A 56,142-nucleotide genomic window follows, 5' to 3' on the forward strand; every position below is an offset into this window, starting at 1 on the left:
TTCACTGGGAGGGGGGGCAGGTCAACCTGAAAAAAGGGGGGATTGCCGCCATCGTGGCCCTGGCGCGGGTGTACGGCCTCGAGGCCGGCAGCCTGGCCCGCCCCACCCTGGAGCGCCTGCGGGCCGCCGCCCTGGCCCGGCTCATCCCCAAGGAAGAAGCCGAAGACCTGAGCGAGGCTTTTTTGTTCCTCTCCCACCTGCGCCTGAAGCACCAGCTAAAAGCCCTGGAGCGGGGCCAGCCCCCCTCCAACCGGGTGGCCCAGGAAGCCCTCAGCCCCCGCGAGCAGCAGATGCTGCGGCAGGTTTTTCTGCGCATCCGCCAGGCCCAGCAGGCGCTGGCGGGGCGGTTTCGGTTGCAGGTCTTATAAAGTGTCCTTTCCCCTGTTGACGTTACCGACGGCCTCACCCCAAGGCTATTTCCTGAAAGCGACCTGAAGACCGGAAAAGCTAAAGGCCGTCGGTAGCGCCAAAGTAAAAAACACCCGCCATCAACGGCGAGTGTTTGTTCCACGTGTAGACGATTTCCTACCAGCCATTAATGGAACTGCGCTTCCTCCGTCGAGCCCACCAACGCCGCGGTGGAGGCCTGCCCGGCGGTGATGGCCATCAGCACCTCGTCGAAGTAGCCTGCGCCCACCTCGCGCTGGTGCTTGACGGCGGTGAAGCCATCTTTCTCGGCGGCGAACTCGAGCTGCTGCAGCTCCACAAAGGCGCTCATGCCGCGCTCCTTGTAGCCCTTGGCCAGCTCGAAGGTGCGGTAGTTGAGGTTGTGCCAGCCGGCCAGGGTGATGAACTGGAACTTGTAGCCCATGGCCCCCAGCTCCCGCTGGAACTTGGCGATGGTGGCGTCGTCGAGGTTTTTCTTCCAGTTGAAGCTGGGCGAGCAGTTGTAGGCCAGCATCTTGCCGGGGAACTGGGCATGGATGGCCTCGGCGAACTTGCGGGCGACCTCGAGGTCGGGGGTGCTGGTCTCCATCCAGAGCAGGTCGGCGTAGGGCGCATAGGCCAGGCCGCGGGTGATGCAGGCCTCGAGGCCGTTGCGAATGCGGTAGAAGCCCTCGGGGGTGCGCTCGCCTTCCTTCACGAAGGGCTTGTCGCGCTCGTCAATGTCGCTCGTGAGCAGGGTGGCGGCCTCGGCGTCGGTGCGGGCGATAATCACGGTGGACACGCCCATCACATCGGCGGCCAGCCGGGCCGCGTTCAGGGTGCGGATGTGCTGCTGGGTGGGAATCAGCACTTTGCCGCCCAGGTGGCCGCACTTCTTCTCGCTGGAAAGCTGGTCTTCCCAGTGCACCCCGGCGGCCCCGGCCTCAATCATGCCCTTCATCAGCTCGAAGGCGTTCAGGGGCCCGCCAAAGCCAGCCTCGGCATCGGCCACGATGGGGGCGTACCAGTAGCGGTCGGTCTTGCCCTCGCTGCGCTCGATCTGGTCGGCCCGCTGCAGGGCGTTGTTGATGCGCTTGACCACCGCCGGCACCGAGTTGGCCGGGTAGAGGGACTGGTCAGGATAAGTCTGGGCGCCCAGGTTGGCGTCGGCGGCCACCTGCCAGCCCGAGAGGTAGATGGCCTCGAGGCCCGCCTTCACCATCTGCACGGCCTGAGCGCCGGTGTAGGCGCCAAAGGTGTTCACATAGGGACGGGTGTGCAGAAGCTCCCACAGCCGCTCGGCCCCCACTTTGGCCAGGGTCTGCTCGGGCAGAATGCTGGGGCGCAGGCGCACCACATCCTCGGCGGTGTAGTCGCGCTGGATGCCCTTCCAGCGGGGGCTGGTTTCCCACTCACGACGCAGCTTCTCGGCTTCCAGTTTCATCTCGGGGGTCAGTTTGGACATCGCACTTCCTCCTGTTTTGAGTATGGCCCGGACGACAGATTTTCGAGGCGTGTATATTCCAATAAGCGACACCTCCAAAAACGTGTACTATTTATTTCGCTACACCTCAAAAGTATTACACCAGTGTGTACCTAGCCAGTTTATACCGGCTGGTTCAACCGGCCAGAAGCAGGCCTGGCCTGCTTCGGGCCCGGCGCTTATGCTTTCGGACTTTGGGGCGTTGTTTGGGAGTTTGACAAAGGCCGATGGTGGCGGACGATTGAACGCAAAACACCCTGCGCCCCTTGCCCGAGCCCCGGCGTGCTCCGGCCCTTGAACCCACGGCTTGCGACCGGCATCTTTGCAACGCTGTGCGCTGGGCGCTTCAAAACCGCTTTGTTGGTGGCGATTAAGCAGGGCTAAAGAAAGCTGCAAGAACATGAGCCGCATCTGAAGGGGTGTCGGGGTAATGTCGTTAGGGTAAGGAAGGGGAACCTGTATGAAACGCAACTTCGGCTTGGTGCTGGCCGTAGCGGCTATGATGGCAGGCTGTGGGGAGACCAACGTGGTCGAGAACCCGCCGCCAAGAAGCGGTGGGGCAACGGCCTCTGCCACCGAGAGCGCAGCGGCCAGCAAAAGCTTCGATGATAGCGCCAGCAAGGTGATGCAGAGCCTGCCAGCCGAGCTGGCCGGCTACTTACGCAGTCTGAACGCACCGGTCAACCTTGACCTGGGCCGTGTGCTGGGCTTGCCAGGGTCGGGGGCCTCGAGTGCGGCGGTGGAAGCGCCAGGGGGCGGGGTTTCGCTCCAGGCCACCGAGACCCGCCTGACCCGGGGTAGCTGGGACTGCACCACCGGAAGCTGTGTGCGTACCGACAGCGACGACTACCTGGTGCGCTGGCGCACCGCCCAGGGCCAGACCGCCGAGCTGCTGCTCGACTGGAACGGCTCCACCAGCGGAACGGCCTCGGCCACCGTGCTGGGGCACTACAGCGCCAGCAACGAAGCCCTCTTCGAGGCCCCCACCAAGCTCATCGGGCACATCAAGGTGAATAACGCGGTGGTAGCCAGCCTGAACCGAACCACCGTCTTTCCCGATAGCCGCTGTGTGACGGGGCGCAAGGTGCTGGACATGCCCGACCAGCTCAAGGCCACAGCTTTCCTTGATAAGGCCGGGGCGGGGCGGCTCGTTGAGGTCAGGAACCTCGAGTGGAACATCGGCAGCAACCTCACCACCAAGGGCGATATGGTGCTCAAGGGCGGCGGCGAGACCGTGAACCTGAGCTGGGACGTGACCACCGGGGGCACCGTGGTTCGGGCGCGCTGTGGCAACTTTGCCAGCATCCTGGCCACCAACATGCGGGCCTTGGCTTCACTGGGCAACCTCAAGAAGACTTTTGCCCTGGGCTTCGAGGCCACCGAGTTCCGCCGCGACCCCCTGCACATCGCCTTCAGCAAGGGTTCGGTGCAGTTCGATGGCAAGACCGCCGAATTCCGGGGCGTGCTGGACGATGCCAACCGAAATTGCATCCTGGGCGAGAACCTCTCCTTGAGCTTTGCCGGGGGAGAGACCAACCTCGAGCAATACCTCATCGCGCACCACGCAGCCAAGCCCTGTTCGCGCTGAGGGGGCTAATGGCCGAGGCTCAAAGCAGTCACGATAAGGCCTTGCCGAGGCCAAAAAAACGAAAGGGTGAACTGCCCGAACCCCTCCTGGTTGGGGGTGGCCTGCGTGTGTCCGGCGGCACGGGGGACTGGTTCTCTGATGAGGCCCTGTTATGATGGGGCAGATTTTGGAGGAACCATGAAACGACTTGTGGCCTTGCTGACCTTGGTGATTGGTTTCGCCTTTGCCCAGGCTCCGGCCTACCCCGAAAACACCGTGGGGGTGGGGTTTGGGATTGGACGCGGGTTGATGGTGCAGGGAAGCCTGGGCCTGCCCTTCAGCCCGCTGGGCATTGATACCGGGCTGGATCTCGAGGTCATCGTCCCCACCAGCTTCGACAATGTGGAGGTCTGGGCCCTGTTCAAGGCCAACCTGCTGCCGGCCCTTACGCTGGCCGACCTCTCGCTCTCGGCGGGCCTGGGGGTAGACCTGAGCTTCAATACAGTGGGCAGTGTGTTTGGCTTCCACCTGGGGCCCATTGCCAGCCTCGAGATTCCCGGCGGGGCCATCTCGGGCTATGTGGGGCTCGGCATTGAGGGGGGCTTCAACCTGGCCTATGGCCTGGGCGGGCGGCTCTACCTGGACCCGGTGGCCCTCGAGGTGGGCCTCTCCGACCGCTATCCCTTCAAAATTGCGCTGCTGTACCTCTGGTGAGATAGCCGAAGGCCGAGTGCCAAAAGCGCAAAGCATTGGGTTGCAGTTCTTCGCACTTGGCTCGGGTCGAACGGCGCCTCACCCCCGCCTTGGGCCCTGATTTGGGCCTTTTGAGCGCCAGACCCAGCTCAAAGCCTGGCCGTTGCGGCACAATACCCCTATGCGCGGGATCTGGGCACTGGTGGTTGCGCTGGGCATGGCGTATGGGCAGCCGGTGTGGGTGCTCACGCCGCAGGGGCGCCTGCAGGGGGGCCTCAACCCGAAGGCCCAGGTGGCCTATTTTCTGGGCATCCCTTATGCGAAAGCCGAGCGCTGGAAAGCGCCCGAGCCGGTTTTGCGGCTCGAGGGGGTCTTCAAGGCCACCGAGCCAGGCCTGGCCTGCCCGCAGCGGGGAGTTTTTACCACCCGGCTGGGGGGCTACATGCCCCCCCAGGGCGAGGACTGCCTGAACCTGGGGGTCTGGGCACCCCTGGCCCCACCGCCACCGGAGGGCTATCCGGTGATGGTCTGGGTGCATGGGGGGAGCTACACCGGGGGCAGCTGGGCCGAGCCCCTCTACGACGGCACCTCGCTGGCCGCCGAGGGCGTGGTGGTGGTGGGCTTCAACTACCGGCTGGGCCCGCTGGGCTGGCTGGCCCTGCCCGCATTGCAAGCCGAAGACCCCAGCCGCTCTACGGGCAACTATGGGCTGCTGGACATGCTCGAGGCCCTGCGCTGGGTCGAGCGCAACATCCGCGCCTTTGGCGGCAACCCAGAAAACGTAACGCTCTTTGGGCATTCGGCGGGGGGGATGGCGGTGTGTACGCTGATGGCCCTACCGAGCGCCCGGGGTTTGTTTCACAAGGCCATCCTCCAGTCGGGCGGGTGCGCTTATGTGCGAACCCTCGAGCAAGGTTTCGCCTGGGGCGCTCGCTGGGCCGCCCAACTGGGCTGCGCTGCCAGCGACCTGGCCTGCCTGCGCCGGATTCCCCTGGAACGCCTTTTTCCCCCCGAAGACCGCAGCATTGGGGCGCTTTTGCAAAGGGTCGAAGCCGGGGAGTTCGCCGAGGTGCCCTGGAAGCCCCACCTGGATGGGGTCTGGCTGAACAAGGTGCCTTTGCAAGCCCTGCTAGAAGGGGCAGCCCAGGGGATTCCCCTGATTGTGGGGGCCACTGCGCAGGAGACCTGGGGCGAGCGTCTCGCCGGCCCTTCCGACTGGGGCGGCTTTGCCGAGCGGGTCGAGGCCAAGCTCCCCGGTCAGGGGGTTCGGGCGCGGCAGCTCTACCAGGCCCGCTACGCCTCGCCCGCCGAGGCCTGGGCCTACTTCCAGACCGACCGAATCCTGCTCTGCCCCACGCTGGCAGCAGGGGTTGCTCAGGCCGACCACGCCCCCACCTACAGCTACCTGGTGACCTGGGCCTCGCCGGTGCTGGAGCTGCTGGGTAGCTTTCACGGGATTGAGCTGCCCCTGCTCTTTGGCACCGAGACCACCTGGCCTGCGCTGGCCCTGTTCCTGACCGCTGAGGCCATGGAAAACTCGCGGCCCCTGGCCAGGGCGCTCCGCAGCCAGTGGCTCCACTTCGCCCGCTCGGGCGAGCCCTATTTGCAGGGCTGGCCTGAGACCAAAAGCGGCTATGCGATGGGCTTTAGCGCTCGGCCCGGCCTGATTCCCGACCCCTACCCAGGGCGCTGTGGGTTGTTCCGTTAGGCCGGGGCGAATAGCATAGAGCCATGCCGGTTCTGAAGGTCTCTGCAGCCGACCAGTTCCTGATTGCCACCGGCGACACGAGGCTCCTGGAAGTCTGGGAGGCGCTGCCCGAGGGGCTCTTTCCGCCTTTTCCACCGGTGGAGCTACCCGGGGGGCTGGACGGCCTGCTCAAGCGGGGCGGGTTTGCCCAGACCTTTTTTGTGGGGAGCGAGGTCTTGGGCCTCAAGTTCCAATCGCCCAAAGGCCAGACCATCCAGGCTGGGGGGCTCACGGTGAAAAACGTGCAGGGCTACGACCTGGTGCGGCCCTTTGTGGGCAGCTTTGGGGCTTTGGGCGACGTGCTCGAGGCCACCCTCAGGCTGCGCCCAGGCCGGGCCTGGGTTTTTTTGCGCCGCAGGGGCGAGCTGGCCGAGCCTCCCCAGAGGCCGCGCTTCTTGTGGCAGGCGCTGGCCCACACCTATGCTTTTCACTTTGGACATCCCCTCGAGGTCAGGCGCTTCGCACAAACTTTTGGTGGCGAGGAAGTTCGGGGTACGCTGGACTACACCCCGCTATTCCCGCACGGGATGGGCGTGGGCCCCGGCAGCCTGATAGACCTGCGCTTTAGCTGGTGCGATGGGGGCGCCAGGCCCCCCATGCCCGAAGCCTACAGGCGCCTGGTGGAAGCCGTTTGAGCAGGGGAGAAAGGGAATAGAGGCCTCAAAGCTACATAGTATGGAGAGCCTACCGATAACCCTTGACCGGCAATTGCTTTTTGACCCATGACCTGAGACTTGCGACCTGTGACCGTTGCGGCGAATCCACAGGGCCCAGAAACCAAATCATCAGGAATGTATGAAACCCAAATTTACTGTTCCCGACCATCTGAAACCCTACCAGCGGCGGGTGACGGCCAACGGGGTGGGCTTGCACCTCTACGACTCGGGCGCGGCCCCCTCGCAAGACCCCCCCTTTGTGCTTATTCATGGGCTGGGGGACGAGGCCGATAGCTGGCAAAAGGTCTTCCCGCTCCTGGCCGGGCGGGGGCGGGTGGTGGCCCTCGACCTGCCGGGGTTTGGCCGCTCCGACCACCCTAAAAGGGCCTATACCCTTCCCTTTTTTGCCGATACGGTGGTGGCGCTGCTGGAACAACTGAAGGTTCCGCAGGCGGTGCTGGTAGGTAGCTCTTTTGGGGCGGGGGTGGCCCTGCGGGTGGCCCTGCGCCGGGCCGACCTGGTGGCCCGGCTGGTGCTGGTGGGCGGCCCCCCTGTGCGAAGCAAGCTGGGCCGGCTTCAGATGATGTTCTTAATTCCGGGCCAGGGCGAAAAAATCTACAACAGCTTCCGGGTTTCGCAGGAGGCCGCCTACGAAAGCCTGCGGCCCTACTATGGCAACCTGGATGCCCTCCCCCCCGAAGACCGCCAGTTTTTGCGCGAACGGGTCTGGGACCGGGTCTGGAGCGACGACCAGCGGCGGGCCTATTTCTCGACCTTCCGCTGGCTGGCCCTGGAGGGGTTGCTGGGCCGGCCCAGTCCGTCCCAGCTGGGCCAGCTCCGGATCCCAACCCTGATTGTTTGGGGTGAGCAGGATCGGGTTATCCCTGCCGAGGCGGGCCGTACCCTACAGCGCTGGATTCCCGGGGCCAAACTTCAAATCATTCCCGGTTGCGGGCACCTGCCGCAACAGGAAAAACCTCTGGAACTCGTACGCCTGATTTTGCAGTAGGGGGGCTACATTTGGGCCCGGCACTCGGGGCAGACGCCGTGGTACTCGACCTGCACGTCTTCAATCTCGTAGGCGGGATAGCGGGTCTTAACCTCGCTCAGCAGGTCGGGTAGGGGCTGCACGATGTCGAAGAAGCGGTTGCACTTGCGGCAGACCATGTGCAGGTGCCCATCCAGGTTGGCTTCGTAGCGCAGGGCCTCCCCTGGGCGCGAGAGCGGCACCAGGTAGCCCTCTTCGGTCAGGGCCTCGAGGGTGCGGTAGACCGTGCCCAGGCTGATGCTGGGCACTTTTTTGCGAACCTCTGCATACACCCAAGCGGCATCGGGGTGGTGGCCCTGGGCATGCCGAACCACCTCGAGGACGGCCTTGCGCTGCTTGGTCAAGCGTTTCATTCCCATGGTGGTACCCAAATCTTCGGACAGTCGGAAACACGCGGGGCATAATCCCGACTGTTAAACTCAAGTTTACTGAAAAGAAACATGGGTGAAAAGGGGGTTGGTTCCGATGGCCCGCAATTTCGCCGCTAGCCAGCCTGCACGATGCCCAGCAACTCCCGCCCGCCTTCGGCCAGCAGGTCCTGGGCCAGGTCGTGCCCCAGCTCGGGGGCCTCCTCGGCGTCGCCCTCAATCTCGGCCCGGATAAGCTCGCGGCCATCGGGCGAGGCGACCACCCCCTGCAAGACCAGGGTGTCGTCGCCCTCCAGCGTGGCCAGCGCCGCCGCGGCGCATTCGTCCCCCGCACCCAGGGCGCGCAGGAAGGCCCGCTCGGCAGCCACCCGCACAAACGAGGCGCGGTGGTTGAGGCTGTAGGCCAGCTCCTCGGCCCAGTCGTCCCCCTGGCGCACCTCGAGGCCCAGGGCCCCCTGGCCGGGTGCGGGCAGCACAATCTCGGGGTCTATGAGCTGGTCAATGCGGTTGCGCAGGTCGAGCCGCAGCAAACTGGCCGCGCCCATGATCATGGCGTCGTACTCACCGGTGCCCAGGGCGGTCAGGCGGTCGTCCACATCGCCCTCGAGGTTGCGGATGCAGAGGTCGGAGCGGTAGGCCAGCAGCTGGGCTTTGCGTCGCAGGCTGTTGACCCCCACCACCGCCCCTTTGGGCAGCTCCTCCAGGCGCTTGGCGCTGCGCCCCACCAGGGCCTCACGGGGTTCCACCCGCTTGGGTACGGCAATCAGGCGAATTCCGGGCGTTTCCTGGGTCGGCAAATGCTTTAGCGAGTACACCGCGATATCCACTTCCCGTTTGCTCAGGGCCTGGCGCAGGGCTTCGGCAGCCCCGACCTCGGAGGTGTTTTTGGCCTGCACGGTGCGAATTTTGAACTCGGTTTCGGGCCAGTTTTCCTTCAGGCGCTCCACCACCCAGCGGGTCTGGGCCTGTGCCAGCAGGCTGGCCCTGGCCCCAATTACAATGACGCGCATAACGCCCAATATATTAGCGATAAAACGCAGAATGTGAAGAGCTATGCCGAAGGCATTTCCTCGGCGGTGCGGTATGCCGGGGGGAGCTGGTGGGCCTCGAGTTCAAAGTCCTGGTCTACACGCCAGGCTCGGCCTTCTTTTGCCAGCGCATGCAGGGTCTGCTGCACGTACTGCTGCACCCGCCGCAGCGGCAGGGCATCGGGGTTCAGTTCGGGCCGGTGCAGGCGCAGGAAAGCCCGGTGAAAGGCCGGCAGCTCGTGCAGGGGGAGCCGGGCCTCGATGGCCGACCAGCGCACACGTTTGCTCATCCCCTCCAGTTTAACGGGTTGTCCTTGTTTCGCTCAGGCCGCCCCGTCTGGCTGAGCCATGCCAGGAGGGCGTGGCCCATATCTGAAGCAGGCGCTAGCGGGCCTTGCCGAAGGCAAAGACCAGTTCGTCGCCCTTTCGCACCACAAACAGAAGGGCGGCCTTGCCGGCACTGTCCAGAAGGTCGTAGCGGGTGCGAATTTCACCTGCGACCTGTGTTTCTTGTTGGTTTTCCACAAAGTAGCCTGCCGCGGCAAAGCCGGTCAGAATCTGCTGCACAAAACCGGCTTGCAGACGGGCTGCCAGACCCCGGGCGGCGTAGACCTCCAGGTTGAACCGGCTGGCGTCGGGAATCCGGGCCACAATGGCCTCGCTGCCCCGTCCGGCCCGGAAGGAGCCCGAGGGGAAGCGCACGCTGGCATCGAGGGACGACGCAATGGCGGCAACGGTGGTGACTTCCACCAGGGTCTGGCCCAGGGCAGGAGCTCCCAACAGAAGCAGAAAGGAGAGGAAGAAGGCTCTCATACCTCGAGGGTACCGCCGGGCCTGCGAAGGTTCGGGTCATTTGACGCGGCCATGCGGGGTTTTTGCTTGGGGGGAATGCGGCCCTGCAAAGGGGGCCTCAAGGCTCGGTCAGCACCGCCGACTCCCTCGGCGGTACGGGGGGCAGCCCCAGGGCCTGCCAGCGCTCGTCCACGCGCTGCACGATTTCGGGCGACATGGTGATTTTGGGCGGCCAGCGGCGGGTAAAGCCTTCCTCGGCCAGCTTGCGGGTGCCATCCAGCACCAGCACCGGCCCCTCCACCCCGCTCATTACCCAGGCGTCGCGCTCGGGGTCTATGTTGTTGAGCACCGCCCACATCACCTCGTCGAACTCGAGCCGGGTGTCGCTATCGGTCAGGAGCATCAGGCGGATGCCCGCGCTGTGGGGGGCAACCAGCAGGCGCTCGGCGATTTCCCGGGCCTGGTGGGGGCGGGTTTTCTCCAGCGTGACCATCCAGATGCCGGGCAGTTGCTTCTGGCGCACCCCCGGAATGCCCGGCAGGCTGGGGTGGGCCTTGGGGGTGAAGGGGAGGGGGCCGCCCTCTTCTTCTAGCTTGGCGGTGCCGTCCACAATCAGCTTGCCGCCGTAGCCCATGGCCCGCGAGGAGTGGTCGAGCACGTCAATGGGCCCCCTCGAGACCAGGGTGTCGCGCCCCGGCAGGGCGTGTTGCAAAGCGGCTTGCAGGGCCTCAGGGCCTTTGAGCGGGGCCCCGGCATCCAGCACCACAATCACCTTGGCAAACATCATCTGGCCCAGGCCCAAAAGGCCGCTCGCCACCTTGTAGGCCTGGCCAGGGTAGCGTTTCTCGATGCTCACGTTCACCCAGTTGTGCGCCACCCCGGCGGGCGGCATGTGGTAGTCGTGGATTTCCGGCAGGATGAGCTGTGCGGCGGGCAGGAAGAGCCGCTCGGAGGCCTCGATCAGGTAGGCGTCTTCCATGGGGGGGCGGCCCACGATGGTCGCGGGGTAGATGGCTTTTTTGCGGTGGGTGACGGCGGTGACGTGGAAGCGGGGGTACAGCTCTTCCAGGGTGTAAAAGCCGGTGTGGTCGCCAAAAGGCCCCTCCACCACCAGCTCTTCGGCGGGGTCTACATAGCCCTCCAGCACGAACTCGGCCTCGGCGGGCACGGGCAAGTCCACCGTCACGCCCTTTGTGAGTTCCACGGGCCGCCCCCGCAGGAACCCGGCCAGGTTGAACTCGTTGACCCCCGGGATGGGCGGCACCGGCGCGGTGGCGGCGTAGGTCAGGATGGGGTCGCCCCCTAAAGCGACGGCGACCTCGAGCCGCCGCCCCAGCTTTTTGGCCTTGTCGTAGTGCCGCCGCCCCACCTTGTGCAGCTGCCAGTGCATGGCGGTGCTTTTGCGGTCCAACACCTGCATGCGGTACATGCCCAGGTTCAGTTCGCCGGTCTCGGGGTCTTTGGTAATCACCAGCGGCAGGGTGATGTAGGGGCCGCCGTCCAGGGGCCAGCACTTTAGGATGGGGATTCTACCGAGATCCACCTGCTCGCCCCGCCAGATGACCTCCTGCACCGGGCCGCCCCGCACTTTTTTAGGAAAGAAGCCCTTCAACTCGCGCAGCTTGGGCAGCAGGGCCAAGGCCGCCTTGAGGCCGCCCTTGCCGGGGTTCAGGTTCATCAGGCGGGCCACCCGCTCGGCCAGCTCGTCCAGGCGCCGGACCCCCATGGCCCGCGCGGTGCGCTCGGCTGTGCCAAAGCCCCCGATAAAGACCGGAAAATCGCGGCCTTCCACGTTTTCGAAGAGCAGGGCCGGGCCACCCAACTTGACCAGGCGGTCGGCGATCTCGGTGATTTCCAGCTCGCAGGAGACCCTCTCCCGGACGCGCACCAGCTCGCCCCGGCGCTCGAGGTCTTGTACGAAGGCCTGAAGGTTCTTGTACATCTGCTTCAGGATAGCCGATGCCCAGCTGGGCAATGTGGCGATAGCTTTCAACTGAGCGTTACGGCTCCAGGCGCAGGTGCTCGAGGCGAAACCGCCGGGGCGTTCCGTAAACCAGAACCGCCTCGAGGCGCACCGGCAGGTCGTCGCGGCCCAGCAGGTAGTGCGCCGACTGGAAGATGCGGCGGTACTTGGTGGGGGTGAGGGCCTCGAGGGGCGTTCCAAATGCAGCGTCGCGGCGCTGCTTGACCTCGACGGCCACGTAGGTAGGCCCGTCCTGCATCCAGAGGTCAATTTCGCCGAAGGGGGTGCGCCGGTTCTGGCCCAGCAGCAGGTATCCTTTGGCCAACAGGTGCTTGCGGGCCAGCGCTTCGGCCCAGGCTCCTTTCATAGCGGGCTTTCCAGAACCTGCTCGCCGTTCACCAGCACCCGCAGCACCGCCGTTCCGCGCACCACAATTTCCTGGCTGAAGCTCCAGGGTTGCTGCACCGGCCCTTCAAACACGGTGTTGACCAGCACCTCGTCCTGCACGGTAATCACCACCACCGCATTGGGGATGTTCTCCGGCAGGGTGTAGCTTACGTTGACGCGGCGCTCCTGGGGCCCGGCGGGCGGGGTGGGCTGGTTTGCGTTGGGGTTGGGTGGTTCTGGGGTTGTTGGAGAGGGAGAGGGCGCTGGTGCAGGCGTTGTGGCGGGAGCGGGCTCAGGGCTTGGGGTGGGCTCCGGCTCCACGGGGGGCGGTGGGGGCGCGGCCAGACGCGGCGGCTCGAAGGGGGTGGCTTTGGGCAGGGTGGCGACGGGCTGTGCGGCCACCAGCACACGCACCACGGTCTCGCGGGGCAGCACCACGCCGGGGCCGGGCTCCTGGCCAATCACCAGACCCTCGGGCGCGCCGGAGGCGACCCGCACCACCTGGGCCTGAAGCTCGGCCACCGTCAGGATGTAGCGGGCCTCCTCATCGGTCAGGCCGGTCAGGTCGGGCAGGAGGGTCTCGCGCAAGGGAGGCCGGGTTCCGGTGGAGACCAAAAGGCGCACGCCCTCGCCTGGACGGAGGGGCTGGCCCTCGCGGGGAATGCTGGAGAGCACCGTGTCGGCAGTGTCGCCGGAGGCGATGCGGGTAATGCCCGCCACCCGGTAGCCGGAGGCCTCGAGGGCCTGGCGGGCATCCTCCAGAGAGCGTCCGCTCACGGTGGGCACGCTGCCAAAGCGGGGCTTGTTAATGACCAACTCGAGCTGCCGGCCCGGCTTCACACGGGTGCCGGGGTCGGGGGTTTGCTCCAAAATCTGGTCTTTGGGCAGTGAAACATCGCTCCCCTCAGCAAACTCCACCTTGAGGCCATAGGTGCGCACGGCCTCGAGGGCCTGCCGGGGGGTTTTGCCGACCAGGTCCGGCAGCACATACTCAGGGGGGTTCAGGTAGCGGTTGGTCGCCAGCCAGAGCGCTACGCCGCCCAGGGCCAGCATCAAGACGCCCGGCAGCCAGCCAGGCCAGTTCCAGCGGTAGGCGCGCTGCGGTGGACGGGGCTTGGTGGCTTTGGGGGTAGGGGAGGCTTTGCTGGGTTGGGGAGGCATGGCCGGGCGTGCTTGGACAGAGGTTGTGGGGGGCAACTCGGAAGGGGGGGCTGGCAGGGTGGGGTTCAGGTCGGGGCGGCTCGAGCCCCCTGGAGCCGGGGTGGTTTGGGGGCGCAGCTTCCCCACCAGGGGCCGCCCGCTCTCCTCGGTGGCCTCGAGGTCGCTCTCCTGGTAGCCAAAAGGCTCGAGAATTTCCAGCAACGGCTTGAGCCGCCGGGCCTTGAGCGCCGCTTTGGGCTGTTCGGGCCAGAAAACATAGTAGCGCCCCGGATTGGCCGAGACCAGCACCCCCTGGGGTAAAAAGCCCTGGGCCTCGAGGCGGCGAAGGGCGTTTTTGTAGCGGTGGAAGGCGGTGCGGGCCTCGGGGGTGTGCACCTCAAACCAATACAACTGCCCCTTCAGACCCTCCTGGGTCTGTACCTGATAGGGGCGCAAAAAACCCTGGGGGGGCTCTTCGCTCAGAATGGTGAACTTATCGTCCAGTAGCGACACCACAAGCGATTATACAGACCGCGCAAAGGGCTTTGTGAGGGGAAGTCGGGAACTTCCGAAACCTTGCCTGGCCCAAGGCTCGCAACCGCAAAGGCCCGCTTTTGTGGTGCTGCACATGCATCAGCCGTCCCGAATGGCGATTAAGCCTTTCGGAAAGGGTCGGGGCCAAAATTCACACTTGGCTTGATAACTTCGCGGTATGATTTGCAATTTGACACGCCATTGCTATCATAAAACCGAGCATGACGTCTCATTTCAGTCGGGTGGCCTTTACCTACGACCGCACGCGGTATCATCCGCCCGAGGTTTCCGGGCGTATCGCCACTGCGCTCACGGCTCCCGTCGAAAAGTTATTCCGCGACCCTTTGTTTCTGGAAGTGGGGGCCGGCACGGGCCGCATTTCGGTGCCGATTATCGCCAGGGGTTACCGCTACATTGCCCTGGATGACAACCCGGCCATGCTCGAGGTCTTGCGGCAAAAAGTGGCCGGGGTGGCCCGCAAAGCCCGCCTGGTCGAGGCCGATGCCCGCGAGCTGCCCTTCGAGAAAGCCAGCCTTCATGCGGTCATTGCAGTGCACTTCTGGCATCTTTTGGACAACTGGCAAAAAGCCTTGCAGGAGTGCTTGCGGGTGCTGCGACCCGGGGGTTTTCTGTTTGAAGGCTGGGATTTATCCGACCACGAAAGTGAAGACTGGCGCATCCAGCAGAAGTGGAAAGAAATTCTGGCCGGTCTGGGCTATACCCTGGTGCGGGGCCGCCACCAGGCCCGTCTGGCCGAGGTGGAAAAGGAACTCATGCGCCATGGCCTCGAGCCCAAAGCCAAGACCGTGGCCGACTGGACCGAGATGCGCAGCCCGCGTACCAGCCTCGAGATGCTGCTGGAGCGCATCTACTCCTTCACCTGGGACGTGCCCGAAGAGGTGTTCAGGCCCTCGGTGGCCGAACTCACCCAGTGGGTGGCGGCCACCTACCCCGACCCCGATGCCGAATACCCCATCCACTGGAAATTCGTGGTACGGAGCAGCAGATTGCCATAGACCAGAGTGCGTTTCACATATCGAGCCCCCCGACCTCGAGAAAGCTTTGTTCTGGTATAGAGCAGTGGCCGCCTCGATGGGTAGCCGCGTCTGTAGGGAGCCCGATAAGCGAAGACGCGCCGACCCGGATACAGCGCATGGACGGCGAATGCCCGAAGACTGGCACACCCGATTCCTCACTGCACGCGGCGCGACACCCTCAACAGCCTTTTCTGCGTTCCTCGTTTCAGCGTTGTGAGCATTCAGAAGCAAAGCCAAACCGCTCGAGGCGCCCCCTGACCTCGGCATCCATTGGGGGGCGGGCCCCAAACCGCCCGATGACCCAGCCGGCGACCTGCACCGCGAGTTGCCCTGCCGCGAGGGCATCCCCTGAGCGCAAGTAATGCCCCAAAAATGCCCCGCCGAACGAATCGCCCGCGCCTGTGGCATCTACCGGCTGGTCGCGGGTGGCCTGGAGTTCGATCAGGTGGCCCCGGTCAAGAATCAGAGCGCCCTCGGCAGCCAGCTTGAGCAGAATCATGGCCTCGGGGTAGAGCTTTTGCAGAACCTCGAGCACATCCTTCGGCTCCCTTGCACCGGTCAGGGCCTGACCCTCGTCCAGGTTGGGGAATACGAAATCCAGCGAAAGGTCGCGGGTCATCCGGCGGAACTCCTCGCGCCCGATTTCTCGAATCATCTGAAAGGAGCCGGGGTCGAAGGAGATGGTGAGACCGGCCTCGCGGGCAACCTGCACCGCCTTGAGGGCGGCTTGCCGGGGAGGGTCGGTGAAAAGCGACCAGGCCGTCACGTGCAGGTGCCCGGCCTGCCGAATAATCTCAACCGGCACCTCTTCGGGGCGCAGCTCAAAGTCGGCTCCCTGCGAGGTCAGCATGGAGCGCTGCCCGGCTGCATCAATCAAGACCAGAATGACCCCCGTGGGGGTGCTGCCGTTCCAGATGATGTGCGGTTCCACGCCCTCGGCGGCCAGCTCCTGCACAGCAAACTCGCCGAAGCGGTCTTGTCCGACCTCCCCTATGAACCCCGCCGGATAGCCCACCCGCGCCGCCCACACCGCCACATTGGCCGCGCTGCCGCCGCCCATGAGGAGCACCCGTCCGGTGGTATCGCCGCCGGGTAGGAGCAGCGTGTTCGGTTTCGCCAGCACATCCCAGGTGAGGTCGCCAACGGCAATGAGCGGTTTGAGGTCTGCCATCGGGCCGATTGTACTCTGACCAGGCGCTTTTGACCGGTCTCGAGGGCCTGGGGTTGACATCCGTATGTCTCCAAGACAAAATGGGGTTTGCGGAGAGTGATGCCGCTGAAAAATGCGATAAAAAAGGCAAAACATGGGCCGTTAGCTCAGTCCGGTAGAGCACTCGTCTCCAAAACGAGGTGTCGGAGGTTCGAATCCTTCACGGCCCGCCAGAGGAAATTTTTTTAGCGGTGCTGCGGTTTGGTTGCTTGCCGCCTCTACGATGCGAGGAGTGGAGGCCGGGCAGCCTCCCGTGTTTATGTGGTGGTAGCTCCACTGCCTCTGCGCTTGTCCCGATTAGGCCACATCACCGTCAGATGGGGCGATTGATGGGCGGATGGCCCAATTGCTGTGTAGCTCGAGCGCCAGTACAACCACATCCTGTACGGTGAGCGAATCAAGTCAATGATGGTCTGGACTCGCTCTGTCCCTCCCCTCCTTTGTAGGGGAGGCCAGGTGGGGTGGCTGACCTGGCCCTTCACGCAATCTGTGAGTTGAATGCCTCGCCTAATACCTTCCCCAACCCTTCCTGCGCCGGAGGGAGGGGCTTGAGGGCTGCCACTCTTTGGTATTTGTGCGAGTGCACGCCTATCTTTACAACTGCCTGCTGCTTCCTTTGAAAATAGTGCAGCCCCACCATGCCAAAAGCATGGTGGGGCTTGATGGGGCACCAGAGCGGGCTGCATAAGCGGTAAGCTGGGCGTCCTCGCCGTTGGCACCCCGGCTCGCTTTTGCTCTTGCCAGAGGACGGGCTATGTAATAGTTAGAGGCTTGTGAGCAAGCCAAAAAATTTGACCTCGAGCGTTTCAATGTGTATACTGTATACACTTTATGGCTCACTTCCAGCGACCCCACTCGGTGCGCGAAGCAGCCTACGCACACCTGCGGGGTGCGATTCTGGCCGGTTTGTTGCAGCCAGGGACGCGCATCTCCGAGCCAGGGTTGGCCCAGGAGCTCGGCATCAGCCGCACCCCTGTGCGGGAGGCTTTGCAGCGCTTATCGCAGGAGGGTCTGGTGGAACTGCTGCCCAACAAAGGCGCGCGGGTTCGCGTCCTGTCGGCGGACGACGTGCGCGAGGTTTACGACGTGCGGGCTTTGCTCGAGGGCGAGGCAGCGACTCTAGCAGCCCAACACGCCACTCCAGCCGAACTACAACACCTCGAGGAACTCCTAAAAACCCTGGATTTGCTGCCCAAAGACGATTACAACCGGCAGATGCAGGTTGACTTCGACTTTCACACGGCCCTGGTCGAGGCAGCGCACAACAAGACCCTGGCCCGAATTTATGCCGATTTGCGCTCGAGCCTCACGCTTGTTCGCTCCTTTCAGCAAACCCTCTCCCAGCATCCCAAAACCCGCCGGCAGCACCAGGCCATCCTGTCGGCGCTCAAAGCCCACAACCCCAGGCAGGCCGCCGAGGCTGCGCGGGCGCACGTTTTTTACTTCCGCGATCAGGTGATGCAAAGCCTTCGGGAGCAGGTCTGGCAGTAGAGGAGTCCCCATGGATTTTAATCAGACCTACCGTTCGTTTGTGCTGGCCCTGGCCCAGAACCCAAGCATCAAACATCTGGTGCTGACCCGGGGGCGTAATTTTGCCCGACGCTTCATCGCGGGCGATACCCTGGAGGAAGCCCTGCGGGTGGTGGAGGCCCTCGAGCGCGACCGGGTGCACGCCATCCTGGATTTGCTGGGTGAGATGGTCACCTCCGAAGCCGAGGCGCGAAAATTTCAGGGCGAGATTGTTCGGCTGGTTCAGGCTTTGGGGGCCCTGCCTTACCCCCGGTATGTGGCCCTCAAGCTCACCCAGCTGGGCCTCGATTCCTCCGAAGACCTGGCTTTGGCCCTGATGCAGGAAATCCTGACCGAGGCCCGAAAGGTGGGCTGCTTCGTGCGAATAGACATGGAGGACAGCCCCCGCGTGGAGGCCACGCTGCGGGTTTACCGGCGATTGCGGGAGGCCGGCTTCGACAACACCGGGGTGGTGTTGCAGAGCTACCTCAAACGCACCGAACAAGACCTGCAAGACCTTATACCCCTCCAGACCCCCGTGCGCATCGTGAAGGGCGCATACAAGGAACCCCCCGAGGTGGCCTTCCAGGACAAGCGCATGGTGGATGCCCAGTTTGTGGTGTTGTGCAAGAAGGCCCTGGAAAATGGCCTCTATACCGCCATTGCCAGCCACGACCCCTTGATCCTCGAGGAGATGAAACGCTGGACAGCCGAGAAAGGCATCGGGCGCGACCGCTTCGAGTTCCAACTGCTGTATGGGGTGCGCCGCGACGAGCAGAGAAAACTGGCCGCCGAGGGCTACACCGTGCGGGCTTACGTACCCTACGGCACCGACTGGTACCCCTACTTTTCGCGCCGCATTGCCGAAAGGCCCGAGAACCTTTTGTTCGTGGCCCGCAGCCTGATTCAGGGATAGATATGGCAGCGAAACTGAATTTGCACGTTCTGGAAGACCTCTATGCGGTTTGCCAGCTCGAGGCGACCGCCTCCATCCCGGCCTGGGCGCTGGGCGAGGGCTTTCTGAGCATCAGCCGCAGCGAGGAGGAGCTGACCGTGGTCTGTCTGCAGAACCGCGTGCCCCCCGAAGTCAAGGCCGAACGCAACTGGCGTTGTCTCGGTCTGGCAGGCCCCTTTGATTTTGCCCTCACGGGCATCCTGGCCTCGGTGCTGAACCCGCTGGCCAAAGCCGGGGTCGGGATCTTTGCGGTCTCGACCTACAATACCGACTATGTGCTGCTCAAGCACCACCAGCTCGAGCAGGCGGTGGCAGCCCTCGAGCAGGCTGGACATGTGGTACACGCTGTAGCGCTAAAGCCTTGACCCTGAACCCCAAGCCATCCCCGAAAGGAGCGATATGACCCCCGAACCCTACCGTCCCGAACCCATCGAAACCTTCCAGAGCCCCGAAGCCTTTGAGGCCATGCGCAAGGCCCTGACCGAGGTGCGCGCCCAGTTTGGCCGTCACTACCCCCTCATCATTGGCGGCGAGAAGGTGCATACCCAGGCCAGCATCACCTCCACCAATCCTTCAAATCCCGCGGAGGTGATTGGGGTGAGCGCCAAAGCGGGCATTGCCGAGGCCGACGCCGCCCTAGATGCAGCCTGGCGGGCTTTCAAGAGCTGGAAGGACTGGCCCCAGGAGCACCGCAGCCGGGTGTTGCTCAAAGCAGCCCAGATCATGAAGCGCCGCCAGCGGGAACTCGAGGCCTGGCTGGTCTATGAGATCGGCAAGAACTGGGTGGAAGCCGCCGCCGATGTGGCCGAGGCCATAGACTTCATTCGCTACTACGCCCTTTCGGCCCTCAAGTACAAGGACGGCGCTCCGGTGGTGCCTTACCCCGGCGAGGACAACGAGGCCTTCTACATCCCGCTGGGGGTGGGGGTGGTGATTGCCCCCTGGAACTTTCCCCTGGCCATCCTGACCGGCATGACCGTGGCCCCCATTGCGGTGGGCAACTGCGTGGTTTCCAAACCCGCCGAGGACACCGTGGTCATCGCGGCCAAGCTCTTCGAGATCCTGGAAGAGGCCGGCCTGCCCGCAGGGGTGGCTAACTTTTTGCCGGGGTCGGGCAGCGAAGTGGGGGCCTATCTGGTGCAGCACCCCCGCACCCGCTTTATCAACTTTACTGGCTCCCTCGAGGTCGGCCTCAAAATCAACGAAAGCGCGGCCCGGCTTTCGCCGGGGCAGGTCTGGCTCAAGCGGGTTTTCCTGGAGCTTGGCGGCAAGGACGGCCTGATTGTGGACGAGACCGCCGACCTGGCTGCGGCGGCTCAGGCCACCGTGCAGAGCGCCTTTGGCTTCCAGGGGCAAAAGTGCTCGGCGGCCTCGAGGCTGATTGTGGTGGATGCCGTGCACGACCTCCTGATGGAGCAGGTGCTGGACCGCACCGAAAGCCTGATTGTGGGGCCTGCCGAAGAGAACCCCGACATGGGGCCGGTGGCCAGCGCCCAGCAGGAACAGACCGTGCTCTCGTACATCGAGATAGGACAGCAGGAGGCCCGGCTGGCCCTGGGGGGTCGGCGGCTCGAGGGCAGCGGCTTCTTCATCGCGCCGACCATTTTCAATCAAGTCTCGCCCGATGCCCGCATCGCCCAGGAGGAAATTTTTGGCCCGGTGCTCTCGGTGATTCGGGTGCCCGACTTCGACGCTGCGCTCGAGGTGGCCAACGGCACCCGCTTTGGCCTGACGGGCGGGGTGTTCTCGCGCAAGCGCGAGCGCCTGGAGCGGGCCCGCCGCGAGTTCCACGTGGGCAACCTCTACTTCAACCGCAAAATTACCGGGGCGCTGGTCGGCGTGCAGCCTTTTGGTGGCTTCAACCTATCGGGCACCGATACCAAGGCCGGGGGGCCCGATTACCTGCTTAACTTCCTGCAAATGAAGAGCGTGACCGAGCGGTTCTGATTGCAAGACAGCCTGAGAAGCAAAATACCCCATCAACGCCATCGTTGATGGGGGTATTTTTGGGCTTGCGCTCCCGGCTCGAGGTCTTGATGCCAACCTTGCTCGAACCCTTGGCATTCTACTGAAGCGGTGCGTCAAGGCAGAGGTCAGGGCGCAGGGGGCAGGTGGGGAGACCTACCCCCGCTCCAATCCTTTGTCACCCTATCGCGCTCTTCACAGACGTGGCCGTCCATCCAGGCGACCACTGTTCCGTTCAGAATCAGGCTTTTTCGAACTCGAATGGCTCAGAATATGTGAAGAGCGCTCTAATACCAAATCTCCCTCAAAGCGGCACCTAAAGTCAGGATCGGGCCATACAACGTCGAAGCGGCAGGCGGAATTCTGAAGGCGGCATGTACCCTTGGCTGGAGCACCAACGCCTGGCTGCCGAGTGGTATCGTCCAGCTTGCCAGGGTCAGATAGCTTTGGGTTCTGGTCTTGGATTCAGGAGGCTTTATGCGTTACCTCGTTGTAGATGTTGGTATAAGATGCTGGTACGCCTAAAGCCCTGGAGGCTGTCTTTGGAGTTCCACAGCACTCCCATTGGCTGGGTCGGCTGGTCGCTGTTTGGTAACCAACCAACCGACCCTGTTAGAACTCTTCATCCACCTCGTGCAGCCGCCGGGCCCAGAGGCTTTGGGGCTGGTGGTGCTCCCGCACAATCTGGGCGACCTGAGGGTCCAGGATCCGCATGGCCGCATACTCGGGATGATGGCGGCGAATCTGCCAGGCCCCGCGCAGCCCTTTGTCGAGGGGTTCGATGGGCACCTCGAGGCCGACAAGCCCGGTCAGAATCCGCTCCAAGGGCCGGTAGGGGCGCAGGGCCTTGCCGCTGTCGTGCAGCAGGGCTGCCCGCACCGCATAGCTTGGAGCATCGGGGTAGCGCTCCAACAGCCGCTTGGCTACCCGCACCGCGTGTTCCCGGTCCCGGACATCCATCGCCTTGTACAGGTGGGCCTCCTCGATGCTGAGTTCGGCCAGGGCCCAGGCATCATCCGGGGTGGCCTGGGCCGGGGCAAAGGCCTTGTACAATCGCTTGAGACGCAACCACACCTATTTATCCTACGCATTGGGGCCTGTTCGTTTTGTCAAATCCGGCCAATTGAGGGAACCCCGCCCACTGGGGTAACGTTATGGCGGGAGGAAAGCATGAACATACGCGCTCTCGTTGCAGAGTTTCTGGGCGTTTTTGCCTTGTGTTTCGTGGGAATTGGGGCTATTGCCTCTACCCAAGGCGGTGACCTGATGGCGGTGGCCCTGGCCCACGGACTGGCCATTGGCCTTTCGGTGGTGGCCCTGGGGGCCATCTCGGGGGGGCATTTCAACCCTGCGGTTACCTTTGCCATGCTCATCACCGGTCGCATGACCCCGGTGGGGGCGGTGGGCTACTGGCTCGCTCAACTGCTGGGGGGGCTGGTGGCGGCCTTCTTCATTGGCGCTCTTTATGGCGGGAACGCTGTCGCCGAGGGAACCCCGGTGCCCGGCACCAACCACACCGCCATTCAGGCCCTTATGATGGAGGTTTTCCTGACCTTTTTCCTGGTCTCGGTGATTTTTGGCTCGGCGGTGTTCAACAACTTTCGTTTTGCGGGTCTGGTCATTGGCCTGGCCGTGACCATGGACATCCTGGCCGGTGGGGCCATCTCTGGAGCGGCCATGAACCCTGCCCGGGCACTCGGCCCGGCCATCGTAGGGGGCGAGTGGAACGCCCACTGGGTTTACTGGGTAGGCCCGGTGGTGGGGGCCGGGTTGGCGGCCCTGCTCTACGACTTTTTGTACAGCAAGAAGGCCGAAAGCTGAGGCCCTGAGGTGGGCCCACTGCCAGCAGTCAAGGGCGGTTGGCAAGGCTTTTTGCCCGCTCGAGGATTGCATCGAACATGGCCGCAGTGAGTTTGCCGGTCTGGGTGTTCTGGCGGCTGACGTGGTATGAACTCAGCAAGACCTGCCTACCCACACGGTACAGGCTGCCGTGCGCAAAGGGATGGGCTGAGCGGCGCAGGCCGAGGTAATCCAAAAGGGCCTGGTGCGCAATCTGACCCAGGGCCAGCAAGACCTTGAGGTTTTTCAGCAGGGCCAGTTCCTGCTGGGTCCAGGTGGCGCAGGTTTTCAGCTCGAGCGGGCTTGGTCTGTTTTCTGGCGGTGCGCAGCGCACGGCAGCCGTGATGTAAACGTCGTGCAGAACCAGGCCATCCTTTGGGTGGCTCGAGGTGGGTCGGCTGGCGAGTCCGGCGCGGTAGAGGGCCGGATATAGAAAGTCGCCCGAGGCATCGCCGGTAAAAGGTCGCCCGGTGCGGTTGGAGCCGTGGGCACCGGGGGCCAGCCCAAAAACCAGGATGCGGGCCTCGGGGTCGCCAAACCCCGGCACAGGCCGGGCCCAGTACTCCTGGTGGCGATAGGCGGCGCGTTTTTCCCGTCCTACCTGCTCGCGCCAGGCCACCAGCCGGGGGCAGGCCCGGCAGGCGGCCATCTGGGTGTGGAGGGCCTCGAGGCTCATGCTACCCCCATTAGACCATCCCTTCCCTCGCACGGCCAGAGCGCCGGGTTTTTTTGCATTCGGCTTCCCCTTTTGGGGGGCGATACAAAAACCTGCCTGCATACCCATTTTGCTTTTCTGTACCCGGTACAGACCCGCCCGAAGGGGATTTTTGCCTTACGTTCTCACCTGTCCGCGCCGTACAATCAGGCGTCTCGTCTTTAGCCGAGCATTTTTGGAGGTTCGTTCCTGTGCAAAGCGTTTCTAGTTTAGCCCTACCGCGCATAATCCAGGGGGGGATGGGCGTCTCTGTTTCCAACTGGCGCCTGGCCCGCACCGTTTCGATGCTGGGACAACTTGGGGTTGTCTCGGGTACAGCCATGGACACCGTGATGGTGCGGCGCTTGCAGGATGGCGACCCCGGGGGTCTGGTGCGCCGGGCGCTGGCCGCATTCCCTTTCCAGCAGTGGGTGGAGCCTGTCTTGAACAGGTATTTCCGGCCCGAAGGCCGCCAGGGGGCGCCTTACAAACGCATCCCCCTGCCGAGTCGCCTGGGTGACACCGCATCGCAAATACTGCACGTGCTGGGAGGCTATGTAGAGGTGTTCCTGGCCAAGGAGGGCCATTCGGGCCTGGTCGGGATTAACCTGCTGACCAAACTGCAAATCCCAACCCTGGGCACGCTCTACGGGGCCATGCTGGCCGGGGTGGATTATGTGCTGATGGGCGCGGGCATTCCCCGCGAGATTCCGGAGGCCCTGGACAAACTGGCCGCTGGAAAGACGGCCTCGCTCAAGCTGGACGTGACGGGCTGGACCTCTTCCGAAGCGCCGCGCTTGCAGTTCAACCCGCTGGAAATCGCCGGTCAGGCCCAGACCCTGAAGCGCCCCAACTTCTTGCCGATTATTGCTTCCAACTCCCTGGCCACCCTGCTGGCCCGCAAGGTGACGGGCACCATCCAGGGTTTCGTGATTGAAGGGCCCACGGCGGGTGGCCACAATGCCCCACCCCGCGGCGCGCCGGTCTTCGACGAGCGGGGGCAGCCGGTGTACGGTGAGCGGGATGTGGTGGACCTCGAGCAGATCAAAGCCCTGGGCCTGCCCTTTTGGCTGGCTGGCGGCACCGGTTCGCCCGAAGCCCTCGAGCAGGCCCTGGACCAGGGCGCAGCCGGTATCCAGGTGGGCACGCTTTTTGCCTACAGCCAGGAGTCGGGCTTTGAGGCGGGCCTCAAAGAGCGGGTGCTGGAGCAGGCGGCCAGGGGTGAGGTCAGGGTTTTTACCGACCCTAAAGCCTCGCCCACCGGTTTCCCTTTCAAGGTCGCGGAGATAGAGGGCACCCTGTCGCAACCGGAGGTCTACCGCCGCCGCACCCGAGTCTGTGACCTCGGCTATCTGCGCGAGGCCTATCAGACGCCGGAAGGAAAAATCGGCTTTCGCTGTGCATCTGAGCCCGTTGACCAGTATCTGGCCAAAGGGGGCGACCCCGCCAACACCGAAGGGCGCAAATGCCTGTGCAATGCGCTGCTGGCGGCGGTGGGGCAGGGCCAGGTGCAGAAAAATGGCGACCTCGAGCTGCCCCTCGTGACCAGCGGGGATGACCTCGAGCGCATAGGTCGCTTTGTCAGGCATTTCGGCAAGCGGTACAGCGCCCGGGATGTGGTGGCTTATCTGCTTGGCAAGCGGCCCATCTCCGAGGCAAACACCCAGCCGTTGGCAGCGGGTGGATGATTCCGGGGCTAGAGGGCTCTTCACATAGAGCCATTCGACGATAAGAAAGCTTTGTCCTGGACAGAACAGTGGCCGCCTGGAAACTCGAAAACATGCGTCTCGGCCCAGACCCAACGCAGACACTTGTCCCTTCTCGTTTTCGTGGGCGGCCACGTCTGTGAAGAGCGCGATAGTCCTTCAGGTATTCAGGCTTTGGTCGTATCCAGGGCTTCTGGAATGACCCCGTAGGTCTCCTCGTAGCGCTGGATGTTCTCGGCCAGGCTGCGCAGGAGGGCTTTGGCGTGCTGCGGGCTGGTGATAACCCGGCTGGTGACTACGGCAACGACCTGGTTGGGCTGGCTGCCGGGTTGCATCAGAGCAAAGTCGAGGTAGAACTCGTTTTTCTGGTGCGAGAAGATGGCAAAATTGGCGTACTTGCCAAGAGCGGTTTCGCGGTCGATGTCTACACGTAGTTCGGGTACTTGTGAAACTTCACTCACGATAAAGCCTCCTGGAGGCGTGGGACACTCTTTTTGAGCTGGAAGCGCACCCGGCCCAGGCTTTGCATGGAATCCATCAGCACCACCAGTAAATACCCAGCCTCGAGCGGAACCAGCAGCACCGGCCCCTCGGGGTACTCTACCATGACCTCTTCAACCTCGCCGCGGTTCAGTTCCTGGGACAAAGCCCGTGCAGAAGCCAGGGCAGTGGAGGCCGCGCCGCCCAGGAAATCCACGTCGGGGGCCTCCTCGGTGCGCAGACTCTCCACCACAAAACCATCCTCGGCGACCAGCGCCGAGGCCAGTACGCCTTTGGTGACCTGCAACTCGCCAAGCACTTCTTGAACCATAGATTGACTCCTAGATGGACTGCGCCAGACGCAAAGCCAGGCGCGAAAGCTCGTTGCCGATGCTTTTGCGATCGGCGCCCTTCTCAACCACGGCTCCCAGAAAATAGCCGCCAAAAGCCACCACCAGCACCTCTCGGTGTTCGGTCGCAAGGGTGAAGCGCCGCAGGTCTCCGCCCAGGCTTCGGGTCAGGGTGCGGCTGGCCCTGGCGAGGGTGGCCAGCTCGGCAGCCAGCAGCTCCGGCTCCGGCGTTTGCTTGCCAACGCTCTCGATGACCAGCCCGTCCTGGCTGGTCAGGATGGCCTGGCGGACTCCCAGAGATACCAGGGTCTCGAGCATCTTCACGCGCTCTCCCCCCAATCGTCCCAATCCATACGGGTTTTAGCCTAGCATAGCCCCTGCCTGGGTTTGGCCCAATTGCACCACCAAGCGTTACGTGGTCTTAGACGGCTTATCGCGCCCTTTCCAGGCGTAGCCGCCCGGATGGGCAGCCCCTGTTCTGTCCAGGACAAAGCTTGCTCGAGGTTGAATAGACCCAACAGGTAAAGAGCGCTCTACTGATAGCCCCGCCGATTCTCCAGCGCCCGGGCCAGGGTTACCTCGTCGGCGTACTCGAGGCTCCCGCCCACCGGCAGGCCATAGGCCAGCCGGGTCGAGCGGATGTGCCGCTGGTTCAGTCGTTCGGCCAGATAGCCCGCGGTGGCCTCGCCCTCCACGGTCATGCCGGTGGCCAGAATGACCTCAGCAACGCCCTCCAGGCGGGCAAAAAGCTTTTCCAGGTTGAGCTGCTCCGGCCCAATCCCCTCCAGGGGGTTGAGGGCGCCGCCCAGCACGTGATAGAGGCCGTTGTACTCGCCGCTGCGCTCGATGGCCATCAGGTCGGAGATGGTCTCGACCACGCAGATGGTCGTTTTGTCGCGCTCGGGGTCGGCGCAGATGGGGCACAGCGCGTCTTCGGCCAGGTTGCCGCACGCCGGGCAGGGATGCAGGGCCCGGGCGGCCTCCAGGCTGCCCAGCAAATCTCCGGCGGTATCGGGGTTTTGAACCAGAAATAGCCCCAGCTTCTGGGCGCTTTTGGGGCCGACCCCCGGCAGACCGGCCAGGGCGCGGACAAGTTTTAGGAGCCGCTCAGGGTAGCGCATGGGTGGCCCGATGCTGAAGGCCAAAAGCACCAGAGGGCTTCTGGCTCTGCCCTAGAACATGCCCCCCAGCATGTTGCCGATGCCGCCGAGTTCGCGGCTCATCTCTTTTTCTGAGAGGTCGTGGGCCTTTTTTTGGGCATCCTGGATGGCGACCAGGAGCAGGTCTTCGAGGGCCTCGAGGTCGTCCTTGTCCACGGCTTCGGGTTTGAGCTTGACACCCTGGATCTGCCCGTGGCCGTTGGCCGTAACCTCTATTAAGCCGCCTCCTGCGCTCCCGACCACCAACATCTGGCCCAGCCTTTCTTGTACTTCAGCCGCTTTTCTCTGGGCCTTCTGGGCCTCCTTCATGATTTTCTGGATGTTCATCTATGCCTCCAGCACAACGCCATCCATTATGGCATCAAGCGGCGCCCCGTACCATTACCCCGGTCTGGCTTCGGCGGGCAAGCGTGGGATGCCACCCCATAAAAACACCGTGAAGGCCGCCAAAAACACTGCAACGCCGGAAAAGTACAAGACCGTCAGCACCCCCAGGCGCGGCTCCAGAACCCCGGCCAGAAAGGTGCCGACCAGAACCGCACTCTGCATGGTAGCGCCGAAAGCGGCCATAATCCGGCCCCGCAGCTCGGCGGGCGCAGCCAGTTGAATGATGGAGCGGGCCGGAACGATAAACATGGTGTTCAGAATGCCCAGGGCAACCATGGCGACCCCGGCCCAGACCGGGACAGGAAAAAGGCCGGTGGAGGCCAGAAAAAGCCCCCAAGCCCCAAGCCCCAGCAAAAACACCGTCTCGCGGGATAGGCGCTTAATCAGGGGCATGGTCACGAACAAGCCCACGATGGCCCCTCCGGCCATCAGGCCCTCCAGCACCCCAAAGCCCTGAACCCCAATTTTGAGCGCGCCCACCGCATACACAATCCCCAAAGCGCCCTCCACCGAGCCGAAAGCAGCAGCCAGGGCCAGGGTGCCAATGGTTCGGCGAAGGGTGGGGTTTTGCCAGAGCGGGCGAAGGCCCTCTGCCACGGCAGCAAAGTAATTGCCTTTGCCTGCCTTGCCCGGCAGGGGGGGTAAAAGGGTTAGCAGGCCAGCTGCCACCAGGTATGAAGCGGCATCAATCCAGAAAGCGGGCGCAGGGCCCACATTCGCGACCAGAACGCCCGCGAGGGCTACAAAGGTCACGTCTGCAAAACGATTGGCAAAGTTCATCAGCCCGTTGGCTTCGTCCAGCGCCCTCTCGGGTACGACATCCGGGATGGCGCTGTTGCTGGCCGAGTAATAGACCGACTCAAAAGCCGACATCAGAAATGCAATGACCATCAGGAGGGGCATCGAGCCAATGGCAAAAAGCGGGATGCAGGCGACCAGGAGGGCCCGGGCCAGGTCGGAGAAAACCATCAGGATGCGCCGGTCATAGCGGTCGGCCAGGGGCCCGAGCAGCGGCCCAAGCGCCGCGCTGGCCAGAAACTGGGCCCCCAAAATCAGGGAGACCCAGACCGCATTTTGCGACTCCTGGTAGGCCACAAAGAGCAGCGCGACGCGGTGGATTTTGCTGCCAACCAGCGATATGAGGGTGGATAGGAATAGCCAGCGAAATCCGGGAAGCCACAATGCTTTCCACATAGGTGCAGTCATCATAAACTGTCAAGCATACATCGTAAACATAAACCAAGTTCACTCTTTGATGGAAAGCTGACCATTCATAGGGCTGCTTAGGCACACAGGGTGGCCCCACCCTCGCAACGCTTTGCAGGATGCCATCCCGGCAGAACACCGCCTTTTTTCAAAGCCGTCCTCAGGGAACGGCGTGGTTCTGGGGCTGGATGCTAACCAGGCTGTGGGCGACCCGCGCGCCTTCCCGCGCCAGCACCAATCCGCCTTCGGGCAGCATCCAGATCATTAAGTCGAGCAGTTTGCGGGGCACCAGCCCGGTTGAAGAGACGTAGATGGCATCGTCCTGGTAGCGCAGTGAAAGCACTGCGCTGCCCTCCTTGATGGTGCTGGGGCTGTCCCCCACGGTTGTGGAGCTGACGTTCTCGCCCAGGGTATCGCGGGAGGGCGGGCTGAACCCCAGCCACTCGGAGAGCTCGAGCTGCAAAACCTGGGCATAGCTTTCGAGCTCGAGGGCCCGGGCCACTTCGGCCAGATACGCAATCCAGTTCGAGTGCTTTTCGATGCGGCCCTTGACTACCTCGAGGCCCTTGCGGGCAAAGTCCTGGAGGTTGTCTATGGGCGCTTCGCCATATTTACTGGCCGTTTCGGGGCTGAACAGCCCGTAGTTGACCTCGCCCTTGAACCGGGCCGAAAGCGCCCGCAGCAGGCGCAGGTAGGCATAGTGGTTTTCCGGCCACATCAGGAAGGCCAGGACCCGACCCTCGGCCAGGAGATTGGAAAGGGTGGCTGCCTCGCGGGGCTCGATGCGCAGGTGCAGGTAGTCCTGGTAGCGGATCACGTGCAGCTCTGCATCCGGCAGGGTCAGGCTGAAGGCCGCATCTTCTTCAATCATGCGCTCCTGCCCGTCCACGCTCAGACCAAAGAGCTTACCGGCCTGCGAGATGCCAATTTCGTGGTTCCAGAAGTAGAAGCGCTGCGGCATCAGGCGCAAGTTGAGGGCTTTGGCATCGGGGGGAACGCTCTGAAGCCCAAACTCCGGGCTCTGGCTGCCCAGGATTTTGGGTGGAATTTGGGGCCAGCTGGCCTCGCCCCGGGGGCTGGGCAGGTAGCGGGTCAGCAGGGTGGTCAGGCGCTCGATGGCTGCCGAAAAGCGACCCCGGTCTTCTTCCATGACCAAAGACATGCGGCGCTCCTCCGCCGCTGCGGCGTGCAGCCGCTCTTCTAAAGCTCGAATTTCGCCGATGCTCAGCTTCTGGCGGTGGGCCTCCTCCAGCGCCCGCCGCAGGGTTTCTGAGCTGGGCCCGCGGATACTGGTGCGCAGCGAGCCCTCGCTCTCCAGCACCCGCCGGGCAAAGCGCCGGAGGTACGGCACGGTTTCTTCGGGGGGGAGCTTGAGCTTGCCGGAGAGCGCAAAGGCCTCGCGGAAAAGTTCCAGCAGCATGTTTTTGGCAATTTGGATGTCTTCGAGGTGCACCCGGGGGTCCGAGACGCTGGGGATGGGATGGGAAAGGGTAAAGCGCGACAGGTTGTAGTCCTGGGCAAACTGGGGGCTTCTGGAGTAGGCCTCGAGGTTTTGCAGGATGGCATAGGTCATGCGCAGCTCGTCGCGCTTGCCGTGATTGAAGGTCTTGGCGGTGCGCAGAAGTTCGCGCTCGAGCCGGCTCCAGTACACGGCCTCGGCCAGCTTTTCCAGGGCCTCTTGCTCGGGGCTGAGTTGGGCCGCCTCCTCTTCGATCAGAATCATGCCCAGGTCGGGGGCGCTGCCCTCGTCCACGGTGGTCTTGTAGCCGGGTCGGTGGGCCTTGAAGCGCGCATCAATATCCCGAAACTTTTTGGCCAGGGGGCCCGGCAGGTTGGACTGAATTAAGGTCTGGCGCAGACGGGTCAGGCCCGCCATTCCCCCCTTGGGTTCGGTGCCAGCAACAAGGTCGTCAACCTTGTATTCATATAGCTCGAGTAATTCAACCAAGCCCGCCTTCATTCAAACGGTATTATAAGGTGTCATGCGATTGGCACGGCTCGAAATTGCCACAGAATCCAATATCGGTCGTCGTCGTCGAAACAACGAGGACTTTCATCGTGTGGCGGTGCATCCAACCCCTGCCGGCAACCTGGTTTTGCTGGCCGTAGCCGATGGTATGGGCGGGGCCGAAGCCGGTGAGCTGGCCAGCAAGCTGGCCATCGAGGGGGTCAGCTCAGCGGCCAAATCCTACGCCGAGCATGCGGCCACGGGCCGCCCTGGGGTGGGGCTCAACCTGGTCATGGACAAAGCCTTCAAGCTATCCCAGCGGCGCATCTTGCAAGAGGGCGAGCGGGTGCCCTCGCGCAAGGGCATGGGCACCACCCTCACCGCCGTCATGCTGACCGAGTGGAACCGGCAAGCCGTGATTGGGCATGTGGGCGATACCCGCGCCTACCGCTACTCCTCGGGGCGCTGGACCCTGCTGACCCAGGATCACTCCTGGGTGGCCCAGCAGGTGCGCCAGGGGGTGCTCACCGCCGACCAGGCCGAAGACCACCCCTGGAAGCACATGCTGACCCAGGCCCTGGGGCTGTCCGACGTTCGGCACGACATTACGGCGGTGAACTTTGCCCCTGGCGAGGTGCTGGTGCTGGCCACCGATGGACTCTACGGCCTGGTGCCGCCCGAGGAATGGAGCATTACCGGCGATTTGCAATCGGCCCTGGAGAGCTGGGTCAGCAAGGCCCTGGTGCGGGGTGGCACCGACAACATCACGGTGGTTGCAGCGAGGTTTAAATGAGCTACCTGATTGCTTTGTTGTTGGTCGGTGTCTCCGCCGCGCTCATCTTGCGCACGGGACGCACCTGGCTGATGCTGGCGTCCATGGTATTGGTGCTGGGCGGTCTGGTGGTGCTGGGGGCAGAGCCTTTGGTGTTGGTGGCCGCACTGGTGCTGGGCCTGGCTTCGATGTGGGTGCCCAAGTCCACCCGGGTGGCCTTTAAGCCCCGCCCCAAGCCCGCCCCCCGCCCCCCCAAGACCAAGCCCAACTCGAAGGTGTCGCTGGGCAACAGCGTAACCGGCCTCGAGGCCCTCTACGATATTCAGGAAAAGGTCGGTATTGGCGGCATGGCCACCGTCTACAAGGCCCGCAGCAAGAAAGATGGCCGCCTGATTGCGCTCAAGATTCCCCAGGAAAAATACATCGGCGACCCGCGCTTTGTGCGGCGCTTTCACCGCGAGGCCGAACTGCTGGCCCACCTCGACCATCCGGGCATTGTGAAGGTTTACGACCACGGCAACCAGGGCGACACCCACTACATCGCCATGGAATTTCTCGATGGGGAGGGGCTGGATCGCCTGATTGAGAGCAAGCGCCTGGGCATCAGGAGCATCGTGGAGGTGATGAGCCGGGTCGCCGAGGCCCTGCAACACATTCATGCCCAGGGCATCATCCACCGCGATATCAAACCTGGCAACATCATGGTGCTCAAGAACGCCGTGCGCGACGACGGCAGCGTGGATCCTCGAGGCGTGCGGCTGATGGACTTTGGGATTGCCGCCGGTAAAGTGCTGACCCGGCTGACCATCACCGGGGCCCGCATCGGCACCCCGGTTTACATGAGTCCCGAACAGGCCAAGGGTCAGCGCATTGACCACAAATCCGACATCTACAGCTTTGGGGTGGTGTTTTATGAGGCCCTGTGCGGGCAGCCGCCCTTCCAGGGGGCCTACGAGGCGGTCATTCACCAGCAGATTACCCAGATGCCCGCTCCCCCCAAGCAGATCAACCCCGATATCCCGCAGGTGCTCTCCGATCTGGTGTACCGCATGCTGGAAAAAGACCCGGATAAGCGCCCCGGCCTGGAAGCGGTGCTGGAGGTGCTGCGCGGCAAGTGGCAGGAAGACCCGGGCCTCTCGGCCCCCGTCTACCTGGCCCTGGCCGTCGAGACCAAGAAGGGCACCCTGCGCCTGATGGACCTGCACGGCACCCTGATGCGGATGTGGAGCGGGGTAGGCAGCGGGCGGGGCATGTTCCCCTCGCCCCCGCTCTCGCTTTCGGTGGACAAGAACGGCGGTTTCTGGATTAGCCTGTTCGAGTATGGTGGGGGTGCGGTACGGCTGGTGCACCGCTTCGATGTGGAGGGTGAGTTGACCCATTCGATTGCACCTTACGGAATGAAGCTGGGCGAACTGCTCTACCCCATCTCGCTGGCGGCGGTTCCCGACGGCCTGCTGGTGCTGGACGGCGAGGCCTGCACCATCACCCGCTTCGACCTCGAGGGCAATCCCGTAACCCGGTTTGGTGGCTCCGGACAGGGCCGGGGTACCTTCGAGTCGCCCCGGGCCTTGCTGGCCAGTCGCAAGTACATCTTTGTTCTTGACTACGGCAACCGCCAGGTGCAGCGTCTGGAGCATAGCGGCCAGTATGTCTCGCGCTACGCCTTCCGCAAGAGCCGGGAGTCGCAGGAACTGCGGCTGCTGGGCGGCCTGGGCCTGACCCCCGACGAACAGCTCCTGATCTACGATTCAGACAGCCAGAAAATCCGCAAACTGTCCCTCGAGGGCGAGGTCTTGCTCTCGCTTCCGCTGCCGGTGGCCGAGGGCGAAGACCCCACCAGCCAGGTGGAGATGGTGGTACACGACGACATCGTCTATGCCATTCGCCGGGGAGGTACCAAGATTCACAGAATCAAGCTGAGCGGCGAGACCCTCCCCAGCCTGGAAGCCTATGCCCCCCTGCGGGGCATCGCCTGCTGGCACAACACCCTGAAGGCCAAAGCCGAAGTGCCCGTTGACCTCTCGGCCCAGGCCTTTGACTAGCGAACCTCAAGCTGAAAGCGGCGGTCGAAACCAGGAAAACGCCCGGCGCCTGCGTTCAATATCGGGGAGGTAGTCTTCCATTTGCGCTTGATGCCTGATGCCAGCTTTTGGTGTACGACCAAATCTCCCTCAAAGCGACCCCTAAAGCCAGAATGGGGCCCTACGACCTCGAAGGGGCAGGCAGAACCCTGAAGGCAGCGGGTACCCTTGGCTGGAGCACCCACGCCTTCTGCCGAGTGGCATCTCGTCCAGCTTGCCGGGGTCAGATAACCTTGCTTCTAGTCTTGGATTCAGGAGGCTTTATTTGTTACCTCGTCGTGGATTTTGTGTAAAGCAATTCATGAGGTCGGACAAGCTGGGAGGGGGCGATCGGCTTATCGCGCCCTTCACAGGCGTGGCCGCCCATGAAAACGAGAAGGGACTAGTGTCTGCGTTGCGTCTGGGCCGAGGCGCATGTTTTCGAGTTTCCAGGCCGCCACTATTCTGTCCAGGACAAAGCTTTCTTATATTTCGAATGGCTCTAAATGTGAAGAGCGCTCTAGGTTGTGGGCTGGCCGCTGCCTCAGTGCTTCTGTTGTTTGCACAGGGCCCAAGCAATGGTGGCATGGTTGCGGACTGAATTTAGCCCTGCCTCACAGCCGGGTTTTGGCAAAAACACCATACTGAACCCATGAAGTTGAAGCTGGGTGACCCTGCTCCTCTAGTGCAGGTTCAGGACGCTATGGGCCGCACAGTGGATTTGGCGGCGCTGGTCGGGCAGGGGCGTTACATTGTGCTGTGGTTCTACCCCAAGGCCAGTTCGCCGGGTTGCACCGCCCAGGGAAAGCAGTACGCCGAGCTGCACGATGCCTTCAGGCAGCTGGGCGCCGAGGTGTTTGGCGTGAGCGCCGACCCCGCCTCGGCGCAGTGTCGGTTTATAGACCGGCTGGCCTTGCAGGGCGGCATGATTCCCGATCCCTCGGGGGCCTTGGGGCGTGCTTTTGGGGTGGGCGGTTGGCTGGGCTTTGGCCAGCTGCTGGGGATGTACAACCGCGATACCATTCTGATCAACCCGGAGGGGCGGATTGAAAAAATCTGGCGCAATGTTAACCCTTTCCAGGATGCCAGGGTGGTGCTGGAATACTTGAAATCGAAGGTGGGTGCGGGCCCCGCTCAGGCCGAGTCTGCGCCAACTTGAAGCCTGGCCCACAGCAGGGTGGGCCTCCTTGCGGGCAGACTCGAGGGTATGAAACGCCTGTGGTTCTTGCCCTTGCTGCTGGCGCCCGCGCTGGCCCTGGCCCCCGGCGACCCGGTCTCCTTGCCCAGAGTGCAGGACTCCTACGGCAGGCCCGTAGACCTGGCGGCGGTCGCTCGAGAAGGGAAGTATCTGTTGTTCTGGTTCTACCCCAAGGCCAGCTCGCCCGGCTGCACCGCCCAGGGCAAGCGCTACGCCGAGCTATACGGCGAGTTCGACCGGCTCGGGGTGGAGATTTTCGGGGTGAGCGCCGACCCCGCCGCCGACCAGTGCAGCTTCATCGAGCAGATGGCCCTCAAAGGGGCCATGCTCCCCGATAAGGACGGCACCCTGGCCCGGCTCTTCAAAGTGGGAGGGTTTTTGGGCTTTTACAACCGCGATACCATCCTGGTCAACCCCAAAGGCCGCATCGAGCGCATCTGGCGCAGTGTGAACGCCTTCCGCGACCCCGATACGGTGCTGGCCTACGTGCGTGAAATCAAGCGATGAGCGGGCGCCCTTCCGGATGAGCCAAGCCCTGCTGGTTGGCAAAGCCGCGCCCGAAGGAATAACCGAACCTTTACCTTGCCCTTCACTGGCGGGATGGCCCATCCAGCCGGTCAGCGCGCGGGACAAAGCGGTTTGGGAATCGAACCGCGCGTAGCAAGGGCTCCGGGGCTGGCCCCGCAATCGTGCTCTACATAGACGTGGCCGCCCACGGAGAATGCGTCTGGGCCGAGACGCTTGTCTTCCAGGCGGCCACCTCGAATGGCTCAAAATATGCGAAGAGCGCTCGAGTTTGTAACCATTCCGTAAGTCTTGGGTCGCTTTAAACCGCAGAATGTGAAGGGATGAAAGTGGTGGTGATTGGCGCGGGGGTGGGGGGCCTCACCACCGCTGCGCTGCTGGCCCAGGCGGGCCTCGAGGTCACGGTGCTCGAGCACCATACCTACCCCGGCGGCTCGGCAGGCACCTTCTGGCACCGGGGCTTCCGCTTCGATGCGGGGGCGACCCTGCTGGCCGGTTTCGACGAGGCGGGGGTTTTTACCCGGCTGGAGCGCCGCTTGGGGGTTCGTTTTCCGGTGCGTCGGCTGGCCCAGGGCCAAACGCTGATGGAGGTCTGGCTGCCCGATGGCCGGGTGGTGCCCCGTCCGGTGGGGCGCGCGCACGAGCTCGAGGCCCAGGAGCAGGCCTTTGGCAGAGGCGTGCGGGGCTTCTGGGCCTGGCAGGCCCGGCGGGCCGAGGCTTTGTGGGGGCTGGCCCAGGGCCTGCCCTTTCCCCCCGCCAATGCCCAGGAGTTGCGGCGGCTCTTGCACAAAGGGCTGCCCTGGGCGCTGGGCCACCTGGCCGACCTGCCCGGCATTCTGGCCGATCTGCTGCGCCGCACCGCGGCCCATGCGCCCGCGAACCCCGCCTTCAGGCGTTTTCTGGACGCCCAGCTGTTGATTGCCGCCCAGACCGATGCCGGGGGCACCTATGCCCTCTTTGGGGCGGCGGCGCTGGATCTGCCCCACCGGGGCCCCGCCATGCCCCTGGGGGGGATGGGCGCGGTGGCCGAGACCCTGGCCGAGGCCGTCCGGCGCTACGGGGGCCGGGTGCTCTACCGCCACCGGGTTGAACGGCTCTGGCTTCGCCGGGGACGGGTGGTGGGCGTGGAGGTGGCCCTGGGCGGGCGGCGGCGGGGGGAGCGCGAGGTGCTGGAGGCCGACCTCTTCATCGCCAACCTGACCCCCGGCGACCTAGCCGCCCTGGTGCCGGAAGGCCCCCAGCAGCCCCCCCCGGCCGATGCCTGGGGGGCTTTCATGCTGCATGCGGTGGTGCCCGAGGGCCTGGTTCCGCCGGGCGCCCCCTACCGGCAGTGGGCGGGGGCCGGCGAGTGGACCTTTGTGAGCCTGGCCGAGCCCGGCGATTCCTTGCGCGGCCCGGCGGGCCTGCGGGTTCTGTCGGCCTCGGTGCACACCCGGCTGGCCGAGTGGCAGGGCCTTGGCAAGGAGGCCTACCAGGCCCAGAAACAAGCCTGGCAGGAGCGGGTCGCGCGTCAGGTGGAGCGGCTCATTCCCGGCTTCCGGGCCTCGGCGGCGCTGCTGCTGGGGGCAACCCCCCGCACCTACTGGTTTTACACAAGGCGGCAGAGCGGCTGGGTGGGCGGGTATCCGCAGGTGCATCCCTTCCGCACCCCCAGCCCCCGAACCCCCTTCCCAAACCTGTGGCGGGTGGGGGAGACCATCTTCCCGGGGCAGTCGGTGCCGGCGGTGGCCATGGGGGGCGAGCGGGTGGCTGCGCTGGTGCTGGCCCGGCTGGGCCTGGAGCCTGCCGCGCCCTTTGCAGACGGAGCCGCCCACCCTGGCTGCTCTCTACAGGACAGAGCCTCCTCGGAGTAAAGGAGAGAACTAGCGGGCGGCCAGCTCCTGCCCCACCTTCCAGTAGGCAGCCATGACCTTGCGCGCAGCGGGCAGGGCCACCCCGCTGCCCTCGCCGCCGTTCTCGAAAAAGGCCACCACCACCAGGGGGGGGCGGGGGTCGGCGGGGTCTACCGGGCCGTAGCCCATGTACCAGGCGTGCTCGAGGCCAGCGGTGAGGGTTTCGTTCTGGGCGGTGCCGGTCTTGCCCGCTGTAGCCACCGGAAAGCTGCCCAGCACGTGCCGGGCGGTGCCCCAGGTGACGGTTTTGCGCAGCCCTTCCTGAAGCTCCTTCCAGTACTGGCCGGCCACCGAGGTATGGGGCCTGCGGACGGCCTGGTTGCCAATCCGCAGCACCATGTGCAGCTCGGGTTGCTGGCCGCTTTGGGCGATGGTGGCCAGCATGCGGGCAATCTGCACCGGGGTGGCTTTGTTGTAGCCCTGCCCGATGGCAATCGAGAGGGTCTCGCCGGGCCACCAGCGGGGGTCTTGGGGGAGGTTCTGTCGCTTCCACTGCAAGGTGGGCACAATGCCGTTCTGCTCGCCAATTTCCAGCCCGGTGGGGCGGCCTATCCCCAGCTCCAAGGCCCGCTTGTGGAGCCTGTCCACCATGCCGATGGGGTCCAGCATGGCCACCTGGTAGTACCAGGTGTTGCAGCTTTGGGCAATGGCCTCCTTGACGGTCATCATGCCCATATCCACCCGCGCCCAGTTGCGCCGGATGCCGCCAAAAACGATGTACGGGCTGCAACGGTAGGCAGTGCCGGGGCTCACGTAGCCGCTTTCCAGAGCCAGGCTCGAGGTCACCAGTTTGTAGGTGGAGCCGGGGGGGTAGGCATTGACCGCCCGGTTCAGGGTGGGCCTGTCCTTGTCGGCGAACAGCGCGCGAATCTGGTCATTGGGGCGGGGCCGGCGGCCAAACAGGTTGGGGTCGAAGGCCGGGGCGGTGGCCATGGCCAGCACCTCGCCGTTGCGCGGGTCGAGGGCCACAATGGCCCCCTTGGCCTGGCGGGCCAGCGGAAGCCCGTAGCGGAGGCGAATTCGATTAATGTCCTCAACTCCCTCCCGCAAGGCCTGCTCGGCAGCTCGTTGCAGATTCAGGTCGAGGGTCAGGTACACGTCGGAACCGGCCTGGGGCTCTTTGAGTTCCTCGAAGCGCACCCGCTGGCCCCGGGCGTTGACCTCGGCCAGCACCACCCCTTTGATGCCCCGCAGATGGGTTTCCAGGGCGGCCTCGAGGCCCGCCGCTCCGACCAGCTCTTCGGGGTCGTAGCCTTCCTTGAGCTGTTCCTGGGAGGGCAGCGCCGTGTATCCAATCACCGGCCCGGCAATGGGGTTGGGGTAGACCCGCTCGATGCGCTCCAATAGCTTCAGGTTGGGCTCCCCGGCGGTGAGTTCGGCCAGGGTGGGCACCAGCGCCTCCGGAATGTTCACCAAGAGCTCCACCGGCTCCCGCTCCACCTTGGGCAGCTCCTTGAGCCCCAGCAGGGCCAGGATGCGCTCCTTGAAATGCACCTCTCCACCCGTATAAATCAGATCCACCGCCAGCCGGTTGGCCGCAATCACCCGTCCATTGCGGTCCAGAATGCGGCCCCTGGGCGCCAGCGAGGTTTCGGTGCGAAGGTAGTTGCCCTGGCTGCGGGTGGCATATTGCTCGTACTGCAATACCTGCAACTGCCAAAGCCGCCCCACAAACAGCAGCAGTATCAGGTAAAAAAGCCCCAGCAGGATCCAGACGCGGCTGTTCACCAGGCACCCCTATTTGCTGCGCACCGCATAAAGCTGCCGGGAGAGCTGAATCACCAAAGGCGCAATCAGCAACGTCAGCAGCATCTCCGGTAAGATAACCGACCACAGCGTGAGAGGGTTGAAGTTGCCCAAACGCAGCCAGAAGGCCACCAGCAGGATGCCCAGCCATTTGGCTACAAAGCTACCTCCCAGAATGACGACCTGGCCGGCCAACTCGTCCCAGTGCACCAGGCGCGAAAGACGGTAGTAAGCATAGGCGGCAAAAAGCAACCCCACCGCATGTAACCCTGGGTAACCTGCCGAGAGCAAGTCTTGCAGCAATCCCAGGGCAAAGGCCAGCGGCAAGCCCACATAGGGCGATGTCGAAGCCACCAGCAACAAGGTGGCCAGATAAATCAAATCGGGGGGCGAAAAACTATCCCCCAACAAGCCGGAAACAAAGCCCTGGAGTACGAAAGCCAGTCCGCTAATCAAAAGGATTCGCATAGTGGGCCAAGAATGGGTTTGCCGTCGCGCCTTGCACGGTGTGGCGCATCGGCACGGCAACAACGGCTGCGCCGGGTGTTCGCAGGCTGCGCTTTGGACAACGGCGGAGCAGAGCCACAGGGCATGAAAATTGGGGCTGCTGCAAGGCCGGTTCCCAACCGATTATCAAAAGACCGCATCACCCAGGCCTGGCGATACGGGGTGAAAAAGAACCAGGAGGCGCGTTGGAGGGGGGTCTCGTGTGCATTCATAACGGCTTGAGCACCTGCACTTCCTCCAGCAGCGAAAGTTGCACGGAGGGCCGTACAATCAGGACCTTCTTCAACGCGCCGGGTGAAACAGGCAAGACCTGCTCCACCGTCCCAACCGAGATGCCCGCGGGGTAGAGGCCCTGCAAAGCGCCGGTCACCACCTTGTCACCGGGATTGACCTGGGCCTCGGGGGCGATTTCCACCCGCAGCCTGCGGGGAGGGGCGCCATAGGCAATGCCCCGACCCGGGGCACTGGCGAGCCGCACCCCTACCCGCGACTCAGGGTCAAGCACCGTGCGAACCACGGCATTGTTTGGCGTGACCTCGGTGATGACCCCCACCAGTCCGCTGGCGGTGGTTACCGGCATGCCGACCCGCAGCCCCTGGGCCGAACCTGCTCCCAAAAAGAGCCTGCGGTAAAGGCCCGAAGGATCATCGTCAATCACCGGTGCTACCGCGACCACGCCCAGGCCCTGCACAGCCTGCACCCGCAGGGTGGCCTGTAGTTTGCGGTTTTCCAGTCTCAGGCGCTGGTTTTCTTGCCTGAGCTGCTGCAACTCGGCCTGCACCTGTCGCAGTTCGGCCCGCAGGTCACGGCGGTCAAACACGGCAGCCAAGCTGGCCCTGGCGTTTTGGCCTAGGCGAAAGGAGAAGCCAAACAAAGGGGCGGTGCGCGCGGCAAACTCGCCCGGCAGGCTAGGGGCCGATTGCCGGGTCAGGGTGGCGAGCAATACCCCCAGCACCATTAAGCCAATCAGCAAGGCCCTGCGAATAACGGTATCGCTCATGGTCTACCGCCAGTCGAGGGGTGCAGGAAACGATGGTCTGTGCTGCAAAGCTTCAAAAAACCCAACTCCCAAACCAGAGTTTAGCGCATGGCTCCACCGAGCCTGCTTCACTATACAGAACCCTAGAATGCAGTTCAGATTGGGACACCTGCCTCCAGGTTTCACTTCACGGCTTTCGGCAGAGGGTGGAGCCCCAGAAAACACCCATGCCCACCGTTTTGGCGTGGCCATTTTGCATGGGCCAGTAAACACCCCTTGGTTAGCCAGCCAGTTTGCTTTCGGAAAGGCTCGCTCACCGGCTCGAGGGGCCGGCGCTACGTCGCCTGGGGCCTGGGCTGGGCCCCCACGTAGCGGCTAGCCGTCCATATCAACACAACCGCGAACAGCAGGCGCAGCCATAGTTCAGGCAGTTGATTGGCCACCAGACCCCCTGCAAAGGCCCCGACCAGAATGCCCACCACCAGCCCTGGCACATAAGCCTGCGACAGATTGCCGTGGCGATAGTGGGTGTAGGACCCCACCAGGGCCGAAGGAATCATGGCCAGCAGCGAGGTGCCCTGGGCGGTGTGCTGCTCGAGGCCCACCAGCAACACCATGATCGGCACGGTGATGGTGCCGCCGCCCACCCCCAGCATCCCCGAGGCAAAGCCCGCCAACCCCCCCGTCAGAAGCAAGGGCAGCACCCGCACCCAGCCTTGCAGAGGCTCTTCCACGTGGGGAATGTAGGGCTTGAGCAGCAGCGACAAAGCCACAAAAACCAGATACCAGCCAAAGACCCGCTTGAGTTTCCACTCGGGCAGGCGGTTGGCAAACCGGGCTCCCAGGTTGGCGGTGACCATGGCCGTCGGGACAATCAGCAAGGCTGCTACCCAGTCCACCGTTCCATGAGCGGCGTAGGAGAAGGCACCCGCCAATCCGGTAAAAACCACCATTACCAGGCTGGTGGCTACGGCTTCGTGCTGGGTGAGCTTCAGGAAAGCGACCATCAGGGGCACAGCCACGACGCCCCCGCCCAGGCCGACCAGGCCCCCAAAGGCCCCGGCGACCAGGCCAATCCACAAACTTGGAAGATTCACAGCCTCCGTTATACCACAACAAGTGAGATTTTAGATTCAAAATCTGGCCTGGTTACCTGCCGCCGGGTTCAAAACCCGCCTTCGACCGCTGTTTTATCGCGCTTACAGACGAGGCCGCCACGTTTGTGAAGAGCGCGATATGTGTTACCTCGTTGTAGATTTGGTATTACAGGCTAAAACGGAACTCAAGGTTCATATCGTATTCGGTGACCCCTCCCCAGGGCCAACCGGGAAGATGGGCGGAGAGGGCCTCCCCGGATTGTGGGCACGGGGGCGCCTCAGGTGTCTGCTTGGCAGGGTTCAGGGCAGGGCGGTTTGTAACCAGCGCAGCCAGTTCTCCCCCAGCACCCCTTGCTTGAAGGGTTCTGGAACCAAACCGCCTATTTTTTGCAGGTCGCCGGGCTGGTCTAGCCCCTCCGGGTTTTCGTGCAGGCCGAAGCCCCCGTCAAAGTCGGAGCCGATGCCCACCTTGTCCCAGCCCACCAGGCGGGCGGTGTGGGCCATGTGCCGCCCAACTACTTCCAGCTTGACCCGCTCCATACCGCGCTGCCAGGTGGGTTCCAGGAAAAACCCAAAGAGCACCGTGCCAATCACGCCGTTTCGCTGGCCGATGGCCCGAATCATGGCATCGCTCAGGTGTCGGTTGGCATATGGGGGGCCTTCGCCGCCCAGCAGGGCCCTGGGGTTGCTGTGGGTGGCGCAGACCGCCCCATCAAAAACCTCCAGGGCCTGCCAGAAGGCCTGTTCGTCCATGTGCGAGAAGTCCAGGGCCAGATGATTCTCCCGCATGGCCCGCATGAGTTCAAAGCCCAGTTCGCTCAGGCCGCCGGGTTCACGGGTTCCGCCCGCATAGCGGGTGCGGTTCCAGGCGGGGCCGATGAGCCGCACCCCCTGCGCTTTCCAGAACCCCACCTCGTTTGGCTGGCGGATGCACTCAGCGCCCTCAATCAGGATGACCAGGGCCGTAATCCCATCCTCCGGCCACAAAGCCAGATGCCGCTGCAAATCGGCCCGATCGCGCAGAATTCGCACCAGCCCCTGTTCCTCCCAGCGCAAATACACCTCCAGTTGCCGCAGGGCTTGCTGGTAAGCGCTCTGGGGGTCGGTGTGCTGGCGTGGGTCCACCCAGAGGGTGGCAAAACAGATACCCACCTTGCCTTCTCGCAAGGCTGGTAGGGTCACGACGGGCACATCGGGATGGGCGTCGCACTTGCGTAACTCTGCGAGCGGCAGGGTGAGGTCGCGCCCCAGGTCGACCACATTGTGGGCCAGGTCGAGGTGGGCATCTACAATCATGGCTCACATCTTATCGGTTTGCGCCCTGGTGGTATCCTGTCTGGAAGCACGCCAGCGGATTAGGAGCCTGGCCCCAAGTTTTGCGCGGGCTTATCGAGAAAAATGCACCTATGAATCTGGTCTGGCACCGCGCCGATTTGCGCCTGCACGACAACCCCGCCCTTGGCCAGGCCCTGAAGGAGGGGCCCGTACTGGGTCTGGTTGTATTGGACCCCAACATTTTGCAAAACACCAGCCCACGCCGGCGGGCCTGGTTTTATCAGAACGTGGCTGCGCTGCGCGAGGGCTACGCCCGACGCGGGGGGGTATTACTGGTTCGCCAGGGCCTGCCCTGGGAGGTATTGCCTCAGATGGTCGGGGCGCTCGGTGTGAAGCAGGTCTATGCCGTTCGTAACTTCACCCCTTATGCCCGCTTTCGCGATCAGAAGGTGGGGTCGGTGCTGCCGGGTCGAGTGAACTGGCTGGACGGACAGTACATCCACGAGCCCGGCGCCATCCTCAAGCCGGAGGGCGGCCCTTACACGGTCTTTACGCCCTTCTCCAAGCGCTGGTGGGCCGCCCGCAAGCCGGTTTTGCTCGAGGCCCCCCCCCACCTTCCGGCTGTGTCCCTACCGCCCGGCTTCGACCTGGGCGTCATCCCCGAGGAAGCCTCGGATGTGCCGTTGCCGCCGGTGGGTGAGGAGGCGGCCCTGGGGGCGCTCGAGGTCTTTTTGCGCGACAAGCTGCCCCGGTATCACCAGACCCGCGACGGGCTGGCCGGGGAGGGGGTCTCGAGGCTTTCCTACTACTTCACCCTGGGGGTTCTGTCGCCCCGCCTGGCCGCCCGAAGGGCCTTGCAGGTAGGGGGTGAGGGCGCCCTTAAGTGGGTGAACGAGCTGTGCTGGCGCGACTTCAGCGGCGATCTGCTCTACCACCGCCCCGAGATGCTCACCCAGGCCTTCGACCCCCGCTGGAACGACCTCCCCTGGAACGACGACGGCGAGCTGTTTTCGGCCTGGCTGCACGGCCAGACCGGCATCCCGGTGGTGGACGCCTGTATGCGCGAATTGCGGGCCACCGGCTTTTTGTCCAACCGGGGGCGCATGGTGGTGGCGCAGTTTGCGGTCAAGCTGGCCCTTTTGCCCTGGCAGAAGTGCGAGCGGGCCTTCCGCGACCTGCTGCTTGACGGCGACAACGCCTCCAACCTGCAAGGCTGGCACTGGGCGGGGGGCTTGGGGGTGGATGCGGCGCCTTATTTCCGGGTTTTCAACCTGGTGACCCAGGCCGAGACCCACGACCCCGGCGGTGCGTGGCTCCGGCGCTGGGTGCCCGAGTCGGGGGGCCGCCCTGAGCCCTACAAAGCCCAGGCGCTGGATCTGGACTTGGCCCGCCGACGCTACCTGGCCGCCGCCGGGCAGATTGCCAAAAAGCCTGACTGGGCCGCCAGAAGCCGGGAGGCAAAGGCCAAAAGCCCGTAGGATTCCATCAGACCGACGACCCCGGAGATTACACAGCGTTTCTGCCCCATTCAAGGGATGCATATGCGGCTCAGAGGCTTCAAAGCGCACCTGCCGGTGAAGGTTTGTGCTGTGTGCGGCCGGCCTTTCCAGTGGCGCAGGAAGTGGACCCAGAACTGGCCGGAGGTCAAGTACTGCTCGGAACGCTGCCGGAATGAGGCCCGGGGGAGGAAGGCTTGAGCGAACTGGCCGGAGAACGCATAGCCCAGCAACTGCTGCTGTGGGCGCTGGTGTGCTGGGGGGGCGCTCTTTTTGGCTTATGGCGTACCCGGCATGAGTTTTGGAGGCCCTTCTGGTTCATGACCGGGGTCTGGGCCTTGGTCAATGCGGCGATTGCCTATGGAGGCTGGCTGGGGGCCGAACCGGACCCGGCCTCCCTGCGACGGCTCCTCTGGATTAACGCCGGCCTGGACGTTTTGTACATGGCCATTGGTTGGGGTCTGTGGACGCGCCCCAAGCCGGTACTCAAGGGTTTTGGCTTGTCTATCGTAGCACAGGGCCTGTTCTTGTTTTTCTTCGATCTGTTCCATGCCCTACAAATATGAACGTAACCTGTACAAATATTGTACCTACCCTTTACAAGTATGTTGGTCTTGCACACGGTAGGGGGATGTTGCAAGGGCCTGGTCGAGAGCGTGGGCAAAAGAGTCGAGCAAAAGATGCTTCGCGACCGCAGCCGTGCGACCCTACCTCCAGGGCCTAAAACCCCTGGCTGCAAGGGAGGCAAACCATGAGGAAGTTGTTGGCATTACTGGCGGTACTGGCTATCGGTCTAGGCTTTGCACAAAGCAACAACGCGATGGTGCGCGTGGCCCACCTTTCACCCGACGCACCGGCGGTAGATGTCTGGGTCAACGGCGCTCGAGCCCTGCAAAACGTGCCCTTCAAGGCCGTCAGCAACTACCTCTCGCTGCCCGCCGGAGAAATTACCGTATGGGTGGTGCCTGCAGGTGCGACCACCCCACGGGTGATTGATGCCAAAGCCACCATTGCCGCCGGCAAGATGTACACCATTGCGGCCACCGGCCTGCTCAACGCCACCGGCAACCAGCCCAAGCTCGGGCCCACCATCATCGAAGACGTGTTGCCCACCCTGGCGGCGGGCCAGGCCGGCATTCGGGTCGTCCACACCTCGCCCACGGCCCCCGCAGTGGACGTGGCGATTCGCGGCGGCGCGGTCGTGGTGCCCAACCTGGCTTTCCCCAAAGCCTCGGGCTACCTGACGGTGCCGGCTGGTTCCTACAACTTCGACGTGCGCGCTGCCGGAACCACCACCGTGGCCCTGCCGCTCAACAACGTGGCCCTGGAAGCAGGCAAGGTTTACACCGTTTTCGCGGTCGGTGGTACCACCGCCCAACCTCTGAGCGTGGTCGTAGCGGTCGATAAGTAAGCCTGAGCTCAACTGAAACCGCCTTTGGGGTGGCCCTGGTTCGGGGCCACCCAACTTTTACCCTGCAAGGCGACATTTTCTGTGCCTAGACCATAACACCAACTTTGCATGAAGGTTTTGCATCTATCGAAGCCTTGCGTCCAAGCAGTGGGCCGGTGGATTTTGTTTGCCAATTCGCTGTTCATGCGATGAACCTCACGGTATGATGACAAAGCAACAGTACAAAGCAGGATGGGCCTGGTCAGGCAGATCCCGACTTTGGACAAACGAAAGGAGTGTAGACGTGAAAAAGTGGCTTGTTTTGGTCGCACTGGCTTTGATGGGGTTTTCCTTGGCCCAGGGCAACACTGCTTTCGTCCGCTTCGCGCATCTGGTGCCCGATGCGCCGGCGGTGGACATTGTTTCGGGTGGCAGCAAGGTGTTTGAGGCCCAGGCTTTCAAAGATGTAACTTACTACGCCGAGGTGCCCGCTGGCAGCCTGACCCTGACCGTGCAGACCACCGGGCAGAACCCGGCCAAGGTTGCCGATGTGTCCATCCGTGTGCAGGCGGGCAAGTACTACACGGTGATGGCCCTGGGCACGCTCTCGACCCTGAAGGCCCGCCTGGTCGAAGACCGCCTCGCCCCCGCCGAAGGGGTGGCGAAGGTTCGCATTGTTCATGCTTCGCCGGATGCCCCGGCGGTGGACGTGGCGCTAAAGGGGGGGCCGGTGCTGTTCCGCAACCTGGCCTTCAACCAGATTTCGGGCTACGGCACGGTTCCGGCGGCTGCCTACAACCTCGAGGTGCGCCCCACCGGCACCACCAACGTGGCCCTTCCGCTCGAGGGGGTGGCGTTTGAAGCCGGCAAGGTTTACAGCGTGTTTGCGGTGGGCTTGCTGGCCGGACAAACCCTCGAGGTGATTGTGGTCGAGGATAGTTTTGGTAGTCCATAGATGGAAGGCGGGCTCGAGGGGGGCTTCGGCCCCCCTTTTTTTGTGGGCTTTGGTCAAGTCTGAACCCCAGGCTGGCCTCAGGATAAAAGGGTATGCGAGGGTGGATGGTTCTGGGGTTGGTTCTGTGGGGCCTGGGTCTGGCTCAGAGCGTGCGCTGGACGGGCCAGCCCGAGTATCGGGCCGTTCCGGGGGCTTCAACGGCAGCAGGGGCGGCCCTGGATAAGAGCTATGTGCTGGTCTATCCGGCCCAGGGAACGCCGCGCGGCACCATCGTGTTTGTGCCGGGATTCTTGGGGGGCGCCACCAATTTCGACGCCCTGGCCCGGCGGCTGGTGCTGGCGGCCCCCGGCTGGGCGGTCTGGGCCTGGGACCGGCGGGCCAACGGCCTCGAAGACCGCCGAGGCTTTACCTCGCCCGACCCCTGGGCCTACTACCAGAACTACCGTGTGCCCGATTTGCCCTTCCTCAAGGACTGGGGCCTGAGGGTACACCTGGACGACCTCGAGCAAGTCGTTGACCAGGCCCGGAGCAGCGGCCCGGTGGTGCTGGCCGGGCACTCGCTGGGCGCCAGCCTGGCCTCGCTGTTTGCGCTGTACCGGGGCGATAAAATCAGCGGCCTGATTTTGCTGGATGGCGCGCCGCGCCTGGTGCCCCTCACCCGGGAGCAATACTTTGGCGGCACCGAAGGGGGCTTTGGGCGGCTGGCCGGGCTCAACGAACTCCTGGAAGGCCGGGCCCCGCCCTACATCAACGCCTTTGGGCTTAACCCGGTGGGCTTTGCCCAGGCCGAAGCGCAGGCCTTCATGACCGCGCAGAACCCCCAGGCCGATGCGCCCCCAGGCTGGGCGCCCTACCGGGCGAGTCGGCTGGCGGCGGCCCTTGCCCGCGTGGACGACCGCTATGCCCTGTCGTCTATTTTTTCGGTCTCGGTGGGCCAGTCCACCGGGCGCGAGGGGATCAGCCTGTTCAGCCTTTTTGTGGGCAGCGTGGTCTATACCGTTCGGGGCCCAAGGGGGGGGCGGGTGGAGTGGCGCGACAGCGGCGAGGCCACCGACCCGCTGGAGTTCATCTCGCTGTACGCCAACCCCACCACCGGCTTCTCGGAGTGGTTTTTCCCTTACCGCCTCTCCCTCGACATCTCGGCCTACGAGGTGGCCATGCCCGAGCTGAGGCCGCGCTCGGTGGCGTATCCGGTGCTGGCCCTGGGCGCAGGGCGGGGGTTGCTCCCGCAAGCCAGCAACTTTCGCAGCGTGGGCGAGGCTTTCCCCAATACCCGGGTAGAAGTTCGAATCCTGCCGGGCCTCACCCACCTGGACATCCTGACCAGCCGCAGCGGGGATGCGGTCGGCCCCATTGCGGCTTATTTGCAAGGGGTGCGCTAGTCGCCGGGTATGACCCTCTGGATTCTGGGCGACCAGCTCAACCACGCTGCTGTGGAGCAGCTCGCACCCCGGCGGGTGCTGCTGGTAGAGGCCTACGAGCTGGGGCGCACCCCGCCCATGCACCCGCAAAAGCTAGTGCTCTTCTTCAGCGCCATGCGCCATTTTGCAGAGGAACTGCGGGCGGGCGGCAGAGAGGTCATCTATCTTCAGGCCGAGACCCTGGCCGAAGCCCTGGAGCAGTTTTTCCAGGCCTACCCCGGCGAGACCCTGGCTCAGATGCAGCCAGCCGACTTTGGCTTCGCCGAACGGGCCAAAGCCCTGGTGGAAGGCCGGGGCGGGCTGTACCGCTTGCTGCCCAACCGGCTCTGGCTCTTGCAGCCGGAGGAGTTTGACCGCTGGGCCGGGAGCCGCCAGACCTACCGCCTCGAGTACTTCTACCGCTTCATGCGCCAGCGCACCGGTTACCTGATGCAAAAAGGCCAGCCGGTGGGGGGGGCCTGGAACTACGACGCCGAAAACCGCAAAGCCCCGCCGCCGGGCTACCGGCCCCCCGCCCCGCTGCGCTTCGCCCCCGATGCCCTCACCCAGGGGGCCATCGAGACCGTAAAGGCGCGGTTCCAGGGGCATTTTGGGGCCCTCGAGGGCTTCGAGTGGCCGGTGACCCGCCAGCAAGCCCTGGAAGCCCTGGAAGATTTCGTCCAGAAGCGCCTGGCGGCCTTTGGCCCCTACCAGGATGCCCTGGTGGAGCAAAGCTGGAGCCTGCACCACTCGCTTTTGTCGCCAGCCCTCAACTTAGGGCTTCTGCACCCCGCCGAGGTGGTGGAGCGGGCCCTGGCCGAGTACGAAAAAGGCGGCGTTCCACTGGCCAGCATCGAGGGCTTTGTGCGGCAGGTGATGGGCTGGCGCGAGTACATCTACCACGTTTACCGCCGCGAGATGCCGGGGCTCTTGCGGGCCAACCAACTGGCGGCCCAAGCGCCCCTGCCCCCGCTTTTCTGGGGGGCGCCTACCCGGATGCGCTGCCTTTCAACCGTCATCACACGGGTTCGGGCGCGCGGTTACGCCCACCACATCGAGCGGCTGATGGTGCTGGCCAACTTTGCGCTCCTCTATGGCGTCGAACCGCAGGCCCTGAATGCCTGGTTTGTGGCGGCCTTTGTGGACTCCGCCGACTGGGTGATGGTGCCCAACGTGCTGGGCATGGGGGTTTTTGCTTCACCTATTCTCTCCTCCAAGCCCTATGCGGCCAGCGGAAAGTACATCGCCCGCATGGGCAACCACTGCCAGCACTGCGCCTTCAAGGTAAGCGAGACCCTGGGCGAGCAAGCCTGCCCCTTCAACAGCCTGTACTGGGACTTCATGGCCCGGCACCGGGCCTTGCTGGAGGGCAACCCCCGTCTGGCGGTGCTGTACAGGTCCTGGGACAGGCGCCAACCGCAGGAGCAAAGAGCTATTCGCCATCGGGCCGAAAGCCTGCGGCAGGGCATTGCGCAGGGTGAAGTTTGAATGATAACCCCCTCAAGAATGGGTAAAGCCAGCGTTACACGTAAATACCCTGGCCCTGGCTGCCTGGCCAAATCCTGTGCAGGTCTAGGTTTTGCTCGTGACGCCGCAAAGGGTTGCAGCGTTACCTGATGCAGCCATGTGAATAACGTCCTGGGAAGTAGATTTCTCCTGTAGACTCACACCGTGCCATCCTGGCGTTCGACGGGCGCAGTGGATTGGGTTGTGTACCCAGACCCGGGGTTGGGTGGGCCCTGGATGGGATGATGCGGATTGGAGGGTGAATTCTTGCTTTCAGCGGCGACGACCTGGCTGGCGCAACGAAGACTCGAGCTCTGGACGGGTCTCCTGATGCTTGGGGTGTATGGGCTTTCCTTTCCGCAACTTTACCAGACCTTCGGCAACAATCTGCTGATTCTGGGGTTTCCCGGGCTGTTGCTTTTGAGCTGGGGGCTGGGCCTGTGGGGGGCGGCGCTGGTGGGCCTGCTCAATGTTCCGATGCAGGTGCTGCTCCTCAACCTGGGCGCTGCTCAGTGGGACGCAGGGCTGAGGGAAGTTGTGCAGCTCATGACCGGAACCGGCCTGGCCGCATGTCTGGCCATGGGGTTGTTTCGTTTTCAGTATGACCGCCGCTCGAGCGCCGAAGCAGCCATGCGGGAAAGCCAGGCCCAGGCCCAGGACCGCAACCTCGAGCTCTCCCTCTTTTCGAGGGTGCGCGACGGGCTGACCCGCGACCTCGAGCCCACCGCCTTAATGCGGGGGGTGGTGGACGCCCTGCACGATCACCCCCGCTTCGATAGCGTGGCTGCCTACCAGCCCGATGGTGAGGGGCTGCGTCAGGTCTGCTCGGGCGGAAAACAAACCCTGCCCGAGCAGTTTGGTCCGGCCCACGAGGTGGTCTATCGGGCAGCCCGGTCTGCCGAGACGGTGGTGCTGTACACCACCGAGGAGCGCAGCCATGCCGGCGTGCTGGGGGAGCGGAGCCTGATTGCGGTGCCGTTGCTGGTGAAGGGAAGCGTGCAGGGGGTGCTGGTAGCGAGCTGTGGGGCCTCCGACCTCGACCCGCGCGATGTCCGCTTTTTGGAAGGGGTGGCGGGGCAGCTAAGCCTGGCCATTGACCGCGCCCAGGTATACGAGGCCCTGCGCGAACAGGAGGCCACCTATCGAACCCTGCTGGAGACCCTGCCCGACGCGGTGGCCCTGTACGACGGCTCGAAGCTGCTCTACCTCAACCCGGCGGGCCTGCGCGGGCTGGGCTACCAGCGGCTGGACGAGGTGGTGGGGCAGCCCCTCACGCTCTTCGTGCACCCCGATTCGCTGCCGCGGGTGGCCGAGCGGGTGCAGCGGATTCTGGGGGGTGAGCCCGACGCGCTCGAAGAGATTCGCCTGGTGGCCCGGGACGGGCGCGAACTCGAGGTCGAGGCCCTGGGCTTCCTGGTGCAGATTGCGGGCCACAAACAGGTCATGATCTCCATCCGCGATGTGGGCGAGCGCAAACGCCAGCAGGCCCGCATCGAGTACCTGGCCTACCACGACCCCCTGACCGACCTGCCCAACCGCCGCAAGCTGTGGGCGGTGGCCGAGACGGTCTTTGTGGCCGACCGCCGCAAGCGTGAAACCCCGGCCCTGATCTACCTCGACCTGGACAACTTTAAAGTAGTTAACGACACCCTCGGCCATCAGGCCGGCGACGAACTTCTGCGCCAGATAGCCCTGCGGATCAAGGAGGTGCTGCGCCAGGGCGACCTGCTGGCCCGCATGGGGGGCGACGAGTTTGCGGTGCTGCTTCCATCTGCCGACCGTGCCTCGGCGACTGCTGCCGCTCGCCGGGTGAACGGGGTGTTTGAAACCCCCTTCAACCTGGGCGACCACGCCATTCACGTCCAGGCCAGCCTGGGGGTGGCGCTTTACCCCGAACACGGCCAGACCCTCGACGAGCTGGCCCGCGCCGCCGATGTGGCCATGTACCAGGCCAAGCACGCCCGCACCGGAATCGCCATCTACGACCCCACCCAGGACCTTAATTCCCTCGAGCGCCTGGAGACCGTGCAACAGCTCCGCCAGACCATCCAGGAGGGCCGCTTCCTGATCCAGTACCAGCCTATTCTGAACATCCAAAGCCGCTTTGTGAGCAAATGGGAGGCCCTGGTGCGCTGGGAGCACCCCACCCGGGGCCTTCTGCACCCCAGCGAGTTTGTGCCGCTGGCCGAAGAGGCCGGTCTGGTAGGAGAACTCGACCTGGCCGTGCTCAAGCAGGCCGTGCAGGATCAGCGGCGGCTGGGCGGTGAGCTGGCGATCAATTTTTCCGCCGTGACCCTGGCCCACCCCAACTGGGTGCGGGAGGTGGTGCGTTCGCTGGTCGAAGAGACCCTCCAGCCCAGCCTGCTGTGGCTCGAGATCACCGAGTCGGCCCTGCTGCCCGAGCGGCAGAAATGGCTGGGGGGGCTGGTGGCCTTGCGCGGGCTGGGGGTGCGGGTGGCGCTGGACGACTTCGGCATCGGCTACTCGTCGCTGGCCCACCTCAAGCAGGTGCCCGTTGACCTCATCAAGATAGACAAAAGCTTCATCGGTGAAATCGGCAGCAACCGGGCCGCCGAGGACATCCTGCGGGCCATGCTGCAACTGGCCAATGCGTTCGGCCTCAAGACCCTGGCCGAGGGGGTGGAAAACCGGGCGCAGCTCGAGTGGCTGGCCCGCCACGGCTGCCACTACGCCCAGGGCTACTACATCGGCCTGCCCATGTCCGCCGATCAAGCCGCCAGAGAGGTGTTCACCAAGGCCTTCTGAAAGCGCAACGGCCCGATTTGCTTCTGCCCCACGGTGTGAAACCCGGCCCCACCTTACCCTCGAGCTGTGAATGCGCTCTTGCTGGGAGCTACGGGCGGCATTGGGCAGTCGCTGGCCCGACATCTGGGAGGCCGGGTGGGCCGGTTGTGGCTTTCGGGGCGCAACGGCCAGATGCTGGCCAGCCTGGCCCGCGACCTGGGGGCGCTGGCAGCCCCCGCCGAGCTGGGCCATGAGCTCGAGGTGCAGGCGCTGGCCGAAGAGGTAGGGCCCTTAGACTTGCTCCTGTATGCGGCGGGCGCGGTGCAGAAGGCCGGCCTGCGCGAACAGAACCTGGCCGACCTCGAGCGCCTCGCCGCCGCCAACCTGGGGGGGCTGGCCCTGATGCTTAAGTACGCCCGCTTCAACCCCCAGGCGCGGGTGGGGGTGCTGGGGGTCTACCCCGACCTCATCAGCGTTCCTGGGCTTTCAGCGTATGCCGCAACCAAGCTGGGGGCCGAAGGATTGGTCAACGTGGCCCGCAAGGAGTTCCGCCGCGAGGGGGTGCGCTTTTGCCTGGTGCGCCTGCCCGCTGTGGCCACCAACCTCTGGGCCCCGCTGGGCGGGCCGCCCAAAACGGCCCTGCATCCAGATCTGGCGGCGTTGCGTATTCTGGAAGGCATCCTGGCCGAGCCGATGCCGGAGGTTCTGGAGATTCGCCAGGCGATGTGAACGGGGGTAAAGCCATGAAGCCTTGGAAAACGCTCGGACTCCTGCTGCTGGGGGTGTTTTCCGCTGGGTCGCAGGCCCAGACCAACCAGTATGCCATCGAGGGGCGGGTGACCTATGCAGCGAGCTACAACCTGGGCCGCTGGGAGGGGGTCAACACCAGCGTGCGCGGCACCGTGCGCTGGAACAGCCAGAGCGGTGAGGCCTCGGGTCAGGTATGTGTGGACCTGGGCCGCTTCGACTCGGGCAACCCCCTGCGCGATGCCGATGCGCGGGGGGTTTTCGACGTCAACCGCTTTCCCCAGAGCTGCCTCGAGCTCGAGCGCCTGCTGCAAACCGGCGAGGATGCCGTGCTCAGCGGCACCCTGGAGATTAGCGGTACCCGGCGGGCGGTGCGGATTAGCGGCAAGCTGACTCGAGAGGGCAGCGGCTACCGGTTTGTGGGCGCTTTCAACACCAGCTTCTCGGAGTGGCGGCTTACACCGCCGAGCCTGCTGTTTTTGCGGGTCAACGACCCGGTGGAGGTGCGCCTCGAGGCACGGGCCATCTTGCGTTAAGTAAAGCAAAACTAAAGAGCTCCTTGAACCTCGACCTAAGGTGGGCTGATAGGCTCGGAGTGGAGGTTCCCATGCGGAAACAGACCTTCCTGCTTTGGGCCTTGGTTTCACTGCTGGCCTGCAACGCGCCCGAGGCCAGCCCCCCGGCCCCCCCGCCCGGTCAGCCCGCACCGGTGGCGGGGCAAGCCTGCCCGGACTGGGTTCACAACCGGCACACCGTGCGCGGCCCCGACGGGGAACTGTATCCAACCTGGCATCCTCAAGTGGACCCCGAGTACCGCTGCTACTTCACCCACGACCACGGCGACGACCCCCGCACCAGCCTGGCCAACCCCGAACTGCCGCCCTTCGGCTACGTGGGCAAGCTGGCCGGCATGCCCGAGGCCCACGAGGGCTTCAAGGTGTTTGTTTCCAATCGGGGCACCCGCAACGACGAGGACCGCATTGCCCTGACCAGCACCCGCATCGTGGCCCACATGGGCACCGGTGGGGTGCGGCGCTACAGCGTGCGCCAGCACTCCCTGATGTTCGACCTGGTGGCCCCCAGCGGACACCGGGTGAGCGTGCAGGGCATGGCCGACACCGGCCTGGTCGGCTCCATCTGTGAGCGCGACCCCACCCTCAACGACGCCGACCCCAACAACGACATTGGCCGCAGCGTGATGACCCTTCCCGGAACCGGCTGCCACAGCCAAAACCCCGGCTCCCTCTACGAAATCTGGTCCTTCAAACTGCGCCTGGCCGATAAAGCCGAGGTGATTGCCTCGACCGCCGTCTTCGACCCCATCACCACCATGAACCCTTCCAACCCAAGCGAACTGCACTACACCGAGCAGGTGTTCAGGGGCTTTAGCGAGTTGCGGGGGTGCAATCGAGAGGCCTACCACGGGCCGGTCTACTGGTACAACTCAAGCGGCCCCGAGGTGTTTTTCACCGATGCCTTCGGCAGGCCCGGGGGCCCCATCCGGCAGTTCGTCTCCCGCCACAACGACATCGGCATCTGGATGGCGCAGCGCTCAGATGGTTTCCTGAACCAGTTCAAGCTGCCCAAAAACCACTGTGCGCCTGGGCTGGGCCTTCTGAACTAGCCTCCTGACCCAGTCGAAGTTGTCGGGGCTATCTTTATCGCGCTCTTCACAGACGTGGCTGCCCACGAAAACGAGCATGCGTCTGAGCCGAGACGCATGTTTTCGAGTTTCCGGGCGGCCACTGTTCTGTTCAGAACCCGGCTTCCTCCAACTCGAATGGCTCACAATATGTGAAGAGCGCTCTATTCGGCACCACACCAACTCCAGACCTACAAGTAACTTTGTGGGAGGTAGGAGGCAGGTAGTGGGTTCGTTCGGCGCATCGCGCTGTCGGCGTTCCCTCCCACAATGGCATGGGGGAGGTATGGGGTGCCGGGCGAATCATGCCAACTTCAGGCGTCCGGGCAACTTTCAAGGGTACACAGGATGGGCGTGGATGGTGGGTCTCCAGCGCGTGCCCTAACCCCAAACCCTGCTCCCTGCCTCATTGCTCATACAGTTTGTGGAGTGTTGAAGCAAGGATGGTATCAATCGAAAATTTTTCCTGGGTTGAGCAGGTTCTGAGGGTCGAAGAGCTGCTTGATCTGCCGCATCCAGGCCAGGGCGGGGCCGTGCTCCTGGAGGAGATATTTTTTCTTGCGCAGCCCCACCCCGTGCTCGCCGGTGCAGGTGCCGCCCAGGGCCAGGGTGTGCTCGACCAGCCGTTCGGAAAAGGTTTCCGCACGCGGGTCGCCGGGTTCGTGCACCACCAGGGTGTGAAAATTGCCATCGCCCACATGACCCAGGATGTTGCCGGTAAGGTTCATCTCCCGCAACAGGCGGCTCGAGTACGCCACCAGCTCGGGCATCTTGGAGATGGGCACGGCGGTATCGGTGGAGAGGTATTCCTTGCCGGGAAACAGGTTGACCAAGGCCCAGTAGGCCTGGTGCCGGGCCTCCCACTGAGCAGTGCGTTCCTCCTGGGTGCGGGCGCTGTCAATGCTAAGGGCTCCGGCCTCCCGCATCAGCCCCAGCGCCATACCTGACTCGGCTTCCAGGGCTTCTTTGGTCGAAGAGTGAAACTCCACAAACAGGGCCGGTTTTTCAGGGTAGCTGCGGCCCAGGTAGTGGTTGATGGCCTGGATGCCCACCTCGTCCACGAGCTCGAGCCTGGCCACCGGCAGCCCGCTGGCCATCACCGCGTAGGCGGCCTGGGCGGTGTCGGAAAGGTCGTTGAAAAAGACCCGAAGGGTGTGGATGTGCTCGGGGATGGGGTGCAGCCTGAGGGTCAGCCGGGTGATGATGCCCAGGGTGCCCTCGGAGCCGATGAACAAGTCCTTGAGGTCGTAACCGGCGCTGGTTTTGCGAACCCCCCGGCCTAGCTCGAGCACCTCGCCACTGGCCAGCACCACCTGCAAAGCCAGGACATTCTGCCGCATGCCACCGTAACGCACGGTGGTGGTGCCCGAGGCGTTGGTGGCGGCCATGCCGCCGAGGCTGGCATCGGCCCCGGGGTCTACCGGGAAGAACAGCCCGGTGCCCTTGAGGGCCTCATTGAGGGCTTTGCGGGTCAGGCCCGGCTCCACCACCACCATGAAGTCCTGGGGCCGGACTTCCAGAATTCGGTTCATCCGGGAAACATCCAGCGAGAGGGCTTCGCCCTGGGGGATCACGTGCCCTTCGATGCTGGTACCGGCGCCAAAGGGCACCACCGGGACGTGGTTGGCCCGTGCCCAGGCCAGGGTGGTCTGAATGTCGGCGGGGCTTTCGGCAAAAACCACGGCCAGTGGGGGTTTGCGCAGAGGGTAGCTTTCATCTTTGCCGTGGGTCTCGAGGTCGGCGGGGGCGGTGCTGACCTTCTGGGGCAGGAGGTGTTTTAGGCTTTCCAGCATGACCATAGCCTAACCCGACGGCAGGTTGGGCAGCGTGACCTGTCGCCCGCTGGGTTGGTGATATTTGGCCCACATAAGGAGGCGGAGCGTTAAGTAAAACACCTTGGTGACGAATGGGCCAAACCATCCGGCGCAAACTGCTACCCTGACCCATAGCGATGAGCACCCTGACCGACGTGGATCAGCCGATTGTGCGCGA

The 56,142-nt window shown here is 64.0% G+C and carries 54 protein-coding genes and 1 tRNA gene (1 of these 55 only partly in view); 31 read left to right on the plus strand and 24 right to left on the minus strand.

What is annotated here, in order from left to right; genetic code table 11:
- On the plus strand, positions 1-368 hold a 368-nt coding region (locus tag NZN28_RS00005; protein ID WP_295394289.1), incomplete at its 5' end, for a putative nucleotidyltransferase substrate binding domain-containing protein.
- Positions 369-535: 167 nt separating this feature from the next.
- Here NZN28_RS00005 and aceA read toward each other — a convergent pair.
- Positions 536-1,831 carry an isocitrate lyase gene (gene aceA, locus NZN28_RS00010; RefSeq protein WP_295394291.1) on the minus strand — a complete coding sequence of 432 codons (1,296 nt, stop codon included), beginning with the start codon at positions 1,829-1,831 and terminating at the stop codon, positions 536-538.
- A gap of 478 nt (positions 1,832-2,309) precedes the next feature.
- Between aceA and NZN28_RS00015 the strand changes: the two genes are divergently transcribed.
- The 5 genes from NZN28_RS00015 to NZN28_RS00035 all read left to right on the plus strand — a co-directional run bounded on the left by NZN28_RS00015 (position 2,310) and on the right by NZN28_RS00035 (position 7,521).
- Positions 2,310-3,437 (plus strand): hypothetical protein, encoded by a 1,128-nt coding sequence (locus tag NZN28_RS00015; RefSeq protein ID WP_295394294.1) that lies wholly within the window; start codon positions 2,310-2,312, stop codon positions 3,435-3,437.
- 177 nt (positions 3,438-3,614) lie between these two features.
- The gene (locus NZN28_RS00020; protein ID WP_295394296.1) at positions 3,615-4,130 is read left to right on the plus strand and encodes a bioflim formation protein; all 516 of its coding nucleotides are present in this window, start codon (positions 3,615-3,617) and stop codon (positions 4,128-4,130) included.
- A 160-nt stretch (positions 4,131-4,290) separates the two neighbouring features.
- Positions 4,291-5,817: a carboxylesterase family protein gene (locus NZN28_RS00025; protein ID WP_295394299.1), complete on the plus strand. Its 1,527-nt coding sequence runs from the start codon at positions 4,291-4,293 to the stop codon at positions 5,815-5,817.
- A gap of 23 nt (positions 5,818-5,840) precedes the next feature.
- Complete coding sequence (locus NZN28_RS00030) at positions 5,841-6,491, plus strand: DUF5639 domain-containing protein (protein ID WP_295394302.1); 651 nt, start codon at positions 5,841-5,843, stop codon at positions 6,489-6,491.
- 160 nt (positions 6,492-6,651) lie between these two features.
- A complete protein-coding gene (locus NZN28_RS00035; protein WP_295394304.1) occupies positions 6,652-7,521 on the plus strand; it encodes an alpha/beta fold hydrolase in 870 nt (289 codons plus the stop codon).
- Between the two features lie 5 nt (positions 7,522-7,526).
- Here NZN28_RS00035 and NZN28_RS00040 read toward each other — a convergent pair whose 3' ends face one another.
- From NZN28_RS00040 to NZN28_RS00070, 7 genes are all read right to left on the minus strand, one after another.
- On the minus strand, positions 7,527-7,919 hold the full coding sequence (locus tag NZN28_RS00040) for a Fur family transcriptional regulator (protein ID WP_295394305.1): 393 nt from the start codon (positions 7,917-7,919) through the stop codon (positions 7,527-7,529).
- 125 nt (positions 7,920-8,044) lie between these two features.
- Positions 8,045-8,938, minus strand: a complete 894-nt coding sequence (gene hemC, locus NZN28_RS00045) for a hydroxymethylbilane synthase (RefSeq protein WP_295394307.1) — start codon at positions 8,936-8,938, stop codon at positions 8,045-8,047.
- A gap of 41 nt (positions 8,939-8,979) precedes the next feature.
- The gene (locus NZN28_RS00050; RefSeq protein WP_295394309.1) at positions 8,980-9,246 is read right to left on the minus strand and encodes a hypothetical protein; all 267 of its coding nucleotides are present in this window, start codon (positions 9,244-9,246) and stop codon (positions 8,980-8,982) included.
- Between the two features lie 94 nt (positions 9,247-9,340).
- Positions 9,341-9,769 carry a hypothetical protein gene (locus NZN28_RS00055; RefSeq protein WP_295394311.1) on the minus strand — a complete coding sequence of 143 codons (429 nt, stop codon included), beginning with the start codon at positions 9,767-9,769 and terminating at the stop codon, positions 9,341-9,343.
- A gap of 97 nt (positions 9,770-9,866) precedes the next feature.
- A complete protein-coding gene (locus NZN28_RS00060; protein ID WP_295394312.1) occupies positions 9,867-11,690 on the minus strand; it encodes a menaquinone biosynthesis decarboxylase in 1,824 nt (607 codons plus the stop codon).
- A gap of 58 nt (positions 11,691-11,748) precedes the next feature.
- The gene (locus NZN28_RS00065; protein ID WP_295394314.1) at positions 11,749-12,078 is read right to left on the minus strand and encodes a YraN family protein; all 330 of its coding nucleotides are present in this window, start codon (positions 12,076-12,078) and stop codon (positions 11,749-11,751) included.
- Positions 12,075-13,751 (minus strand): PASTA domain-containing protein, encoded by a 1,677-nt coding sequence (locus NZN28_RS00070; RefSeq protein WP_295394317.1) that lies wholly within the window; start codon positions 13,749-13,751, stop codon positions 12,075-12,077. The genes NZN28_RS00065 and NZN28_RS00070 overlap by 4 nt, the downstream gene beginning before the upstream one ends.
- A gap of 242 nt (positions 13,752-13,993) precedes the next feature.
- Between NZN28_RS00070 and NZN28_RS00075 the strand changes: the two genes are divergently transcribed.
- Positions 13,994-14,788 carry a class I SAM-dependent methyltransferase gene (locus NZN28_RS00075; protein WP_295394319.1) on the plus strand — a complete coding sequence of 265 codons (795 nt, stop codon included), beginning with the start codon at positions 13,994-13,996 and terminating at the stop codon, positions 14,786-14,788.
- A 226-nt stretch (positions 14,789-15,014) separates the two neighbouring features.
- On the opposite strand, the gene NZN28_RS00080 is transcribed toward NZN28_RS00075, so the two are convergent.
- Positions 15,015-15,980: a carbohydrate kinase family protein gene (locus tag NZN28_RS00080; protein WP_295394322.1), complete on the minus strand. Its 966-nt coding sequence runs from the start codon at positions 15,978-15,980 to the stop codon at positions 15,015-15,017.
- Positions 15,981-16,115: 135 nt separating this feature from the next.
- On the opposite strand from NZN28_RS00080, the gene NZN28_RS00085 reads away from it, so the two are divergent.
- From NZN28_RS00085 to pruA, 5 genes are all read left to right on the plus strand, one after another.
- Positions 16,116-16,192, plus strand: a tRNA-Trp gene (locus tag NZN28_RS00085).
- 658 nt (positions 16,193-16,850) lie between these two features.
- Positions 16,851-17,510, plus strand: coding sequence for a GntR family transcriptional regulator (locus NZN28_RS00090; protein ID WP_295394325.1), 660 nt, complete (start codon positions 16,851-16,853; stop codon positions 17,508-17,510).
- Between the two features lie 10 nt (positions 17,511-17,520).
- A complete protein-coding gene (locus NZN28_RS00095; RefSeq protein ID WP_295394327.1) occupies positions 17,521-18,444 on the plus strand; it encodes a proline dehydrogenase in 924 nt (307 codons plus the stop codon).
- A gap of 2 nt (positions 18,445-18,446) precedes the next feature.
- Positions 18,447-18,848 carry an ACT domain-containing protein gene (locus NZN28_RS00100; protein ID WP_295394330.1) on the plus strand — a complete coding sequence of 134 codons (402 nt, stop codon included), beginning with the start codon at positions 18,447-18,449 and terminating at the stop codon, positions 18,846-18,848.
- Positions 18,849-18,882: 34 nt separating this feature from the next.
- Positions 18,883-20,430: an L-glutamate gamma-semialdehyde dehydrogenase gene (gene pruA, locus NZN28_RS00105; RefSeq protein WP_295394332.1), complete on the plus strand. Its 1,548-nt coding sequence runs from the start codon at positions 18,883-18,885 to the stop codon at positions 20,428-20,430.
- A gap of 630 nt (positions 20,431-21,060) precedes the next feature.
- Here the strand turns inward: pruA and NZN28_RS00110 are convergent.
- Entirely contained in the window at positions 21,061-21,522 is a 462-nt protein-coding gene (locus tag NZN28_RS00110; protein ID WP_295394334.1) for an HD domain-containing protein, read from the minus strand.
- A 96-nt stretch (positions 21,523-21,618) separates the two neighbouring features.
- Here NZN28_RS00110 and NZN28_RS00115 point away from each other — a divergent pair, with 96 nt between their 5' ends.
- Positions 21,619-22,269 (plus strand): MIP/aquaporin family protein, encoded by a 651-nt coding sequence (locus NZN28_RS00115; RefSeq protein ID WP_295394336.1) that lies wholly within the window; start codon positions 21,619-21,621, stop codon positions 22,267-22,269.
- Positions 22,270-22,297: 28 nt separating this feature from the next.
- Here NZN28_RS00115 and NZN28_RS00120 read toward each other — a convergent pair whose 3' ends face one another.
- Positions 22,298-22,963: a uracil-DNA glycosylase gene (locus NZN28_RS00120; protein WP_295394338.1), complete on the minus strand. Its 666-nt coding sequence runs from the start codon at positions 22,961-22,963 to the stop codon at positions 22,298-22,300.
- A 278-nt stretch (positions 22,964-23,241) separates the two neighbouring features.
- Between NZN28_RS00120 and NZN28_RS00125 the strand changes: the two genes are divergently transcribed.
- Positions 23,242-24,669, plus strand: coding sequence for a nitronate monooxygenase (locus tag NZN28_RS00125; RefSeq protein ID WP_295394340.1), 1,428 nt, complete (start codon positions 23,242-23,244; stop codon positions 24,667-24,669).
- A gap of 185 nt (positions 24,670-24,854) precedes the next feature.
- Here NZN28_RS00125 and NZN28_RS00130 read toward each other — a convergent pair whose 3' ends face one another.
- From NZN28_RS00130 to NZN28_RS00160, 7 genes are all read right to left on the minus strand, one after another.
- Positions 24,855-25,148 (minus strand): DUF3467 domain-containing protein, encoded by a 294-nt coding sequence (locus NZN28_RS00130; protein WP_295394343.1) that lies wholly within the window; start codon positions 25,146-25,148, stop codon positions 24,855-24,857.
- Positions 25,145-25,498 (minus strand): roadblock/LC7 domain-containing protein, encoded by a 354-nt coding sequence (locus NZN28_RS00135; protein ID WP_295394346.1) that lies wholly within the window; start codon positions 25,496-25,498, stop codon positions 25,145-25,147. The genes NZN28_RS00130 and NZN28_RS00135 overlap by 4 nt, the downstream gene beginning before the upstream one ends.
- A gap of 10 nt (positions 25,499-25,508) precedes the next feature.
- The gene (locus tag NZN28_RS00140; RefSeq protein WP_295394350.1) at positions 25,509-25,841 is read right to left on the minus strand and encodes a roadblock/LC7 domain-containing protein; all 333 of its coding nucleotides are present in this window, start codon (positions 25,839-25,841) and stop codon (positions 25,509-25,511) included.
- Between the two features lie 209 nt (positions 25,842-26,050).
- Positions 26,051-26,638 (minus strand): recombination mediator RecR, encoded by a 588-nt coding sequence (gene recR, locus NZN28_RS00145; protein WP_295394351.1) that lies wholly within the window; start codon positions 26,636-26,638, stop codon positions 26,051-26,053.
- Between the two features lie 51 nt (positions 26,639-26,689).
- Positions 26,690-27,004 carry a YbaB/EbfC family nucleoid-associated protein gene (locus NZN28_RS00150; protein ID WP_295394354.1) on the minus strand — a complete coding sequence of 105 codons (315 nt, stop codon included), beginning with the start codon at positions 27,002-27,004 and terminating at the stop codon, positions 26,690-26,692.
- 54 nt (positions 27,005-27,058) lie between these two features.
- Positions 27,059-28,258 (minus strand): MFS transporter, encoded by a 1,200-nt coding sequence (locus NZN28_RS00155; protein WP_295394357.1) that lies wholly within the window; start codon positions 28,256-28,258, stop codon positions 27,059-27,061.
- 172 nt (positions 28,259-28,430) lie between these two features.
- Positions 28,431-30,230, minus strand: coding sequence for a hypothetical protein (locus NZN28_RS00160; RefSeq protein WP_295394360.1), 1,800 nt, complete (start codon positions 30,228-30,230; stop codon positions 28,431-28,433).
- 22 nt (positions 30,231-30,252) lie between these two features.
- Here NZN28_RS00160 and NZN28_RS00165 point away from each other — a divergent pair, with 22 nt between their 5' ends.
- From NZN28_RS00165 to NZN28_RS00185, 5 genes are all read left to right on the plus strand, one after another.
- Entirely contained in the window at positions 30,253-31,011 is a 759-nt protein-coding gene (locus tag NZN28_RS00165) for a protein phosphatase 2C domain-containing protein (RefSeq protein ID WP_295394362.1), read from the plus strand.
- On the plus strand, positions 31,008-33,032 hold the full coding sequence (locus NZN28_RS00170) for a protein kinase (protein WP_295394365.1): 2,025 nt from the start codon (positions 31,008-31,010) through the stop codon (positions 33,030-33,032). The genes NZN28_RS00165 and NZN28_RS00170 overlap by 4 nt, the downstream gene beginning before the upstream one ends.
- 670 nt (positions 33,033-33,702) lie before the next feature.
- Positions 33,703-34,209, plus strand: coding sequence for a peroxiredoxin (locus NZN28_RS00175; RefSeq protein ID WP_295394367.1), 507 nt, complete (start codon positions 33,703-33,705; stop codon positions 34,207-34,209).
- A gap of 48 nt (positions 34,210-34,257) precedes the next feature.
- The gene (locus NZN28_RS00180; protein ID WP_295394370.1) at positions 34,258-34,755 is read left to right on the plus strand and encodes a peroxiredoxin; all 498 of its coding nucleotides are present in this window, start codon (positions 34,258-34,260) and stop codon (positions 34,753-34,755) included.
- Positions 34,756-35,096: 341 nt separating this feature from the next.
- The gene (locus NZN28_RS00185) at positions 35,097-36,626 is read left to right on the plus strand and encodes an NAD(P)/FAD-dependent oxidoreductase (protein WP_295394373.1); all 1,530 of its coding nucleotides are present in this window, start codon (positions 35,097-35,099) and stop codon (positions 36,624-36,626) included.
- A 9-nt stretch (positions 36,627-36,635) separates the two neighbouring features.
- Here NZN28_RS00185 and NZN28_RS00190 read toward each other — a convergent pair whose 3' ends face one another.
- The 5 genes from NZN28_RS00190 to NZN28_RS00210 form a co-directional block, all read right to left on the minus strand.
- Entirely contained in the window at positions 36,636-38,375 is a 1,740-nt protein-coding gene (locus NZN28_RS00190) for a penicillin-binding transpeptidase domain-containing protein (RefSeq protein WP_295394558.1), read from the minus strand.
- 27 nt (positions 38,376-38,402) lie between these two features.
- Positions 38,403-38,879 (minus strand): rod shape-determining protein MreD, encoded by a 477-nt coding sequence (gene mreD / locus NZN28_RS00195; protein WP_295394376.1) that lies wholly within the window; start codon positions 38,877-38,879, stop codon positions 38,403-38,405.
- A gap of 247 nt (positions 38,880-39,126) precedes the next feature.
- Positions 39,127-39,918: a rod shape-determining protein MreC gene (mreC, locus tag NZN28_RS00200; RefSeq protein WP_295394379.1), complete on the minus strand. Its 792-nt coding sequence runs from the start codon at positions 39,916-39,918 to the stop codon at positions 39,127-39,129.
- Positions 39,919-40,232: 314 nt separating this feature from the next.
- Complete coding sequence (locus tag NZN28_RS00205) at positions 40,233-40,994, minus strand: sulfite exporter TauE/SafE family protein (RefSeq protein WP_295394382.1); 762 nt, start codon at positions 40,992-40,994, stop codon at positions 40,233-40,235.
- Positions 40,995-41,294: 300 nt separating this feature from the next.
- Positions 41,295-42,290 (minus strand): membrane dipeptidase, encoded by a 996-nt coding sequence (locus NZN28_RS00210; RefSeq protein ID WP_295394385.1) that lies wholly within the window; start codon positions 42,288-42,290, stop codon positions 41,295-41,297.
- A gap of 110 nt (positions 42,291-42,400) precedes the next feature.
- Here NZN28_RS00210 and NZN28_RS00215 point away from each other — a divergent pair, with 110 nt between their 5' ends.
- From NZN28_RS00215 to NZN28_RS00260, 11 genes are all read left to right on the plus strand, one after another.
- Positions 42,401-43,747: a deoxyribodipyrimidine photo-lyase gene (locus tag NZN28_RS00215; protein WP_295394387.1), complete on the plus strand. Its 1,347-nt coding sequence runs from the start codon at positions 42,401-42,403 to the stop codon at positions 43,745-43,747.
- Positions 43,748-43,810: 63 nt separating this feature from the next.
- The gene (locus NZN28_RS14620) at positions 43,811-43,966 is read left to right on the plus strand and encodes a DUF2256 domain-containing protein (protein WP_367275814.1); all 156 of its coding nucleotides are present in this window, start codon (positions 43,811-43,813) and stop codon (positions 43,964-43,966) included.
- Positions 43,963-44,331, plus strand: a complete 369-nt coding sequence (locus tag NZN28_RS00220) for a hypothetical protein (RefSeq protein ID WP_295394389.1) — start codon at positions 43,963-43,965, stop codon at positions 44,329-44,331. Before NZN28_RS14620 ends, NZN28_RS00220 begins: the two co-directional genes overlap by 4 nt.
- Positions 44,332-44,516: 185 nt before the next feature.
- Positions 44,517-45,176: a DUF4397 domain-containing protein gene (locus NZN28_RS00225; protein WP_295394391.1), complete on the plus strand. Its 660-nt coding sequence runs from the start codon at positions 44,517-44,519 to the stop codon at positions 45,174-45,176.
- A gap of 283 nt (positions 45,177-45,459) precedes the next feature.
- A complete protein-coding gene (locus NZN28_RS00230) occupies positions 45,460-46,110 on the plus strand; it encodes a DUF4397 domain-containing protein (RefSeq protein ID WP_295394393.1) in 651 nt (216 codons plus the stop codon).
- Positions 46,111-46,202: 92 nt separating this feature from the next.
- Positions 46,203-47,492, plus strand: a complete 1,290-nt coding sequence (locus tag NZN28_RS00235) for an alpha/beta fold hydrolase (RefSeq protein WP_295394394.1) — start codon at positions 46,203-46,205, stop codon at positions 47,490-47,492.
- A gap of 9 nt (positions 47,493-47,501) precedes the next feature.
- Positions 47,502-48,998: a cryptochrome/photolyase family protein gene (locus NZN28_RS00240; protein WP_295394396.1), complete on the plus strand. Its 1,497-nt coding sequence runs from the start codon at positions 47,502-47,504 to the stop codon at positions 48,996-48,998.
- A 348-nt stretch (positions 48,999-49,346) separates the two neighbouring features.
- Positions 49,347-51,782: an EAL domain-containing protein gene (locus tag NZN28_RS00245; RefSeq protein ID WP_295394398.1), complete on the plus strand. Its 2,436-nt coding sequence runs from the start codon at positions 49,347-49,349 to the stop codon at positions 51,780-51,782.
- Between the two features lie 66 nt (positions 51,783-51,848).
- Positions 51,849-52,490, plus strand: coding sequence for an SDR family NAD(P)-dependent oxidoreductase (locus tag NZN28_RS00250; protein ID WP_295394400.1), 642 nt, complete (start codon positions 51,849-51,851; stop codon positions 52,488-52,490).
- Positions 52,491-52,504: 14 nt separating this feature from the next.
- Positions 52,505-53,044 carry a YceI family protein gene (locus tag NZN28_RS00255; RefSeq protein ID WP_295394401.1) on the plus strand — a complete coding sequence of 180 codons (540 nt, stop codon included), beginning with the start codon at positions 52,505-52,507 and terminating at the stop codon, positions 53,042-53,044.
- A gap of 71 nt (positions 53,045-53,115) precedes the next feature.
- Positions 53,116-54,132 (plus strand): hypothetical protein, encoded by a 1,017-nt coding sequence (locus NZN28_RS00260; RefSeq protein ID WP_295394402.1) that lies wholly within the window; start codon positions 53,116-53,118, stop codon positions 54,130-54,132.
- A 467-nt stretch (positions 54,133-54,599) separates the two neighbouring features.
- On the opposite strand, the gene NZN28_RS00265 is transcribed toward NZN28_RS00260, so the two are convergent.
- Positions 54,600-55,949, minus strand: coding sequence for an FAD-binding oxidoreductase (locus NZN28_RS00265; protein ID WP_295394403.1), 1,350 nt, complete (start codon positions 55,947-55,949; stop codon positions 54,600-54,602).
- A 152-nt stretch (positions 55,950-56,101) separates the two neighbouring features.
- On the opposite strand from NZN28_RS00265, the gene NZN28_RS00270 reads away from it, so the two are divergent.
- Positions 56,102-56,142, plus strand: the beginning of a protein-coding gene (locus NZN28_RS00270) for a hypothetical protein (RefSeq protein WP_295394404.1). Its footprint extends 391 nt past the window's final position; only the first 41 of its 432 coding nucleotides appear in the window; it begins with the start codon at positions 56,102-56,104; the stop codon falls past the right edge of the window.

This window comes from Meiothermus sp. (assembly GCF_025056915.1).
Taxonomy (GTDB): domain Bacteria; phylum Deinococcota; class Deinococci; order Deinococcales; family Thermaceae; genus Meiothermus.

Coding starts and splice junctions, on each gene's coding strand:
- aceA (WP_295394291.1), bottom strand. CDS start 1,831: ATGTCCAAACTGACCCCCGAGATGAAACTGGAAGCCGAGAAGCTGCGT.
- NZN28_RS00015 (WP_295394294.1), top strand. CDS start 2,310: ATGAAACGCAACTTCGGCTTGGTGCTGGCCGTAGCGGCTATGATGGCA.
- NZN28_RS00020 (WP_295394296.1), top strand. CDS start 3,615: ATGAAACGACTTGTGGCCTTGCTGACCTTGGTGATTGGTTTCGCCTTT.
- NZN28_RS00025 (WP_295394299.1), top strand. CDS start 4,291: ATGCGCGGGATCTGGGCACTGGTGGTTGCGCTGGGCATGGCGTATGGG.
- NZN28_RS00030 (WP_295394302.1), top strand. CDS start 5,841: ATGCCGGTTCTGAAGGTCTCTGCAGCCGACCAGTTCCTGATTGCCACC.
- NZN28_RS00035 (WP_295394304.1), top strand. CDS start 6,652: ATGAAACCCAAATTTACTGTTCCCGACCATCTGAAACCCTACCAGCGG.
- NZN28_RS00040 (WP_295394305.1), bottom strand. CDS start 7,919: ATGGGAATGAAACGCTTGACCAAGCAGCGCAAGGCCGTCCTCGAGGTG.
- hemC (WP_295394307.1), bottom strand. CDS start 8,938: ATGCGCGTCATTGTAATTGGGGCCAGGGCCAGCCTGCTGGCACAGGCC.
- NZN28_RS00050 (WP_295394309.1), bottom strand. CDS start 9,246: ATGAGCAAACGTGTGCGCTGGTCGGCCATCGAGGCCCGGCTCCCCCTG.
- NZN28_RS00055 (WP_295394311.1), bottom strand. CDS start 9,769: ATGAGAGCCTTCTTCCTCTCCTTTCTGCTTCTGTTGGGAGCTCCTGCC.
- NZN28_RS00060 (WP_295394312.1), bottom strand. CDS start 11,690: ATGTACAAGAACCTTCAGGCCTTCGTACAAGACCTCGAGCGCCGGGGC.
- NZN28_RS00065 (WP_295394314.1), bottom strand. CDS start 12,078: ATGAAAGGAGCCTGGGCCGAAGCGCTGGCCCGCAAGCACCTGTTGGCC.
- NZN28_RS00075 (WP_295394319.1), top strand. CDS start 13,994: ATGACGTCTCATTTCAGTCGGGTGGCCTTTACCTACGACCGCACGCGG.
- NZN28_RS00080 (WP_295394322.1), bottom strand. CDS start 15,980: ATGGCAGACCTCAAACCGCTCATTGCCGTTGGCGACCTCACCTGGGAT.
- NZN28_RS00090 (WP_295394325.1), top strand. CDS start 16,851: ATGGCTCACTTCCAGCGACCCCACTCGGTGCGCGAAGCAGCCTACGCA.
- NZN28_RS00095 (WP_295394327.1), top strand. CDS start 17,521: ATGGATTTTAATCAGACCTACCGTTCGTTTGTGCTGGCCCTGGCCCAG.
- NZN28_RS00100 (WP_295394330.1), top strand. CDS start 18,447: ATGGCAGCGAAACTGAATTTGCACGTTCTGGAAGACCTCTATGCGGTT.
- pruA (WP_295394332.1), top strand. CDS start 18,883: ATGACCCCCGAACCCTACCGTCCCGAACCCATCGAAACCTTCCAGAGC.
- NZN28_RS00115 (WP_295394336.1), top strand. CDS start 21,619: ATGAACATACGCGCTCTCGTTGCAGAGTTTCTGGGCGTTTTTGCCTTG.
- NZN28_RS00120 (WP_295394338.1), bottom strand. CDS start 22,963: ATGAGCCTCGAGGCCCTCCACACCCAGATGGCCGCCTGCCGGGCCTGC.
- NZN28_RS00125 (WP_295394340.1), top strand. CDS start 23,242: ATGGGCGTCTCTGTTTCCAACTGGCGCCTGGCCCGCACCGTTTCGATG.
- NZN28_RS00135 (WP_295394346.1), bottom strand. CDS start 25,498: ATGGTTCAAGAAGTGCTTGGCGAGTTGCAGGTCACCAAAGGCGTACTG.
- recR (WP_295394351.1), bottom strand. CDS start 26,638: ATGCGCTACCCTGAGCGGCTCCTAAAACTTGTCCGCGCCCTGGCCGGT.
- NZN28_RS00150 (WP_295394354.1), bottom strand. CDS start 27,004: ATGAACATCCAGAAAATCATGAAGGAGGCCCAGAAGGCCCAGAGAAAA.
- NZN28_RS00155 (WP_295394357.1), bottom strand. CDS start 28,258: ATGTGGAAAGCATTGTGGCTTCCCGGATTTCGCTGGCTATTCCTATCC.
- NZN28_RS00160 (WP_295394360.1), bottom strand. CDS start 30,230: ATGAAGGCGGGCTTGGTTGAATTACTCGAGCTATATGAATACAAGGTT.
- NZN28_RS00165 (WP_295394362.1), top strand. CDS start 30,253: ATGCGATTGGCACGGCTCGAAATTGCCACAGAATCCAATATCGGTCGT.
- NZN28_RS00170 (WP_295394365.1), top strand. CDS start 31,008: ATGAGCTACCTGATTGCTTTGTTGTTGGTCGGTGTCTCCGCCGCGCTC.
- NZN28_RS00175 (WP_295394367.1), top strand. CDS start 33,703: ATGAAGTTGAAGCTGGGTGACCCTGCTCCTCTAGTGCAGGTTCAGGAC.
- NZN28_RS00180 (WP_295394370.1), top strand. CDS start 34,258: ATGAAACGCCTGTGGTTCTTGCCCTTGCTGCTGGCGCCCGCGCTGGCC.
- NZN28_RS00185 (WP_295394373.1), top strand. CDS start 35,097: ATGAAAGTGGTGGTGATTGGCGCGGGGGTGGGGGGCCTCACCACCGCT.
- mreD (WP_295394376.1), bottom strand. CDS start 38,879: ATGCGAATCCTTTTGATTAGCGGACTGGCTTTCGTACTCCAGGGCTTT.
- mreC (WP_295394379.1), bottom strand. CDS start 39,918: ATGAGCGATACCGTTATTCGCAGGGCCTTGCTGATTGGCTTAATGGTG.
- NZN28_RS00210 (WP_295394385.1), bottom strand. CDS start 42,290: ATGATTGTAGATGCCCACCTCGACCTGGCCCACAATGTGGTCGACCTG.
- NZN28_RS00215 (WP_295394387.1), top strand. CDS start 42,401: ATGAATCTGGTCTGGCACCGCGCCGATTTGCGCCTGCACGACAACCCC.
- NZN28_RS14620 (WP_367275814.1), top strand. CDS start 43,811: ATGCGGCTCAGAGGCTTCAAAGCGCACCTGCCGGTGAAGGTTTGTGCT.
- NZN28_RS00225 (WP_295394391.1), top strand. CDS start 44,517: ATGAGGAAGTTGTTGGCATTACTGGCGGTACTGGCTATCGGTCTAGGC.
- NZN28_RS00235 (WP_295394394.1), top strand. CDS start 46,203: ATGCGAGGGTGGATGGTTCTGGGGTTGGTTCTGTGGGGCCTGGGTCTG.
- NZN28_RS00240 (WP_295394396.1), top strand. CDS start 47,502: ATGACCCTCTGGATTCTGGGCGACCAGCTCAACCACGCTGCTGTGGAG.
- NZN28_RS00245 (WP_295394398.1), top strand. CDS start 49,347: ATGCTTGGGGTGTATGGGCTTTCCTTTCCGCAACTTTACCAGACCTTC.
- NZN28_RS00255 (WP_295394401.1), top strand. CDS start 52,505: ATGAAGCCTTGGAAAACGCTCGGACTCCTGCTGCTGGGGGTGTTTTCC.
- NZN28_RS00260 (WP_295394402.1), top strand. CDS start 53,116: ATGCGGAAACAGACCTTCCTGCTTTGGGCCTTGGTTTCACTGCTGGCC.
- NZN28_RS00265 (WP_295394403.1), bottom strand. CDS start 55,949: ATGGTCATGCTGGAAAGCCTAAAACACCTCCTGCCCCAGAAGGTCAGC.